The 57,671-nt window shown below is 32.2% G+C and carries 43 protein-coding genes (2 of these 43 cut by a window edge); 25 read left to right on the top strand and 18 right to left on the bottom strand.

Annotation, left to right across the window (positions count from 1 at the left end):
* Window positions 1-752, top strand: partial view of a DEAD/DEAH box helicase gene (locus ACTPNM_RS08820; protein WP_440121411.1) — the final stretch only. The gene continues 1,042 nt to the left of window position 1, outside the view; 752 of the gene's 1,794 nt are visible here — the last part of the coding sequence; its start codon lies off the left edge, out of view; it ends in the stop codon at window positions 750-752.
* A 67-nt stretch (window positions 753-819) separates the two neighbouring features.
* Here ACTPNM_RS08820 and ACTPNM_RS08815 read toward each other — a convergent pair whose 3' ends face one another.
* The 9 genes from ACTPNM_RS08815 to ACTPNM_RS08775 form a co-directional block, all read right to left on the bottom strand.
* Window positions 820-1,353: a GNAT family N-acetyltransferase gene (locus ACTPNM_RS08815; protein WP_274639730.1), complete on the bottom strand. Its 534-nt coding sequence runs from the start codon at window positions 1,351-1,353 to the stop codon at window positions 820-822.
* Window positions 1,354-1,371: 18 nt separating this feature from the next.
* The gene (locus ACTPNM_RS08810; RefSeq protein WP_099214560.1) at window positions 1,372-2,202 is read right to left on the bottom strand and encodes a prohibitin family protein; all 831 of its coding nucleotides are present in this window, start codon (window positions 2,200-2,202) and stop codon (window positions 1,372-1,374) included.
* A 36-nt stretch (window positions 2,203-2,238) separates the two neighbouring features.
* The gene (locus tag ACTPNM_RS08805) at window positions 2,239-3,141 is read right to left on the bottom strand and encodes a cation diffusion facilitator family transporter (RefSeq protein ID WP_440121410.1); all 903 of its coding nucleotides are present in this window, start codon (window positions 3,139-3,141) and stop codon (window positions 2,239-2,241) included.
* Between the two features lie 88 nt (window positions 3,142-3,229).
* Window positions 3,230-4,423, bottom strand: a complete 1,194-nt coding sequence (locus ACTPNM_RS08800) for an efflux RND transporter periplasmic adaptor subunit (protein ID WP_440121409.1) — start codon at window positions 4,421-4,423, stop codon at window positions 3,230-3,232.
* 10 nt (window positions 4,424-4,433) lie between these two features.
* Window positions 4,434-8,744 carry a CusA/CzcA family heavy metal efflux RND transporter gene (locus tag ACTPNM_RS08795; RefSeq protein ID WP_440121408.1) on the bottom strand — a complete coding sequence of 1,437 codons (4,311 nt, stop codon included), beginning with the start codon at window positions 8,742-8,744 and terminating at the stop codon, window positions 4,434-4,436.
* 121 nt (window positions 8,745-8,865) lie between these two features.
* Entirely contained in the window at window positions 8,866-9,204 is a 339-nt protein-coding gene (locus ACTPNM_RS08790) for a hypothetical protein (protein ID WP_440121407.1), read from the bottom strand.
* A 33-nt stretch (window positions 9,205-9,237) separates the two neighbouring features.
* Window positions 9,238-9,636, bottom strand: a complete 399-nt coding sequence (locus ACTPNM_RS08785) for an acyl-CoA thioesterase (protein WP_099214563.1) — start codon at window positions 9,634-9,636, stop codon at window positions 9,238-9,240.
* Between the two features lie 5 nt (window positions 9,637-9,641).
* On the bottom strand, window positions 9,642-9,821 hold the full coding sequence (locus ACTPNM_RS08780; protein WP_047790511.1) for a CPXCG motif-containing cysteine-rich protein: 180 nt from the start codon (window positions 9,819-9,821) through the stop codon (window positions 9,642-9,644).
* A complete protein-coding gene (locus ACTPNM_RS08775; RefSeq protein ID WP_440121406.1) occupies window positions 9,821-11,839 on the bottom strand; it encodes a VWA domain-containing protein in 2,019 nt (672 codons plus the stop codon). The genes ACTPNM_RS08780 and ACTPNM_RS08775 overlap by 1 nt, the downstream gene beginning before the upstream one ends.
* Window positions 11,840-11,968: 129 nt before the next feature.
* Here ACTPNM_RS08775 and ACTPNM_RS08770 point away from each other — a divergent pair, with 129 nt between their 5' ends.
* Window positions 11,969-12,292, top strand: coding sequence for a hypothetical protein (locus ACTPNM_RS08770; RefSeq protein WP_440121405.1), 324 nt, complete (start codon window positions 11,969-11,971; stop codon window positions 12,290-12,292).
* Here the strand turns inward: ACTPNM_RS08770 and ACTPNM_RS08765 are convergent.
* Window positions 12,282-12,695, bottom strand: coding sequence for a group III truncated hemoglobin (locus tag ACTPNM_RS08765; protein ID WP_440121404.1), 414 nt, complete (start codon window positions 12,693-12,695; stop codon window positions 12,282-12,284). The two genes, ACTPNM_RS08770 and ACTPNM_RS08765, sit on opposite strands and share 11 nt — an antisense overlap.
* A 71-nt stretch (window positions 12,696-12,766) precedes the next feature.
* On the opposite strand from ACTPNM_RS08765, the gene ACTPNM_RS08760 reads away from it, so the two are divergent.
* The 18 genes from ACTPNM_RS08760 (at window position 12,767) to ACTPNM_RS08675 (ending at window position 29,652) form a co-directional block, all read left to right on the top strand.
* Window positions 12,767-13,363, top strand: coding sequence for a Crp/Fnr family transcriptional regulator (locus ACTPNM_RS08760; protein ID WP_440121403.1), 597 nt, complete (start codon window positions 12,767-12,769; stop codon window positions 13,361-13,363).
* Between the two features lie 323 nt (window positions 13,364-13,686).
* Window positions 13,687-14,604 (top strand): hypothetical protein, encoded by a 918-nt coding sequence (locus ACTPNM_RS08755; protein ID WP_440121402.1) that lies wholly within the window; start codon window positions 13,687-13,689, stop codon window positions 14,602-14,604.
* Window positions 14,605-14,767: 163 nt separating this feature from the next.
* Window positions 14,768-15,373, top strand: coding sequence for an SMI1/KNR4 family protein (locus ACTPNM_RS08750; protein WP_440121401.1), 606 nt, complete (start codon window positions 14,768-14,770; stop codon window positions 15,371-15,373).
* 162 nt (window positions 15,374-15,535) lie between these two features.
* Window positions 15,536-15,808: a hypothetical protein gene (locus ACTPNM_RS08745; RefSeq protein WP_440121400.1), complete on the top strand. Its 273-nt coding sequence runs from the start codon at window positions 15,536-15,538 to the stop codon at window positions 15,806-15,808.
* A gap of 24 nt (window positions 15,809-15,832) precedes the next feature.
* Window positions 15,833-16,387, top strand: coding sequence for a hypothetical protein (locus tag ACTPNM_RS08740; protein WP_237270764.1), 555 nt, complete (start codon window positions 15,833-15,835; stop codon window positions 16,385-16,387).
* Window positions 16,388-16,833: 446 nt separating this feature from the next.
* Entirely contained in the window at window positions 16,834-18,495 is a 1,662-nt protein-coding gene (locus ACTPNM_RS08735) for a T9SS type A sorting domain-containing protein (RefSeq protein WP_440121399.1), read from the top strand.
* Between the two features lie 6 nt (window positions 18,496-18,501).
* Window positions 18,502-20,979: an AHH domain-containing protein gene (locus tag ACTPNM_RS08730; RefSeq protein WP_440121398.1), complete on the top strand. Its 2,478-nt coding sequence runs from the start codon at window positions 18,502-18,504 to the stop codon at window positions 20,977-20,979.
* Complete coding sequence (locus tag ACTPNM_RS08725; protein ID WP_124588369.1) at window positions 20,980-21,645, top strand: imm11 family protein; 666 nt, start codon at window positions 20,980-20,982, stop codon at window positions 21,643-21,645. It begins immediately after the preceding gene.
* Window positions 21,646-21,706: 61 nt separating this feature from the next.
* Window positions 21,707-22,081 carry a hypothetical protein gene (locus ACTPNM_RS08720; RefSeq protein ID WP_440121397.1) on the top strand — a complete coding sequence of 125 codons (375 nt, stop codon included), beginning with the start codon at window positions 21,707-21,709 and terminating at the stop codon, window positions 22,079-22,081.
* Window positions 22,071-22,334 carry a hypothetical protein gene (locus ACTPNM_RS08715; RefSeq protein ID WP_440121396.1) on the top strand — a complete coding sequence of 88 codons (264 nt, stop codon included), beginning with the start codon at window positions 22,071-22,073 and terminating at the stop codon, window positions 22,332-22,334. The genes ACTPNM_RS08720 and ACTPNM_RS08715 overlap by 11 nt, the downstream gene beginning before the upstream one ends.
* Window positions 22,335-22,717: 383 nt before the next feature.
* Window positions 22,718-23,380, top strand: coding sequence for a hypothetical protein (locus ACTPNM_RS08710; protein ID WP_440121395.1), 663 nt, complete (start codon window positions 22,718-22,720; stop codon window positions 23,378-23,380).
* Between the two features lie 183 nt (window positions 23,381-23,563).
* On the top strand, window positions 23,564-23,755 hold the full coding sequence (locus ACTPNM_RS08705) for a hypothetical protein (RefSeq protein WP_440121394.1): 192 nt from the start codon (window positions 23,564-23,566) through the stop codon (window positions 23,753-23,755).
* Window positions 23,752-24,108: a hypothetical protein gene (locus ACTPNM_RS08700; RefSeq protein ID WP_440121393.1), complete on the top strand. Its 357-nt coding sequence runs from the start codon at window positions 23,752-23,754 to the stop codon at window positions 24,106-24,108. The genes ACTPNM_RS08705 and ACTPNM_RS08700 overlap by 4 nt, the downstream gene beginning before the upstream one ends.
* Window positions 24,109-24,396: 288 nt before the next feature.
* Window positions 24,397-25,740, top strand: coding sequence for an adenylosuccinate lyase (purB, locus tag ACTPNM_RS08695; protein WP_440121392.1), 1,344 nt, complete (start codon window positions 24,397-24,399; stop codon window positions 25,738-25,740).
* Entirely contained in the window at window positions 25,740-26,156 is a 417-nt protein-coding gene (locus ACTPNM_RS08690; protein WP_440121391.1) for a hypothetical protein, read from the top strand. The genes purB and ACTPNM_RS08690 overlap by 1 nt, the downstream gene beginning before the upstream one ends.
* 3 nt (window positions 26,157-26,159) lie before the next feature.
* A complete protein-coding gene (locus ACTPNM_RS08685; RefSeq protein WP_440121390.1) occupies window positions 26,160-26,939 on the top strand; it encodes a TerC family protein in 780 nt (259 codons plus the stop codon).
* Between the two features lie 76 nt (window positions 26,940-27,015).
* Window positions 27,016-27,339 carry a hypothetical protein gene (locus tag ACTPNM_RS08680; protein ID WP_440121389.1) on the top strand — a complete coding sequence of 108 codons (324 nt, stop codon included), beginning with the start codon at window positions 27,016-27,018 and terminating at the stop codon, window positions 27,337-27,339.
* A 51-nt stretch (window positions 27,340-27,390) separates the two neighbouring features.
* Window positions 27,391-29,652 carry a TonB-dependent receptor gene (locus tag ACTPNM_RS08675; protein WP_440121388.1) on the top strand — a complete coding sequence of 754 codons (2,262 nt, stop codon included), beginning with the start codon at window positions 27,391-27,393 and terminating at the stop codon, window positions 29,650-29,652.
* Window positions 29,653-29,720: 68 nt separating this feature from the next.
* Here the strand turns inward: ACTPNM_RS08675 and msrA are convergent, their stop codons facing one another.
* Entirely contained in the window at window positions 29,721-30,380 is a 660-nt protein-coding gene (gene msrA / locus ACTPNM_RS08670; RefSeq protein WP_440121387.1) for a peptide-methionine (S)-S-oxide reductase MsrA, read from the bottom strand.
* Window positions 30,381-30,524: 144 nt separating this feature from the next.
* Here msrA and dnaX point away from each other — a divergent pair, with 144 nt between their 5' ends.
* Window positions 30,525-32,228: a DNA polymerase III subunit gamma/tau gene (gene dnaX / locus ACTPNM_RS08665; RefSeq protein WP_440121386.1), complete on the top strand. Its 1,704-nt coding sequence runs from the start codon at window positions 30,525-30,527 to the stop codon at window positions 32,226-32,228.
* On the opposite strand, the gene ACTPNM_RS08660 is transcribed toward dnaX, so the two are convergent.
* The 4 genes from ACTPNM_RS08660 to ACTPNM_RS08645 all read right to left on the bottom strand — a co-directional run bounded on the left by ACTPNM_RS08660 (window position 32,217) and on the right by ACTPNM_RS08645 (window position 42,226).
* The gene (locus tag ACTPNM_RS08660) at window positions 32,217-34,040 is read right to left on the bottom strand and encodes a cation:proton antiporter (RefSeq protein WP_440121385.1); all 1,824 of its coding nucleotides are present in this window, start codon (window positions 34,038-34,040) and stop codon (window positions 32,217-32,219) included. The genes dnaX and ACTPNM_RS08660 overlap by 12 nt on opposite strands.
* Window positions 34,041-34,098: 58 nt before the next feature.
* Window positions 34,099-36,441 (bottom strand): penicillin-binding protein 1C, encoded by a 2,343-nt coding sequence (gene pbpC / locus ACTPNM_RS08655; protein ID WP_440121384.1) that lies wholly within the window; start codon window positions 36,439-36,441, stop codon window positions 34,099-34,101.
* A gap of 6 nt (window positions 36,442-36,447) precedes the next feature.
* Entirely contained in the window at window positions 36,448-36,630 is a 183-nt protein-coding gene (locus ACTPNM_RS08650; protein ID WP_274641389.1) for a hypothetical protein, read from the bottom strand.
* A gap of 100 nt (window positions 36,631-36,730) precedes the next feature.
* A complete protein-coding gene (locus tag ACTPNM_RS08645) occupies window positions 36,731-42,226 on the bottom strand; it encodes an alpha-2-macroglobulin family protein (RefSeq protein ID WP_440121383.1) in 5,496 nt (1,831 codons plus the stop codon).
* 253 nt (window positions 42,227-42,479) lie between these two features.
* Between ACTPNM_RS08645 and ACTPNM_RS08640 the strand changes: the two genes are divergently transcribed.
* The 3 genes from ACTPNM_RS08640 (at window position 42,480) to ACTPNM_RS08630 (ending at window position 44,101) form a co-directional block, all read left to right on the top strand.
* Window positions 42,480-43,061 carry a tRNA-(ms[2]io[6]A)-hydroxylase gene (locus ACTPNM_RS08640; RefSeq protein WP_440121382.1) on the top strand — a complete coding sequence of 194 codons (582 nt, stop codon included), beginning with the start codon at window positions 42,480-42,482 and terminating at the stop codon, window positions 43,059-43,061.
* Window positions 43,061-43,498: a DUF4268 domain-containing protein gene (locus ACTPNM_RS08635; protein WP_440121381.1), complete on the top strand. Its 438-nt coding sequence runs from the start codon at window positions 43,061-43,063 to the stop codon at window positions 43,496-43,498. The genes ACTPNM_RS08640 and ACTPNM_RS08635 overlap by 1 nt, the downstream gene beginning before the upstream one ends.
* Window positions 43,499-43,708: 210 nt before the next feature.
* The gene (locus ACTPNM_RS08630) at window positions 43,709-44,101 is read left to right on the top strand and encodes a CAP domain-containing protein (protein ID WP_440121380.1); all 393 of its coding nucleotides are present in this window, start codon (window positions 43,709-43,711) and stop codon (window positions 44,099-44,101) included.
* Window positions 44,102-44,187: 86 nt separating this feature from the next.
* On the opposite strand, the gene ACTPNM_RS08625 is transcribed toward ACTPNM_RS08630, so the two are convergent.
* The 3 genes from ACTPNM_RS08625 to ACTPNM_RS08615 are packed head-to-tail and all read right to left on the bottom strand — an operon-like array spanning window position 44,188 to window position 56,082.
* Complete coding sequence (locus tag ACTPNM_RS08625; protein WP_274641384.1) at window positions 44,188-46,071, bottom strand: OmpA family protein; 1,884 nt, start codon at window positions 46,069-46,071, stop codon at window positions 44,188-44,190.
* 11 nt (window positions 46,072-46,082) lie between these two features.
* Entirely contained in the window at window positions 46,083-47,024 is a 942-nt protein-coding gene (locus ACTPNM_RS08620) for a PorP/SprF family type IX secretion system membrane protein (RefSeq protein ID WP_440121379.1), read from the bottom strand.
* A 10-nt stretch (window positions 47,025-47,034) separates the two neighbouring features.
* Window positions 47,035-56,082 (bottom strand): HYR-like domain-containing protein, encoded by a 9,048-nt coding sequence (locus ACTPNM_RS08615; RefSeq protein ID WP_440121378.1) that lies wholly within the window; start codon window positions 56,080-56,082, stop codon window positions 47,035-47,037.
* Between the two features lie 505 nt (window positions 56,083-56,587).
* Here ACTPNM_RS08615 and mnmE point away from each other — a divergent pair.
* On the top strand, window positions 56,588-57,671 hold the 5' portion of the coding sequence (gene mnmE, locus ACTPNM_RS08610) for a tRNA uridine-5-carboxymethylaminomethyl(34) synthesis GTPase MnmE (protein ID WP_274640702.1). It continues 311 nt past the right edge of the window; the window shows 1,084 of its 1,395 coding nt (coding positions 1-1,084); the start codon lies at window positions 56,588-56,590; its stop codon lies beyond the right edge, outside the window.

The following is a 57,671-nucleotide window of genomic DNA, read 5'->3' as shown; positions in this document are numbered from 1 at the left end:
AAAAAGAACAAGGTAGATTACGTCCTATTGAGCGAATTATAAAAAAGAAATTCGAACAAACACCTATTCCTTCAGGCAAAGAAATATGTCAAAATCAATTATTTCATTTAATTGATAAGGTTCATAATACTGAAGTAAATACAGATCAAATTGAAGGTTTTTTACCTAGTATTTATGAAAAACTAGAAGATTTAAGTAGAGAAGAGTTAATTCAAAAGTTTGTTTCTTTAGAATTCAATACATTTTTATCATACTATGAAAATGCTCCTGATTTAAATAATTTATCTTCAAGAGAAAACTCTAGAGGACGTTCTTCTAGTGAAAACATGACTCGTTTCTTTATTAACTTAGGTAGAAAAGATCGTTTAAATCCAGCAAAACTAATTGGTTTAATCAATGACCAAAATATTGGTGATAAAATCGAGATTGGCGCTATAGACATCTTAGATACTTTTTCTTTCTTTGAAATAGATAAAAACTTCGAAAAAGAAACTTTAGATGCTTTTGCTGCTAACGACCCTGATTTTAATGGAAGATCAGTAAATATAGAAATTACTAAAAACGACCGTAGCGGTGGTGGAAGAAAACCACGCAGAAATGGTGGTGGTGGATTCAATGGTAAAAGACGTAGAAACGATAAGCCTTCTGACAACAAAAAAGGTTTTGGTAGAAGACGTAGTGAAAATAGTTCTTCTAGAAGAGGAGACAACAAACCTGCTGCTGGTTTTGGTAGAAAACGTAGAAGAGGTTAAACCAGCCTTAGTCATAATAAAAAAAGCAGCTCAATTGAGCTGCTTTTTTATATAATACAAATTATAATTAGTCATTCTTTAATTTACTGTATACTTCTAAGTCTGTAAAAAGATTCCCTGTTAGTAGCTCCCCTTCTCTTTCAACTCCTTCTAACTTAAAACCTAATCTTTTAGGTATATTTTTACTTGGTATATTTCCTACTGCACATTTAATTTGAATTCTATTCATTTGTAATTCGGTAAAAGCTAAGTTACATATCTCTTTTACTGATTTCGTCATTATACCTTTACCTTGTTCCTCCTCAGAAAGCCAATACCCTACTTCTGTTTTCTTATTTAAAACATCAGTATCTTTTAAACCTATCAATCCTATAAACTTATCTTGCCTTCTTATCGTAAACGTATATTCTAACTTATCCTCAGAAACACCTACAACTGAATTTACAAAACCTTCAGTATCTTTTAACTCTTTTGTATATTCTACAAAAGGCAACCATTTACCTAAATATTCTCTTTCTTTATTAATTGTTTTGAAAATATCAGTAGCATCCTTTAGCTCTAGTTTTCTTAACTCTATATCAGAGCCCACTTTTAAAACCATTACTTTCTTCTAGACTATTTATTGATTTCCTAAAATAATTGGCATTCCGCTTTTTCCAGAACCTATAATAACCACTTTACTATTGTTAGAGTTTGCTAATCTATTGGTAGCTTCGATACCTTTATCTTGCAAAATTTTATCTGTTAATGAAGCACTTAATATTCTATTTGCATCAGCTTTACCTTTTGCTTCAATAATTTGTTTTTCTGCTTCTTTTTGAGCCGTAACTAATCTAAACTCATATTCTAACGACTCTTGCTCTTGCTTTAACTTACGTTCAATTGCTTCTTTAATAGTTGATGGTAGCGTTACATCTCTAACTAAAATTTCATTTAACTGAACATATTGCTTTTCTAATATCTTCTTTGTCTCTATAAATATTTCATCTTGAATAGCATCCCTTTTACTTGAATACAATTGTTCAGGTGTATAACGACCTACTACACTACGCGCTGCTGAACGAATTGCTGGCTGAATTACACGTTGTAAATAGTTTTCACCTAGTGTTTGATGTAAGTTTCCTAAATCTTTATAAACTGGTTGATACCAAGCAGATGCATCTATTTGAATTTCTAATCCGTTAGATGACAATACTTTCATTTTTTCAAAAAGCTCTTGCTGTCTTACCTCATATACATGTACTTTATTCCAAGGAGCAACCACATGAAAACCTTCTCCTAATGGTGGTTCGTCTGTAACAACTCCTCCTCCAAACGTTTTATACAACACACCTGCTTCTCCTGAATTAATTGTTACAGTTGATTTTGCTATAAAAATTATTAAAACTACAACTACTGGAATTAACAATCCGAACTTTGGAAACTTTAACTCTACTTGATTTCTTGTCATTTTTTTTATGTTTTATACTCAAATGTACAATTAAATTTATGAACCGCAGTTTTCATAATCGCATTCTTGTGATGCAAACTCAAGCTCAAGAGTAATATGTTCTAAGTGAAATTCATCATGCAAAACTCGCTTAACTTCTTGTTTTATTTGATGATTTTTTCCCCAAGATAATTCGCTGTTTTTTATTACTAAATGGGCTGTAAACACGTTATACTGCCCGTCCATAGTCCATAAGTGACAATCGTGAATATTCTCTATCTCTTCCATAGAAACTATTCTTTGTTGAACCTCTTCTACAGAAACATTTTCAGGAGTTCCTTGTAATATAACTCTAAGACTCTCTTTAATGTTTTTATATACATTATACAGCACAAAACCAGCAATAGCAATAGATAAAACTGGATCTAAAACTGGAACATCCCAAAACTGCATTACAATACTTGCTAGTAATACTACTACCCAACCTAATACATCTTCTAATAAATGTAATGAAACTACTCGCTCGTTAATTGAGGTTCCTTTTTTTAATTTTAATACGGCAGCACCATTTACTATAATTCCTAAAACAGCCAACCACATCATTCCTTTAGCATCTGCATTTTCTGGATTAACAATTCTAGGAATCGCCTCTTTTATTATAAATACCGAACCAATAACTAATACTATTGAATTAATTACAGCTCCTAAAAGAGAGAACCTTTTATACCCGTATGAATATTTCTTATTTGCTTTTTTTGTCGATTTTTTTTGAAAATACCAAGACAAACCTAAGCTTAAACTATCGCCTAAATCATGCAAGGCATCAGACATAATAGCCAAACTATTCGTATAAAAACCTCCTATAAATTCAATAATTGTAAATGCGAGATTAAGAAAAAAAGCTACAGCTATATTTCCTGTAGAACTTCCATGTGAATGATGATGATGGTTGTGTCCCATGTTTTTATTAATTGACTTTAAATGTATAAAAAAGATGCATTAAAACTAAACAAGCGATTATCTAATCTATAATCGCTTGTTTTTTTTATTAATGAGCATGACCTTCCATTCCGCCTGCCATTTGTAATAACTTTCCTTTTAAAAAGTGTGCTCCTTTAGTTACAATAGTTACATTGTAATTATTCTCTTGAATTGTTTTGATTTCGACAAATCCATTATCAGAACCTCCAACAGTTACCTCAACAGGTATAAATTCATCTGCTGACTTTTTAATAAAAATAAAATGCTCTCCTTCATTTTCTATTACTGCTTCTTCAGGTACTGCATACACTTCCTCTCCTCCTAACAAAATCTGAGCATTGATAAACATTCCTGCTTTTAATCGGTTTTGCTCATCCTCAAAGTGTCCATGTACATTTACTGTTTTCGTTTGATCGTCTACTTTCTGACTAATCAATTTTATATATCCTCTGTAGGCTACATCTATTCCAGATGGTTGAAACTCGAACTCATCTCCCTTTTTTATTTTTGTTATATCCGTTCCAAAAACATTTAACTCCGCATGCATATGATCATTATCTATTATTTCCATCATCTCCGAGTTAGCTGCTAAAAACATTCCTTTATTCAAGTTATTCTCTACAACATAACCAGAAATCGGAGCCTTTACATATACATATTGCTGAATTCCTTTAGTTGCAACTGTAGTAGGTGATAATCCTGCCATCTTTAATTGTGCTGCATAGCTATTCGCTAAACTTTTTGCAGATCGATAACTTCCTTCAGCTATTTGAAACGATTTTTTTGAGGTAATATCATTTTCTAACAACATTTTCTTTCTTTCATAATCTGCCTTAGTTACTTTTAGCTTATTCACTGCTTCAAGATAAGCATATTGTAACTCTATAAAGTTAGGATGCTGTAATACCGCTACTATTTGTCCTTTTTTCACCTTATCACCAGGTAACAAATCTGTTTTATAAACAAACGCTTCTAAAGGTGCATATATAGTGGCTTTACTTTGTGGTGGTACCTCTATTGTTCCTGTTACTGCTACTTTTTCTCTAATCTTTCTCTTTTCGATTACAGATGTCTCTATTTTAGCTGTTACAACCTGTTGTTGAGTTAAATGAATTCCATTTTCATCATGCTCTTCTCCTTCCTTTAAATTCTGAGTTATTTTTTCTTCTGTTGCATGATCATGATCTGAATGATCTTCTTTTTTTTCCTTACAACTAACAACAAAGATGATAGTTACTACTATTATTACTAATTTTTTCATGTGTATATTTTTATTCTTTTATATAAAATTCGTAGGCAATTACAGTTTGATTAAAATTATTAACCAAGGATAAATAGTTTTGCATTACCTGAAAATAAGCGGTAAAACTCTGATTATATTGATATGCATCAATCTCTCCTACCTTATAAGCTAGTGCTAGCTTTTTTATAAACTTTTGCGCTTGTGTAACTGTTGAATGAATACTTACCAACTCTTCATTTAAATAAATAAGCTGTTCTTGCAAGCTTTTATAATTATTCTGAATTACCATAGCCCTGTTATTATTTTCATAAGCTATTTCTTCTTGTATAATTTTTTGCTCTTTTATTTTTGCATTATTAGACCAAAAAGAAAGCGGAATATTTACCCCTACATTAAAACCTGTATAGCTGTTCTCATTTCCTGTTTTTCTATTAATTACACCAGCTGTTAATGCAGGAAAATATGTTGATTTTGCTACAGACACACCTTTAGCAGCTACCTTATTTTGTTGCTCTAAACTTTTGATAAAGTCTTTTGACAACGAATCTTTTTGAATTAAAAAGCCCTTTTTTTGAGGTAGTTTTTCAAGCGGTTGTATCAAATAATCAATTTGTAATAATTGCTTTAGTTCATTTTCTACCTGAATAAAATCCTTATATGTTTTGTTCTTTTGTGACTGTACTCCTAAGGATTGTAAAGAGGTTAAATCGTTTTCTAATCCTCCTATTTCTCCAGAGGCATGTAACTTATTAGCTATATCTTTTATTTGATTTGTACTAAGCTGTTGTTCTTCCATTAACGATAACAATCCATACAAATAATTCCATTGCTGGTACAAGCTTCTTGCCTTTCTTATTGTTTCTTTCTTAGATATGTTATTGTTAATAGTTGCTAAGTTATTTTTCTCTTTAGCTAACTTCTTTTTTTGAATATGTGTTAAAATAGAACCGAAGTTCTGATTAACAGACCATTCTTTTTCTGAAATACCATTAGCAACACTAACATCTTGATATTGAACCGTTGTCGGATTCAATTCAATCGCTTTATCTATTCCTGCTTTCGATTTTTCAATAGCTAAGGTTGATTTTTTCATCAACACCGATTTATTCAAAGCCAATTCAATAACTTGTTGTTCCGTTAACTTTTGAGGCACTTCTTGTGCTTGAACTCCAAAAACACCAACAGTAAATACCACCATAGTTACTATGCCTTTTTTCACTTTTAAGTTCACTTTCTTTTCAAAAAGCATATATAGCACGGGTAAAATAAGTAAGGTTAATAGAGTGGCAGACATCAGTCCTCCAATTACTACGGTAGCTAAAGGTTTTTGTACTTCTGCTCCTGCTGATGATGATAATGCCATTGGTAAAAAGCCTAACGAAGCCACTGCTGCTGTCATAATTACAGGACGTAAACGTACAGATGTTCCTTTTTTTACAATCTCTGTAAGGTCTGATATTCCATTAGCCTTTAAACGATTAAACTCAGCAATTAAAACGATTCCGTTTAACACCGCTACACCAAATAAGGCTATAAAACCTACTCCTGCTGAAATTGAAAAAGGCATCCCTCTTAACCATAAGGCAAAAATTCCACCAATAGCAGACATAGGTATGGCAGTAAATATCAATACACTTTGTTTAATCGATTTAAAAGTAAAATACAGTAACAAAAAGATGAGTAATAAAGCTACTGGTACAGCAATACCCAACCTTACACGAGCCTCTTCTAAGTTTTTAAAAGTTCCTCCATAAGTAATATAGTATCCTGGGTCGAATGCTATTTTATCTGAGACTTTACCTTTTAGTTCTTTAACAATACTAGCTACATCACGTTCTCTTACATTAAAACCAACTGTTATTCTACGTTTAGCATCATCTCTTTGAATTTGATTTGGTCCCGTTTTAAAATCTACAGATGCTACTGCTGTTAACGGAATTTGTGCCCCCGTTGCAGTTGTAATGTATAGTTTACGAATATCTTCAATGCTAGCTCTTCTATTTTTTGCTAAACGTACTACCAAATCGTAACGTTTCTCACCTTCATATACTGATCCTGCACTTTGACCTGCAAAAGCTGCATTAACAGTAGTATTTACATCAGCAATATTGAGTCCATAATACGCTAACTGACTTCTGTTATAATCAATTACAATTTGTTGCAATCCAGTCATTTTTTCAACATACACATCCTCTGCCCCTTCTACACTTGGAATTATTCTACTTAATTGATTGGCATATTTTACCAATTTATTCAGGTCTTCTCCATAAATTTTAAGTACTACATCTTGCCTAGCACCTGTCATCAACTCATTAAATCGCATTTGAATAGGCTGTTGAAATCCAAAAGAAACACCTAGCATGTTTTCATCTAACAATTGTTGCATTTTTTCTGTTAGTTCATTCTTTGTGCTAGCTTTTGTCCATTCATCTTTTTCTTTTAAAATAATAATGATGTCTGAAGCCTCTATTGGCATTGGATCTGTTGGAATTTCCGAAGAACCTATTCTACTTACAATTTGCTCTATTTCGTCTGGAAACTCTTTCATTAACAGTGCTGATGCTTGATTTGAAACATCTATGGTGTACGACAGTGAACTTCCTGTTGATACAATAGCTTGCACTGCTAAATCTCCTTCGTCTAAAGAAGGAATAAACTCTGATCCCATTTTAGAAAAAGTTACTAAACTGAGTATAAAAATAGCTACTGAACCTATTACTACTTTTACTTTATGAGTTAGCACAAAGTTGAGTATTGGAGTATATATATTTTGTAATGCTGTGATGATTTTATCTGAAATATTCTTCTTATTATTGATTGTTTTCTTTAAAAACAACGAGCTCATCATAGGCACATAGGTAAGTGATAATAAAAAGGCTCCTAAAATTGCAAAACTTACGGTTAATGCCATTGGTTTAAACATTTTTCCTTCAATACCAACCAAAGCAAGAATTGGTAAGTACACAATGAGAATGATAATTTCTCCAAAAGCAGCACTTGTTCTTATTTTTGAAGCCGATTCATACACTTCATCATCCATTTGGTCTTGGGTTAACTGCGTTCCTGATTTTTTTAACCCCAGATGATGTAGCGTTGCCTCTACTATAATTACCGAACCATCTACGATAATACCAAAATCGATAGCTCCTAAACTCATTAAGTTTCCAGAAACACCAAACACCTTCATTAAACTAATAGCAAACAGCATTGCTAACGGGATAACCGACGCTACAATTAAACCTGCTCGTAAATTTCCTAACAGCAACACCAAAATAAAGATGACAATTAAAGCCCCTTCAACAAGGTTGGTTGATACCGTTTTTATGGCTTTATCTACTAATTTAGTTCTATCTAAAAAAGGTTTTATGGCAACTCCTTCAGGCAAACTTTTTTCTATTTGTGCTATTCTTTCTTTTACATTCTCAATCACTTTTGAAGAATTGGCTCCTTTTAACATCATAACAATAGCTCCTACCACTTCTCCATCGGTATTTCTTGTCATTGCACCATATCGTACCGCATGCCCTAGTTGAACTTCCCCTATATCTTTCATTAAGATAGGTGTTCCATTTACATTGTTTTTTATGACAATATTCTGGATGTCTTCTGGAGTTTTTATCAATCCTTCACTTCTAATAAAGTACGCTTTAGGGTTTTTATCTATATATGCCCCTCCTGTATTCTGATTGTTTTTAGATAGTGCCTCAAAAACCTCATTTATACTAACATTTAACGATTGCAAGCGTTCTGGTTCAATAGCTACTTCATATTGCTTTAAAAAGCCTCCAAAACTACTTACATCTGCCACCCCTTCAATTCCTAATAGTTGACGACGTACAATCCAGTCTTGAATAGAGCGTAACTCCATTGCATCGTACTGCTTTTCATATCCTTTTTTAGCGTATAGTGTGTATTGATAAATTTCACCCAATCCTGTGGTTACAGGTGCCATTTCAGGTGTTCCTACTCCTTCAGGAATTTGGTTTTTGGCTTCTATCAATCGTTCACTAATTTGTTGACGTGCCCAATAAATATCGGTACTCTCTTTAAAAACGATTGTAACGACGCTCAATCCAAATCGAGAGAAAGAACGAATCTCTTCGATATCTGGAATGTTTGACATGGTAATTTCTATAGGAAACGTAACTAAACGTTCAATATCTTGAGCTGATTGTGAGGGTGCAGATGTTATTATTTGCACCTGATTATTGGTAATATCTGGTACTGCATCAATAGGTAACTGTTTTAGAGAATAGATTCCCCAGCCTATTAATGCGACAACCAATGCTCCAATAATCAATTTATTTTTAATTGAAAATTTTATAATGTTATCTAACATTTTGTATTGATTTAATTCTATTGTAACATAATTTCTACCGGTTATTATTAAATAATCGGTACAACAGTTTGTAGTTCTTGTTTATACAAAAGCTACTGCTGTTTTTAATAATAAAATAGAATTAAAACTTGGGTGGCTGGAAAATAGCCGATAAGTATGAGTTATAGTAGGTGTTTTGATAGAAATTAATCCTGTTTCTTATTTCAAAAAAGACAGGAATATCAAAACTATAATCAGTTGGAATAAAATCTGCTGTAACTGTAATTATGTTACAATGATGATGATGTTCTTTGTTTTTTTCTTCTTCAGTATCATGTTGATGATGCTCATCTTGATGCTCTTCATTTAACTCATCGTGATGTACTTCTGATTCAGCAACAAAAACCACAGCATCAGTATGTGCCTGTAAAGGAGGCACTATTAACAGTAAGGTTAATAATATGATGATGCTTTTTTTCACTAATCTAATTTAGAGTTACAAAATTATAAAATTTTATGAATCTTCATTATCTAATCTATCTTTAACATACTCAATTTTTGTTTTACCATGTGCAAAAGGTTTTCCTTCTTCGTCTAAACTCACCATGATAATTTTATCAATTGCAATAATTGTTTTTCGGGTTATTTTGTTACGAACCTCACAACTTAAGGTGATAGACGTTGTTCCAAACTTTACTACATCAATTCCTATTTCTACAATATCTCCTTGTTTTGCTGAACTAACAAAATTTATTTCAGACATAAACTTGGTTACTGTTTTAGGGATTTCTAACTGAATAATAGCGTATAACGCTACTTCTTCATCAATCCATTGTAATAATCGTCCTCCGAAAAGTGTTCCATTAGGATTTAAATCTTCTGGTTTTACCCATTTACGTGTGTGAAATCTCATCGTACTTATTGTTCTATATTTTTAGCTTCAAAAGCTACTAAATCGTTATTTACAAAGGTAAAAGTTATTTGTATAGGATTACAACATACCTCACAATCTTCTACATAGGTTTCAGATGTACTAGCATCCAACAACATGGAAATTTCTTCCCAACAATGCGGACATTGAAAAAAGTGTTCATACATCATATTTTACCATAATATTTTCTAACAAACCACTCTATTGATAACAAAACTATAATCAATAATAACAACCATTTCCAATCAACTAAGCTTTGTTTTTTGGTAATAGACTTTTGTGTGGTATAAAAAGATGCATCTTCTTGTATCTTTTTTAGTAAATCGTCAACTTTATCTGCATAAACTATAGCTCCGTCTGTTTTTAACGCTAGCTGTTCTAATTTCTTAAAATTGGCATTGGTAAACTGCTCTTCTATCTGATAATCTTCAATTTTAAACCTACCTGAGCTACTTATATTTTGATTTTTTACAGTTACGGTATATGAATATTCTCCTGAGTCTAACCCTTCAACAGCAACCTGATACGAGTTATTAAATAAAGAAAACGGAATACTTTTTTTAGCCTTTGTTTCTAAATTAGTTATTGTTAACTCTAAAGATGCTCTGCTATCAAATTGGTAGTTTTTATCAACATAAAAAGCGCTTATGGTTATAGGTTCATTGGCTGCATACAAACGTTGCGCCTTTACATCTAAACGTTTTCTCTTTTTAGTGGATGCTAAATACTGAACTAAGTTTCCTACAAACGTGTCAAAACTTTCAAAGTTTTTCTCTTTTAAATAACTGGCAGCTCTCCATTTCCAAATACCTTCACCAAATAGTACTGCATACTTTTTATCATTCTCTTCAAAAGTTGATAATAATGGTTGCGTGGTTTCTACCCCTGCATACTTCTGATACAACAAGCTTTGAGATTCTTTTTTAAGCTGTACTTCTCCAAACTTGTCTTTTAGTGGTGGAAATTGACCAAAACCTATATCCTCTTGATAAAAAGTTAAAAAGTCTGGATTGTAAATAGCAGTGTATTCCTCTTTTTGATTGATAACTCTTTTTTGAACTCCTAAACCTTGACTATTCAAAAAGTTCCAATCTGTTTTTGTACCTGAAACCAGTAAAAAGTTAGATTGTATTTTTTCTAAAGTTGATTTAAAGTAGCTATTAGGTTGATACAAAACAAAAAACTGATACGCATCTAAATTTATATTCTTATCCTGTATCAAAGCAATATCTACTTTACGTTGTTTATTGCTCTCTATCGCTTTTTTTAGTGCTCCTAAATCTGGATGTAAAAAAGAACTGAGTAATAAAACTTTGGTTTGCTCATCTAAAACTTCAACTGAAAAGCTTTTATAATTGTTCTTCGTGTTTTTTTCATTCGCTATACTACTTATCGACGCTGTATAATAGTGTACTCCTTTCGTATTAGACACTAAGTTAGCTGTAACAGTTTGCACAGGATTTTCTGGCGAGAAACGCACTCTTTTTGAGAAAACTCTGCTCCCGTTTTTTACGATTGAAAAAGTAGTATTCACCGTTTCTTTTCCCTCATAATACAACAATGCTTCAACTGGAAACTTGTTCTTTACATAGCTGTACTTATTCACATTTAACTGCGAAATTTGAATGTCTTGATACTTAATAGTATCCCCTATAACTACAGGGAATATTTTATGCTTTGTTGATGAAAACTCGTAATCATTTCCTTGGGTTTGATTTCCATCGGTTATTAAAATAGTAGCTGTATTTTTATCTTTATTCAACTCATTAATAGCTTCAATTGCTTTTGAAATATCTGTTTGTGCTTCTGCAAACGATAAGCTATCCAACACCTTAATATCATCCCCAAATGAAAAATACTGTACGTCAAATTTATCTTGAAGTTCTTCGTTGTTTTCTACTTTTGATATTACTTCTTGAACTTTTTTTTCTTCTTTAAAAAATTGAGTGGATAACGAATTGTCTGCCAATACAGATAATACAGGTTTTATGTTTTCTGTTTCAAGAGTTGTTATCTTAGGATTAATCAATAGCAACCCAATTAAAAAGAGACTTAGTGCCTTTAAGCTAAAAAGTAAGATATGTACTTTTGGAGTTTTATTTACCTTATATAAATATTGAAAAAAAGCAATGGCTACGCTTATTAATACGGCTAATACAATGTAAATTATAGTTATTGACTCCACTCAGCTTATTTTAGTATGTGAAGATAAAAATATCTAACAAATAAAAAGACCTTTTCTTCTTTTTCATTTATGACTTCAATCATAAAAAACTAGTTATCAGTTACATAATTTTACTAAAAACTAGTATGTATGGTAACTACTGAAAAAACAATTCAAAAAACAAATAGTATGGGAATTACGGCTTACATCAATAAAAAAATTGCTGAAGGTGAACGAAATAGCATTGGTGTATCTATTATATTAATTACCGTAGGCTCAATGATAGCCTCTATAACAGCTGCTTTAGCCGTAAATGGTGAGGTTAATTTATTTGCGCTAATTTTTGCTTGTGTAACCGCTATGGGAGCTAATGCTGCAGCCATAAGTCAACGTCCTTTTAAAATAATTGCATGGGCATTTATTATTAATATACTCGGTAATATTTCGCTGATTTTTTACCTACTTATGTCGTAGTTGTAGGCTTCGGCTTTGCTTCAAACATTCTAAAAAAGAGCATAGAGGCTATGTTTCGTGCTCTTTCTTTAGCTTCATGCGCTTTTGTTCCGTCAAAAAGTTCATCAACCGTTTCAAACCACAATTGTAGCCAGCGTCCAAAGTGCTCTTGGTAAATAGAATACTCAAAATCTCTATCTACATCTTTGTGTGCTTTCATTGGGTTTCCTTTAAACTTTCTAATAAAAAACAAATTGGTTTCCCAAAAATCGGTGAGTTTTTGTAAATGAGGTTCCCAAGTTTCTTCTGGTATTGTTTTTAAAAATATAGGGCCTATAAAATCATCCTTTCTAATTTTATCATTATAAAAGGTTGATACTAACTTATACACATCTTCCCTATTTTCTATGTCTCTTTTATCCATTTACAAATCGTTGTTGAAATACGCTACAAAAGTATATCTTTATGCTATTGCAATTTATGACTTAAATCATAATGATTCCAGAAGAACTCTTATTAAAATACCACGCTGAAACCAAAAGTTTTCAAAAAGACGAAATTATTTTCTCTGAAAAACAAACCGCACACTACTACTACCAAATAATAAGTGGTGCTGTAAAAATGAATAATTTTAATGATGATGGTAAAGAGTTTATTCAAGGTATTTTTTATAAAAACCAAAGTTTTGGTGAACCGCCTTTGTTTATAGATGTAAAATATCCTGCTAATGCGGTGGCTATTTCTGATAGTACAATTCTAGCTTTAGCTAAAAGTGATTTGTTTAAATTACTACAAGACAATCCTGAAATTCACCTAAAAATCACCCAAAGTTTAGCAAAACGTTTGTACTATAAAGCTATTATTGCTTCCGAAATATCGAGCCAAGAGCCTGCTCACAGAGTACTCCGCTTTATTGATTATTTAAAAGACGATGTATATAAAGTTGAAGGAAAGTACTCGTTTAAAGTAGCCTATACTCGACAACAAATAGCCGATATTTTAGGTTTGCGAGTAGAAACGGTTATTCGAGTAATAAAGTCCTTAGAAAAAAAGGGAGACGTAAAAATTAGCAAACGAAAGGTATATCGTTAAAGCTTTCCTAAAGAGACCACTCAATAAAGCCTGTTACAAAACATAAAAATTAATTGATTTATGGAATTCCGTAAGAATTTGTATATCTCTTGTAGTAAGTTCGCTATAATAGTATAACTAATTAACAAATACCAATAACTCGTTAATAACTTTACCTTTAGATAAAGTATCAGTTTTATTATATTTGAAAACGTATAAAAATTGCTAAACTTTACGATATCCCATATTATTCTCCGGATAAAACAACTAAAGTTTAACATATAATGAGTTGTGCGTAATGTCCGAAACCAAGCTAAAAAGAAAAATTACTCTTAATCATTTAAATGAAAAAAATATTCAAATTAAATCCTGAAAATACTTTAACACAGCAATGGCTGTTTTGGCTTATTAATGGAGCATTATTTCTATTTGCAACAGTCTTAATTGGAATTATTTTATACAAGAAAAATTATTCTCTCAATTGGAGCCCCGAAGGATTCAAATTTTTCCTGTCTGAATTTGCATTTCCAATCTCGTTTTTAGCCCTAGTTATTCCAGCAACTGCATTAATAGCTACAATGCACCGTTCTACTCAATTAAGTACTCAAATAAATCTGTTAATGAAACAGAATAATTTTGCTAATTATTACAAACATTATGAAATGTTCAAATCTTATTATGAAGAGCTTTGCAATGATAATGACATTCTTAATGAAAAAAAATGCGATAAGATTTACAGAAGATTATTCCCTAATTCAAAAAAAGGAGACTATTACGTTGATAAAACACTTCTTAAGACTATTAATAAACTTTCAAAGGAATATTTAGAAGTTTTAGAGAAATTAAATAATAATGAAAAAATAACTTATTTTGAATTCATACTTTTTTCATCAGATATAATTTTTAAAATAAGTGAAGTTTGGGGAGGCTATTGGTTATCACCAATGGATTTTGGAAATACTATTCTTAAAACAATACCCAATATTGACGAAAGCAAAGTGGAATCCATTACGATTAGAAATATGTCTGCAAAGTTTATAGAAGCTGACGAGGAGGAAATAATATTTAAAAAAACATTAAACTATTTTCAATTAATTGCAAAACTATTAGAGTTTGAAATTTCACTTGAAGATGATAATCTATCCAAAGAATTATATGCATTGATAAATAAAGAGCTAGTTATGGTTGAAAGAGATGGTGAAAAAAGAATTGCAAGTAGAAATATACGGTTTGTGACAGCAACGAAATTAGAAAAACTTTAAAAAAACACTACCCACAACAATGGCTATAAGTAATTGCTTGTTCTCGGATTTTCAATTTGCTGTGTATTTGCAAAGTTAACCGCTAACCTACGCAACTAATCTTATACAAACCCATTGTAATACATTAAAAAAACAGAAGTCAATAAAAAAATATTAACAAGAAATGAAAAAATACGGATGTTTAATATTAATCATGTTTCTATTTGGTTCTTGCGGATTGAAAAACAAAAAATCAAATCTTGAACAAATATCTACGACAGAAAGTCAAATGAAAAAATTGATAAAAATATTAAACACGGACTCTAAGCAACATCAAGAAATTGGAGCAAAGTTAACCGACCCTGAAATTCAAAAGGTAGAAAATGAACTTAGTTTAAAGCTTCCTCCTTCGTATAAATTATTTTTAAAGGATTTTGGCAATGGAGCTTATTCGCTTTATATGAATTCCATAGATGATATTAAACAAAAAAACTTTTTGAACACATATCGCAAAGATTTAGGCGCAACTATCGAATTATTGAATGAAAAAGAATACAAAGTTCATTCTCTTCTTTGTTTAATGACAGAGAATTCAAATGGTGGAGCTTGGGTCTGGTTGACATCCGAAAGTGATGAAAACGGTGAATGGCCTTTAGCTTATTACAGTTTGAACGATAAAAAACTTCATTACAAGGTTGAAAATTTTATAGAATGGTTAAGGTTACTCACCAAGGGAAAATATGAAGTGATTAGGGAGTTAGATGTGGAAAACAAATTAGGATTAGGCTAAAAAACAATGATAAAAACGTATTACAAAAATGACTATAAGTAACTGCTTGTCCTTACCTACTTCCTCTCGGGCTTTCTATTTGCGTTTTATTTGCTAAATTTAGTGCTTAAACACGCAACAAACCATATACAAATCCGTTAGGATTAATTAGAAACGAAAAAATTGACAAGAATATTTATATATATATCACTGCCTTTATTTTTAATTTCTTGCTCAACAAATGATAAAAAATTAGAAAAAGGTTGGTGGAAATATGGAGAAGGTTACTACATTGGTGATGTCTTAGATTTTAAAAGGCATAAACTGAGTAACGATACTATTTTCATAAATGATAAACCTATAGCTTTATTAACTAAATATGAAAATTTTATCAGTAAAAGAATAGTTATTAAATCTTTAGAATCTGATGAAACTGGAACTTATCATAATAAATAAAATCTAAGCATGTGTAGATATGGAATGACAACATATAAACCTCATTATGCTTGTTTTAAGTGTAGAAAAACATTTAAAAGGAAATTAGAAAAAGATATTTATGGTGGATTTAATAACTCTAAAGAACAGAATCCTGCTAAATGTCCTGAATGTGGTGAACTAATGGCTAATATGGGACTAGATTTTGAGTCGCCTAAGAAAAAAGACATAAAATCTTGGGAACACATTGCAACTCTATATGAAGTAGGAATTACATTCCATTCATGTGGTTGTAGTGGACCTGGGTATATACCATCAAATTCTGATGAATTGATTAGTCACTTTTCTAAAATAAAAGCTGATTATATTGAACACCAAAACTTTTGGTCTAGACGAAAGTCTGACCCAGAAAATCAAAACGAAATAGCTAGGGATATAGATCATAATTGGGAGTATCTAAGTCAAATACCTCCAGAAATGAAAACTGGTTCTAAAAAGAAACCCCAATTTAATGCTAAAGAAGCGCAAAAATATTGGAATCAAAAAGTATTAGAAATTCAATCAAAAATTGATAAAATAACTAATGCTAACAATATATAAGAAAATATAGAGCTTCATGGGTAATTAAAAGGTCTGTATTTATTTGCAAATCCGCCAAATATAAAATTTGGGGTTTATGAGAAAAAAGATAAAAGCAAAATATTTATATTTAGCTTATCACCTGCCCTACGTTTCTTATACTGAACGTTAGCTACAATTCTTTTATACAATTCTCTACACACTTTATTGAATACTCACGGCATGGGTCGCTGATACTACGGCACACTCCGTTAACATCACGGCATGGGTTGCTGATACCACGGCATGCTCCGTTGACACCACAGCACGGGTCACTGATATCACGGCATGGGGCTTCTATAATTAGATCTTAAAATAAATCTGTAATACTATTTTATTTTTTGGGTAGGGTAAATTATTATCTACTTGTTTCATTAGCGAAAAAATTGTTCTCTTTAAAAAAATTGTAACCCAAAAATTAAACAAATATGAAAACAAAATTCAACTATTTATTAGTTGTTCTTTGCTTTGCATGTATTCATGTACAAGCACAAGAACAAAAAAATGAAGACCACAGAAAAAAGCTAAAAGAAGCTCTCAAAGATGTAGGTTCTGATGGAAAAGTGAAAGACTTTGCTAAAGTCTTAAAATACTATGAATTATATAAAGAACAAAGACTTAGAAAAACTCAAGAAACACCCCTCCCTTCTAATAGCGTAGTTTTTACTGATTCAAGTAAAGAAGAAGCTATAAATACTAAACCTAATGTTACTAATGCCATTGATAATAGTCTCTTAAATTGTGACCATAACATTCAAAAAACTTTAAATCTCTTAAAAACTAATAATTATAAAGACGTTATAAAAGAAGCTACAGAATATATTATGCCATGTGTAAGAGAAGGTAATGCAGAAGCTCAATTATACATGGGGAGATTATATGCTTTACAAGAAACTGAAGAAAGTTATAAAAAAGCTTTTAAGTTACTTAAAAAGTCAGCCGAACAAAATAATGTACTAGCCATGACTGATTTAGGAGTTTTGTTTAAATATGGTAGAGGCTGTAAACTAAACTATAACAAGGCTAGAAAATGGTTTAAAAAAGCAGCTGAGCTAGGAGATGACAAAGCTTCATATAGCTTAGGATATTTATATTTAAAAGGTTATGGTAATATTGACCAAGACTATTCAAAAGCTATAAAATGGTTTAAAAAAAGTAATCACCCAATGGCTAAGTATTGGTTAGGTGTATGTTATAAGAATGGATATGGAATAGAAAAAAATATTCATAAAGCCAGTGAATTGCTAGGTGTAGAGTTTTCTGATATAAAAGCTACTACAACTTCTGAAGTAACAAAAACAAATAAAGAAAATCATTTTGATGAAATATTCAATAAAGAACAAATAGGTTCTTACATACAAGAAGAAAAACTTACTGAGAGTAAATTGATAGGAAAATGGACAGGACAATTGTTACAATTAGACTGGTCAGAAACAGATATAATTAATAAGATTAAGTTCTCTTTAGAAATACAAAAGGAAGAAGATTCAGGTAACTTATATTCCACTATCACAATAGGAGAAAAAACAATAAAAGATGAAATTATTAGACTAGATAATACTATTTATTTTAATAATACGGAATGTACTTTACCACATATTACTTTTAAAGAAGAAATTCCATCATCATTAACTTATCAATTATTATCAAGTAATTTAACTATTAAAAGTTTTGATAATAACTTTCACTTAATTGGTAATGTAGAAAATTACATAAACAAATGGAAAGAGTCAGGTACACCGCTACGTTTTGTCTTAAAAAAAGAAGAAAACTTTGAAAATAGTGAAGAAGAATTGTCAGAAGATATATTAAAAGCCTTGTCTGAACAAGAAAACAACTTTATTCAATTATATCCTAATCCAGTTCAAAACGATTTAATCATAGCGTATGAACTAGCTCAACCAGCTACAGTTAAAGTTCAAATTAATGATACATACGGTAATTTAATATCTGTTATAAAGACTAGTAAAACTCAGGAAAAAGGGAAATATAGATACTTTTTTGATGCTTCAAACCTACAAATAGGAGTATATGTTGTTTCTGTATTTGTTAATAATGAAAGAAAAACAAGAATTACCATAAAAAAATAGCCTAAAATGAAAAAGATTATACTACAATTAGCATTCATATTTTTTGCTTTTTATACAACCGCGATTTTTGCTCAAGTTAGAGAAATTGAAAGAGCAAGAGTACCTATTAAAATAGAAGAGGGTGATGAATATTTAGGAAGAAAACCAATAATAGGGTACCCAACAGCAGGAAAAGGTGGTGTTACTAATTGCCATTGCGAATTTGAAGATATTAGCTTTAACTTCGGACATAACTTTGGAACAGCTATCGATAATTATTTTCTAGTAGAAAGAGTAAGGAAAAAGAAAATTGAAAGATGGTACAGAAGACAAAATGATTTAATAAAAAAACATTTAGAATCTAGGTTTAATAAATCCTTTTCTAGCTTCAACGATGCTAGAAACCACCTTTTTAAAACTGTAGAAAACAAAAGCTACTCTCCTGCTTATAAAAAATTAACTGATAAATATGGTGGAAGGGTAAAAGCTAGCAAAGCAAAAACAAAAAAAAACATAAGTAATTTTAAACTTCTTAAACTTAGAGAGAATGAAATTAAAAATGGAAAAATAAATACTTCAGCTTATCCAAATCTTATCGTTAATGGAAAAAAACTTACAAGCTATAAATCTTTAAACTCTATAAAAAGTTCATGGAACACTGAATATAATACTTTTTCAAAAAATCACATTGGATTACAATCAAACGTTGGTATTACTCAAAGTCCTTACTATAAAAAAACTACTGCTGAGAACTATATATTAAACCAGTATGTAAAATATTATAATAAATATAACCCTTGGGATAGATTAAATTTAATGATTTTTCTAGTTAATGTAGAGAATGACAATATTCGTTTAAATCCTCCTCATGGTTTTCCTTCACAATTTTCAAAATATCAAGATATAAGTATAGGAAATTTAGCTCCATTAGAAGCTCAAGTTTTAAGAACAAAAAAAAAGGTACATTCTGTTTTTGATAGAAATTATTGGAAAGTAATATTAAAAAAGAAATACGGCTTTAATTATAGCAGTGCTACCGAACGATATGAAAAAGCTGCTTGTAATGATTCTAGAAGAATTCATGCTCAAGAAAAAGAAAAGGTATTATCTACTTTAATGAATAGTACCCCTATTAATGCAACTTTTTATGTAGATAAACTAGTTTCAAAATTAAATATAACAAATGTAAATGAACTAGAATGGCTAAATAACAATACACTTAAGGCTAATAAAATTGAAAGGTTTTTGGAAGCTGAACGAATTCGATTCTTACAAAACTTACCAAACATTTATCAAAGTTCTTTAGAAATTGAAAAATCTAGAATTAAGAATGGAGGTATGGTTCAAGAAATGATTAAAAAAGTAAAACCAGACTATTATACAAAAAAATGGTTATATGACAATGAAAGTTTTGCTACATCGCTTGTAAAAGAATGGCAATCATTAAATAAGCCTTTAGATTTAAAGGCTTATAACTATGTTAAAGGACAGGCTGAACTTGAAAAAGGAATAACAGGGATACCTTGGAAAGCTAGTACAGGAATGATTGAAAACAATTCTAATTTAAAATTCACACATGTATATCATGACTTTGGTAAAAAAATTTCTTACTATAAATTAACTGATGGCTCTATAATAGCTTCCTCTAGTTATGAAAAAGTATTAACCAGTGCAGGTGACTTAATAGATAAAGACAGAAGTAATATAGGAGGCTGTCAAAATTGCAGATTTTATTACATAAAACTTTCAGAAAATGATGTATGGGCTGAAATGCTTTTTAACCCTAATAATTTAGGTGATGAGCTTAAAACGTTATTTGCTCTTGCAGGAAAAGATCTAGGAAAAAATTTAGGGCGTTATGTATTACCTGTAGAGGATATTAAAATACTAATTGATGGAAAAGATTTCGATGGACAACAAGTAGCTCGTTGGAAAGCAGCAGGAGGAATTCTTCTTACTGTAGTACCTGGTGGTAAAATTGTAGGTACTGGGGCAAAAGTGTTAAGACCCGTTTTAAAAATAGCTGATGATGTTGCTGAGTGGGTAATTGTAGTAGCAAAAGCCAATGGAAAAACTACAAAATTAACTTTTAAAGTTGTTCGAGGAGTAGTTACCTTTGGTAGTAGAAGCAATCTGGCAAAGATTATTGGTACTAAAGCAGGAGAAGAGGCTCATCATATTATACCTTGGGCAGATAAAATTATAAACAACCCTATAATTCAAAAAGCAGCCAGAGCTGGATTTCATATGAATGCCAAAATTAATGGTATTGCATTAAAAAAGTATAGTAAACTAATTGGTGAAGGATTACACGGAAATCATCCTGCTTATAATACATTTGTAGATAAAAAATTAAAAGCCTTCATTGATAGTACTAGTGATTTGACCCCTGAAATAGCTAATGATTTTTTAGAAAATAAATTGATACCAGAACTATTAAATAAAATTGGAAAAGCTAAAAAATCTGGGTTAAATTTAAACGATTATTTTAAAACATTACTCTAGATGAAATATTATAAAATAGATTGGGATTATGATAACTTAGACGTTATAGGAAATTACCCGCAAGTAACTTTAAAAAAGGGATACAACCCTAGTTTACCAAGTGGTTATTGGCAAGTAAAACCTCATGAGTTTCCAAACTTTGTTCCGAGTCTAGAATTGGAATTACATAAGAAAGCTAAACCGACTGATTATCTAGAACAATATGTAAACTTTGGTATGATAGTTAGTACTAGACTCAAAAGTTCTTTAGAAAAATTCGATTTACCTTCACATGCCTTTTACCCTATAAAAGTATACCATAAAGAAGAGTTATTAGAGTATTATTGGTTTCATTATATAGTTGATGATTTTTGGAGTTGGATAAATAAGAGTGAGTCTAAAGCAATTATTTATGATGACAAAGACGAATATAGTGTTGTTTCAGAAGTAGATTTGAGCCTTACATCTGATGAAATTCAAAAAATCAAAAAGTCATTATCTTGGCATCAACACATGCAATGGGAAAAAATAGTTTTAAATTCTAATTATCCTAAGTATGATGTCTTAAAAATATCAAATATTGAATATTTTGGAGCATTGATAAGCGAACGTTTATTAAATGCTTTGCAAGAAGCAGGTATGACAGGTTTTAGAGTTAGACTATTTGATAAAATTATTTGTGAATAACAGTTTTATAGAAATGTTAAAAAGAGTTGCCTTCTGGCAGCTCTTTTTAACCTTAACTTAGATGAAGTATTATACTATAAACTGGGATTATGATAATATAGATGTTATAGGGGATTATCCCCAAGTAACTTTAAGAAAAGGGTTTAATCCAGGACCTCCTCATGGTTTTTGGGAAGTACAACATTATGAATTCCCAAAGTTTATCCCAGAATTAGAGCTAGATTTGAATCAAAAAGCAAAACCAACAAATTATCTGGAAGACTATACCTCTTTTGGAATGATTATAAACGAAAATTTTAAAGAAATTTTAAAACAGTTTAACTTACCAAAATATGCTTTTTACCCCATAAAAGTATATCATAAAGGAGAGTTATTAGATTATTATTGGTTTCATTATATAGCTGATATTTGGGAGTATATTAATATTGAAGTTTGAAATTGATAAGGTAATTCCTATGCCCTCTAAATTAAGTGAGTTTAAAGTTATTAAAAAATCGTTACCAAGGCAAAAGGAATTGATGATTCATAGGATAGTTTTTAAAGATAACTTCCCTAAATATGATGTTTTTAATTTATCCCAATTAGTATACCCTCCTAATTTAATCAGCGAACGTTTATTAAATACTTTGCAGGAAGCAGGTATGACAGGTTTCGTAACAATTCCTTTTGATAAAATAGTTTGTGAATAATTCTAAAAAGGGGTTGTTGATTTTGGGACATATCAAAGTAAAAAGTTTAGAAAAGTTTTAGGTATTGCTGATGATCTTACCAAACAAGCTCTATGTGTTCTTTCAAGAAATTTAAGAACACATAGAGCAATACAAAAAGCGGCTAAAAGTAAAACAAGTCCGTTTCATATTGATGAGTTTTTAAATGGCATACCAGTTGATAAATGGCGAAATCAACCAAATCATCATCTATATGATAGAAGAATAAGAGAGTTATTGGATGCAATACCTAGTGGGTTAAGCCCTGAAGATACATTTAGTAGATTAGAATTGATTATTAAAAACGTTAAAGAAGTAATTAAGAATAATCCCAATACTCATTTGAATGATTTAATTTTTTAAAGATGAAATATTATAGAATATCTGACTCCGTAGATTTGAACGTTATAGGAAAGTATCCTCAAATAGAAGATGTAAAATGTGATTGCGATCCTATAGAAGCCCCCTTATTTATTGATAATATAGGATATAAAAAAATAAATTTCACTCCTAAAACACCTATAGGTATTTTAAATAAAGGAGCTAAATTAACAGACGTTTTAACATCACCTTCAATAGGGTATACAAAAAAAATAATAGTAAGTGATGAGTTTAAAAATGTTTTATGTCAATTTGGAGATGAAAATTTTCAATTTTTTAAATCTGAAATAGAAATAACAAAAAATAAAAAAGTATATTATTGGATATTAAACCCAACAAATTTTAATTATAATGATATAGATTTTAAAAATTCTGAATTTTTTCTTATAAGAGACTTATTCATAAAAGAAGAAAAACTAAATATTAATTCACTAGAGGATTTTTTGACTGAAAAAAATAGAATTGAAAAATTAGGGTTTTTGTACCAATTTCATATTGAAAAATTATTTATAGAACCAAAGTCTAAAAGAGATTTTATAATAGTAGATAATGTTAAAGGAGGTATAGGTTATTATGTGTCTGAAAACATAAAAAAAGAAATAACTAAAAGAAATTTAACTGGACTGGAATTCATCGAATTAAATTGATACCAATTTTGACAGGGAAAGGTATAATATTTCAGATTATGCCTATTTAGAGGAATTAGAAGGTATTTTAAAATAAATATTTTCATTTATGAAGACTTTAAAGAATTTATAAAAACTGTATAAATAGAAGAAATAAATAGCCTATGTAAAAGTAGGCTATTCAAATTAGGAAGAGAAAAACAAATGGATTTATTTAATAATCAGATTGGAAGAGATAGAAAAAATTGGCTTTTTGATGGCTATTCATCATTAACAAAGAGTATTTTAGATGCTCTAAAAACAGGTCAATTAAGGTATTTATCAAATTTAAAAGGAGGGGCAGCCAGTGGGAGAGCTACAAACTTATCAAAATTAACACCAATAAATAAATTATGAAAAGAACAACAATAATTATTTTTGCTTTCATTCTTCAATCTTGTTTTAATTACTCTGGAAACAGTTTAAGTTTTATTGTTAAAAATAAATCAAACTCTAAATTAGATAGTATAACTGTAGGTATTTCTAAAGAAAATCAAACCTATATAAGAAATTTAGCCATAGGTCAAAAAGTAAACAAAGAAATTATTTTTAATAATGTTAAAGGAGATGGGGACTACTTTTTAGAAATTTATCATAAAGATAAAATAATACAATCTAAAAGGTTTGGTTATTTCACTAATGGAAAACCCTTAAATAGTTCATTTGAAATAAGTATTTTTAAAGATACCACATTAATAACTCCTCATTAAAGCATTGAGTTTTTTTGATTATAAAAAGACAAACATAAAGTACGTTTCTGATTAAATAAGAAACTAAGATAAAAATCATTTATTAATTACTAACCTTTTCGTTTTCTTCTGCGAAAGCGGAAAGGTTTTTCTAAAAATATTTTGAGTTCGATTATCACAAACAAAATTCTATACACTTATTTGTCCCTAAATAAGATTGCTTTTATTTAGTACTAAAATTCCTGTAGTTTATCTCTAAAAAAAGGGAAGTATTTTCTATTTTTGTGCCTTTCAACACAACAACAAAACATGAACTTAACAGAATTAAACGCCATCTCTCCTATTGATGGTAGATACCGTAACAAAGTAGCAAGCTTAGCGAACTATTTTTCAGAAGAAGCTTTAATAAAATATCGTGTAAAGGTAGAAATTGAATATTTCATTTCTTTATGTGAAATTCCATTACCTCAATTAGCCGATTTCAACAAAGAGTTATACGCTGATTTACGTAAGATCTATGAAGATTTTTCTGCTGAAGATGCGCAAAAAATCAAAGAAATTGAAAGCGTTACCAATCACGATGTAAAAGCTGTTGAGTACTTTATTAAAGAGAAGTTTGACGCTTTAAGCTTACAGAAATATAAAGAATTTATCCACTTCGGATTAACGTCTCAAGATATTAACAACACTGCTATTCCATTATCTATTAAAGATGCTATCGAAGAAGTATATTATCCTACTTTAGATACCTTAGTTTGCAAATTAGCTGATTTATCTGAAGAATGGGAAAACGTACCAATGTTAGCAAGAACTCACGGGCAACCAGCCTCTCCTACCCGTTTAGGAAAAGAGTTTTTTGTATTTGTAGAACGTATTAACAATCAAGTTATTCACATACAACATACACCACACGCTGCGAAATTTGGTGGAGCTACAGGTAATTACAATGCACACAAAGTAGCGTATCCAGATATCGACTGGAAAAACTTCGGTACTCATTTCGTTGAAGAAGTGTTAGGTTTACACCACTCCTTCCCTACTACGCAGATTGAGCACTACGACCACATGGCAGCTTTATACGACGGATTAAAACGTGTAAATACGATTTTAATTGATTTAGATCGCGATGTTTGGACGTATGTTTCTAACGACTACTTTAAACAAAAAATTAAAAAAGGTGAAGTTGGTTCATCTGCAATGCCACATAAAGTAAATCCTATTGATTTTGAAAACTCTGAAGGAAACTTAGGTATAGCAAATGCTATTTTTGAGCATTTATCTGCTAAGTTACCAGTTTCAAGATTACAACGTGATTTAACTGATAGTACGGTATTACGTAACGTTGGAGTTCCTTTTGGACATACGTTAATTGGTTTTGCTTCTACCTTAAAAGGATTGAACAAGTTATTATTAAACGAAGCTAAATTTGCTGAAGATTTAGAAAATAACTGGGCAGTAGTTGCTGAGGCTATTCAAACAATTTTACGTCGTGAAGCGTATCCTAATCCATACGAAGCATTAAAAGGATTAACGCGTACCAACGAAAAAATAAACAAAGATTCTATCGCTAATTTTATTGATACTTTAGAGGTTTCTGAGGCGATTAAGAATGAATTAAAACAAATTACACCATCTAATTACACAGGTATATAATGAGATATTTACTTACTTTTTTAGTTTTATTTTTAGCTATTTCGTGCACTCCAGAAAGAAATGGAGATCCTACACGTTTTGTTCACGGAACGTTTGAAATTCCTGCTGGTGATAACTACGGAAAAACAACAATTGTAAGAAAAGATAGCTTACAAATAGAAGAATATACTAAAAAAGTAAGTATTTCAACTGACAGTTTAGTTACTGAAAAAGAAATAAAACATATAGATACACTCTACATCAAATGGAAAAATAACTTCGCATATACCTTGCGAATGAAAAATCCGAAAACTGATTTAGATAAAGATCCTATATTTGTTCAAATAACTAAAGTAACTGACAGTTCTTATAGTTTTACCGCAAAAATTGGCTATTCTAACTTTAAGCAAAAAGGAACTGTATATAAAGTAAAATAAACTATGGAAATTTTCTTACAACCTGATACGTGGGGTGCACTTGTAACCTTAACGTTTTTAGAAATTGTATTAGGTATTGACAACATTATTTTTATTTCAATAGCTGCAAATAAGCTACCTGAAAATCAACAAAAAAAAGCGACTAATATTGGGCTATTCTTAGCCATGATACTTCGTATTGCTTTACTTTTTGGTATTTCATTGCTTATTGCTATGAATTCTCCTTTTTTTAATATCGATTTATCTTGGTTTAATGCAGGAGTTACCGGTCAAGCATTAATTTTATTTGCTGGTGGTATATTCCTTTTATATAAGAGTACTAAAGAAATTCACCATAAAGTAGAAGGACATCTTGAAGACGAAACTGACGGTAAACCTAAAAAAGGCTATACATTAACACAAGCTATTATACAAATTACGTTAATTAACATCGTTTTCTCTTTTGATTCTATTTTAACGGCCGTAGGAATGACCAATGGTATTGAAGGAGCTATGATAATTATGATTACCTCTGTAGTATTATCTATGGTTATTATGATGTTATTTGCAAACCCTGTAGGGAAGTTTGTTAGTAAGCACCCAACTATTCAAATGTTAGGCTTGTCTTTCTTAATCTTAATTGGATTTATGTTGATTGCTGAAGGTGCTCACTTATCGCACGCTACTCTTTTTGGAGAAGAAATAGGTAGTATACCTAAAGCCTATTTATACTTTGCTATTACTTTTTCTTTAGTAGTAGAAATGTTAAACATGAAAATGCGAGGGAACTCAAAAAAGCATTAAGAAATATTAAAACTATAAAAAAATAAAACCTAATAGTAAATTTCTATTAGGTTTTATTTTTTTACTTTTGTCTACCGTGATTAAGCTCAAAAAACATATTGCGCTATTAAGTATCTTAATTCTACTATTACCTACAGTAGTTTTAACTATACACTTATTTGAAAACCATGAGCATACTGTTTGTACATCTACTAGCGAGCATCACTTTCATGCGGAAGAACTAGATTGTTCTTTAGCACATTATCATTTAAACACATTTACGTATCAAACAGCTGAGAACTTTTCAGTTGTACCACAACACTTTTACAAATTAGATTACGAGACGCAACCTCAGTTAATCTCTTATGTATATACTGATAAAAAATCTTCAAGAGCACCACCATATTTTACTGTATCATAACATTGTTATAAAAACTAACAAAACACATCGTTAACAGTAAAATTCATTTTAATGAAGAAATTAATAAACTTCCTATTATTTATAGGAGTATCTGCTATATATGCACAAAACAGTTTATCAGGAAAAATTACAGACACTGATAATCAACCACTTTTAGGAGTAGAAGTATACTCTGAACAATTACATAAAGGAACCGTAACCAATGAAAATGGTACCTATAACATACAAAACATTCCTAACGGAAAAGTAACCTTTAACTTTACATTCTTAGGCTTTAAAACTGTTTCAAAAGAGTTTGATTTTAATAATGAGAACATCTCTTTTGACCTTAACTTAGAAGAGTCTATTTTTAAAATAGATGAAGTAATCATCTCAACTCCTTTTAATAAATTACAATCAGAAAATGTAATGAAAGTTGAACGTCTTTCTGCTAGAGCTCTTCAAAAAACAGGAGCTACAACATTGGCTGAAGGAATTACAAACATTGCAGGGGTATCTCAAGTTTCTACAGGAACATCTATCGGTAAACCTGTTATTAGAGGTTTAAGCGGAAACAGAGTTTTAGTATACACACAAGGTATACGACTAGAAAACCAACAATTTGGTGGAGAACACGGTTTGGGTATTAACGATGCTGGTGTTGCTGGTGTAGAAGTTATTAAAGGTCCTGCTTCTCTTTTATACGGTTCTGATGCTTTAGGTGGTGTTTTATATATTCAACCAGAAAAATTTGCCCCAGAGAATACTACTAAACTTAATGTGAATCAGCGTTACTTTAGTAATACTTTAGGTACTAATACTTCGGTTGGCTTAACATCTTCTTTAAAAAACTGGCAATTCTTAGCTAGAGGAACCTATGCGCAACACGCAGATTACAAAACACCTGATTATAGAGTAACCAATACACGTTTTAAGGAAAAAGATTTAAAATTAGGTGTAGGATTTCATGAGAAAAACTTTTCTTCTGAGTTACGCTATAACTTCAACAATTCTAAGTTAGGACTAACAGAAGGGATTGGAGAACAAACGAAAGAAACACATTTTGAAACTCCTTATCAGGATATTGACAATCATATTATAAGTTTACACAATCATATTTTCTTTAAAAACTCAAAATTAGACATCGATTTAGGGTATACTATTAATAACCGTAAAGAGTTTGAAGAACATGAGGAGCATGAAGAAGAAGAAACTGAAGAAGAACACGAAGAGCATGAAGAAGGTGAAGCTGCTTTAGATATGAAGTTAAAAACGTTTAGTTATAACACTAAATATCACCTTCCTAAGTTTGGTAAATTTGAAGTTTTAATAGGTGCTCAAGGTTTACACCAAACCAATACTAACTTTGGTGAAGAATTATTAATTCCTAATGCTACTGTAAACGATTTTGGTGTATTTACTACAGCCAACTTTGAAGTAAATGATAATACTTCTTTTCAAGCGGGTATTCGTTATGATAACAGAGCTATAACTACAGAAAGACACGAAGTAGCTCATGAAGATGAAATACATATTTTTGAAGCTATAGATAAATCTTTTAACAGTTTTACAGCCTCTTTTGGTGCAAAAACCAAACTTTTTAATGCTCTTACAACTCGTTTAAATATTGCTAGCGGATTTAGAGCTCCAAACCTTGCTGAATTAACTTCTAACGGAGTACATCACGGTACAAATCGTTTTGAAGTTGGTAACAACAACCTAGTTAACGAGAAGAATTTACAATTTGATCTTTCTTTAGATTATAACACTGAACACTTTGAGTTATTTGCCAATGGTTTTTATAATAAATTAAACGATTACATCTACTTATCTCCTACTGGTGAAATTGAAGATGATGCTCCTGTGTATTCTTACTCTCAAGAAGATGCAAAATTGTATGGAGGTGAGTTTGGTTTCCACCTACACCCTCACCCTCTTGATTGGCTACATTTAGAAAGTAGTTTTGAAACGGTAATTGGTAAACAAGATAATGGAAACTATTTACCACTAATTCCAGCAAATACCTTAAAAAACACACTAAGAACTGAGTTTTCTAATGAAAAATGGTTACCAAACGGATATGCTTCTGTAAGCTTACATTCATTTTTTAAGCAAGATAATGTTAGTGAGTTTGAAACAGCAACACCTGCTTATAACTTAGTAAACTTGGGTATTGGAGGTGATATTATCATTAGTAAATACACTTTTACTACATCTTTAACCATAAATAATCTTCTTGATAAGAAGTACATAAATCACTTATCTAGATTAAAGCCTGATAATATTTTTAACCCTGGTAGAAATATTGTTTTAGGAATAAACTTTACCTTATAAATAAATAACTCCCCAGTAACGCTGTTGCTGGGGAGCTTTTTATATAAACAAACTTTAACTTAATAAAGTTACCCGTCTTTTCTTTTTTTAAGCAATTCCGGAAACTTGCGTTTAAACCGATTTAATCGAGGAATTGATACTTTTTGCACATATGGATTCTCTGGGTGCAAACGTTCATAGTTTTGATGATACTCTTCCGCAGGATAAAACTTCTCCATCTTTTTAACCTCCGTAACTATTTTCCCTTGATAAACATCTTCATTTAATCTTTTAATAGTACTTTCTATGAGCTGCTTTTCTTCTTGTGTTTTATAAAACGCTATTGACCTATATTGTGAACCATAATCTGGATGTTGTCCGTTTTTAGTAGTTGGATTATGCGAACCAAAAAATACAGTAACTAATGTTTGAAAACTAACTTTTTTCGGGTTGTAATATACTGCTACTGATTCTGCATGTCCTGTACGACCTGTTCCAATTGTTTTATAGGTTGGATTTTTAGTGTGCCCTCCTGCATATCCTGATACTGCTTCCTCTACTCCATTCACACTTTCAAAAATTGCTTCTACACACCAAAAACAACCACTTGCAAAGTAAGCTACTTTTGTTTCTGAGGTTGTTTGTACTGATACCTCTTTTAGTTTTTCTTCCTTTTTTTGTGAGAAACTTAATAACGTTACCGCTAAAACAACAGCCGTAAATACTGTTACTCCCTTGAATATCTTCATATAATTAGTATTATTTATATGTTAGTTGGTCGTACAAAGAATACATTTTTTACAATTGTTTACAACTTTAATATTTCCTTAAGAATTTTGTTTGCGTGTTGCCACTGTGTTTTCTATTTTTGTTCAAGTAAACAGTAGATTTTAATGGAACATTTTATAGTATCGGCACGTAAATATCGTCCTCAAAATTTTGAGGATGTTGTAGGGCAACAAGCCATTACTAATACGTTAGAAAATGCTATACAAAACAACCATTTAGCTCAGGCTTTATTGTTTACAGGACCTCGTGGTGTTGGTAAAACATCTTGTGCTCGTATCTTGGCTAAACGTATTAACCAAGAAGATGCAACTACAGATGATGAAGATTTTGCTTTTAATATTTTTGAATTAGATGCGGCTTCTAACAACTCGGTTGATGATATTCGTAATTTAACTGATCAAGTTCGTATTCCGCCTCAAACAGGAAAGTACAAAGTGTATATTATTGATGAGGTTCACATGCTTTCACAAGCGGCTTTTAACGCTTTTTTAAAGACGTTAGAAGAACCACCTGCACACGCTATTTTTATTTTAGCAACTACTGAAAAACATAAAATTATACCAACGATATTATCTCGTTGTCAAATTTTTGATTTTAAACGTATTGGCGTTTTAGATGCTAAAGAGTATTTAAAAACAATTTGTGCTAAAGAAAATATTACTGCGGAAGATGATGCACTGCATGTAATTGCCCAAAAAGCTGATGGTGCAATGCGTGATGCTCTTTCTATTTTTGATAGGGTTGTAAGTTTTTCTGGAAACAATTTAACACGTGAGGCTGTTACTCAGAACTTAAATGTGTTAGACTACGATGTGTATTTTAACATTACTGATTTATTGCTTCAGAATAAAATTCCAGAAGTGTTAATGGCCTTTAACGATGTGTTAGGAAAAGGTTTTGAGGGACATCATTTTATAAACGGTTTGGCTTCTCACTTTAGAGATTTGTTAGTTGCAAAAGATCAAGCTACTATTACTTTGTTAGAGGTTGGTGATAACACTAAGAAAAAATACTTAGAGCAGGCTTCTAAAGCTAGTATGCAGTTTTTACTCCCAGCTATAGATAAGGCGAATGATTGTGATTTAAAATATCGAGGAAGTAAAAACCAACGCTTATTGGTAGAACTTACTTTAATGCAAATTGCCTCTATCACTTTTGATGGAGCAAAAAAAAAATCTAGCAACTACATAATTCCTGCTACTTTTTTTACCTCTTTATCTCCTTCTGTTAAAAAGACTGAGGTAAAACCTGTTGTTACAAAAACTCCCAAAAAAGTTGAACCTGTCCCAGTAACTACTACAGCTATAAAAGAAGAGGTTCCTGCTAAACCAGTTTTAAAGAACATTAAACGACGTACTTCTGCCCTGTCTTTAAAGAGTTTACAACAAAAGAAAGAAGTAAAAAGTACTATTGATACAGAGGAAAACTACGATAATCATCCAAGAACTCCTTTTACTCAAGATGAGTTAAAAGATGCTTGGAAAAAATATTATTTCCAATTACAAGGTTTTGGAGAGCGAAGTATCGCTGCCATTTTAGCTTCTGATGAACCTAAGTTACAAGAGGATTTTACTATTATTTTTTCGTTGCCTAATGACTTAATGAAGTCGCAACTCGAAAAGGGAAAACCTAAATTATTACGCTTTTTACGTGAAAAATTAAATAACTATGGTATTCAGATTAATGTTATTGTAAATGAAACTGTAGAAAAAAAGTTTGCCTATACTCCTCAAGAGAAGTACGACAAACTGAAAGAAAAAAATCCGTTAATTGAAAAGTTAAAGAATACTTTTGGGTTAGATGTTTAAATTCTTCCCTACATAAACTAACTTCCAATCTTCTATTTTCTTGACGTTTTTCTCAAATTCTGAAATTAATAAAATTTCATTCTTTTGACTCTTAACAAAAATTGGAATCGATTTTTGATCTCTATTAATTTCTTCAATCTTTTTCTTATAATCATCAATGGAATTGACTACTGTTTCGTGAATTTCAGGGAACTCTCTTACAGCTTCCATCAAGTTAATATAATCGTCTTCTATTGTAAACAAGTGATCTTCATCTTCATAATCTTTTGTAATAACTTCTTGTGACGTTGCTAAACGATAAGCTCCTTGCTCTCCAAAAATAGAGGAGAAATTTGATATTACAAACTTGTTTATTGAATCACTTCCTGTCATTGCAATTAAGTACCCAACATCATTTAATTCAATATTATCTGTTAGCTCATCATCGTAAATATTAACTTCAATAGATTCCAACCCTTCTTCTTTGGCTTTTTCTACATTTTCAATATTAGAATCAATTAATACTACTCTTCTTTGATTTTCTTTTAGGTATTTTGCAATCATTCTTGCCAAATCTGAAGCTCCTACAATCATAATTGCGTTAGAACGCTTTAAAAACACTCCTACTAATTTCGCAAACAATCTTGCTGTAGTGGCGTTTAATAAAACAGTTCCTAGTACTACCATAAATACCAAAGGGGTAATATATTCTGCTCCCTCAATTCCTTGCTTTAACAGCTTACTTCCAAATAACGAAGCAATACCTGCTGCAACAATACCTCTTGGTCCTACCCAACTAATAAACAGTTTTTCATTTGTTTTTAAGTTTGATTTTGATGTACTTAAGAATACTGCTAATGGACGTATCACAAACACAATTAAAGCAAATAAAAGCAGTGTTTTCCATTCATATAACAGCGTTAATTCTTTATAATCAATATTTGCTGATAATAAAATAAATAGAATAGAGATTAATAAAACACTTAATGACTCTTTAAAATATAGAATTTCTTTTAAGTTCTTCAGTTTACTATTTCCCAGTACCATTCCCATAACCACAACAGCTAACAGACCAGATTCATGAGCAAACAACTCAGACTCCACAAACACTAATAAAACAGTAGATAAAGAAACTACATTTAATAAGTAGTGTGGTACCCATTTTTTATTGATTACAAATATTAAAGCATGCGCGAAAGTGAATCCGAAAGTGGTTCCAAAAAGGATTATTTTTAAGAATTCTAACAAAGCGGTTCCTGTAAACCCAGCACCTCCACCTACACTTATAAATTCAAAAACAAGTACAGCTACTAAAGCTCCTATAGGATCTATTAATATTCCCTCCCATTTTAAAACTGCTGAGACATCTTTTTTAAGCGGTATGTTTCTAAGAATTGGTGTTATTACTGTAGGTCCTGTAACGATTATTAATCCAGAAAACAAGAATGATAACTCCCATCCTAATCCAAACACATAATGAGCAATTATAGCTCCTCCAAAAAAGGTAACTGCTGATCCTAAAGTTATTAATTTGGTAATAACAGGACCTATATTCTTTATTTCTCCGCGTCGTAAGGTTAATCCTCCTTCAAAAAGAATAATACTAATAGATAATGACACAAAATAGTACAGCCCATCTCCAGGAAATAGTCCTTTTTCCCCATCCCAAATAGGTTCTATCCATTTACTTCCATCATCATTAAAAAATTCTGCTGCAATAGGCCCTACAAGTAATCCTATTAAGATTAAAGGTAAAATTGCTGGAATTTTAAACCTCCAAGCTACCCATTGTGCTAATATTCCTAGTATAATTATCCCTGCTAGTTCTAACATAGTATATTTTTAAAAAAACTAAAAATACAGCTTTTAATTAAACCGTATTTATATTTATTTAATTTTTTACCTCAATAACTCTCTTCAGTTCATTACCATAATTATCTATTGCTGTTATTGTATAAATTCCACTTTTTGGTTTAATAGCTTGCTCATGATATTGCTCTGTTATCCCTATAAATTCTTTGTTTAAATACCAGTATACTTTTGCTTCTGCATTAGCATGTGTAAGCTTTAAAATTATAGGGTTTAACTTATTATTTTCTCCTCTTGTTAAAGATATTTTTGATGTGTATTTAGCAGGAAAAACAAAATCCATTGTATTACTTTCCAACTGGTTACAATCTGACCTGTACTTAGGAAGCGACCTGTAATCTGCATTATTCTGTTGATAATAGTATGCCATTAGTGGAGGTAACACAAACCATGATTTTGTTACCATATTTGAAATAGATTCACAGTTTGAATTCACTCTGAATTTTTCAGATATATCTACAGTTATTTCTTGATGGTATGAACATGATTTTGCTTTCATCGCACTTCTTTGAACTCTTTTTGTTACAGACGGACAAATTGACTTCGCTAAAAAACCACTTTTTTCACAAATAGCTACTTCTATTAAATCTTCATAAGGTTCTAAAAACCAATTAGATTTTGGTAACACGTCAAAAACATTAAACATTAACGGAGCTGCACTACCAACTCCTGTAAGATCTGGACGCCCTTCTCCATCTGAGTTTCCTATCCATACTCCTACTACATATTTTGGGGTTACGCCAACTGCCCAAGCATCTTTATTTCCAAAACTTGTTCCTGTTTTCCACGCTATTTTTTGAGACGAATCGTAATACTTCCAAGCTTGATCTGTATAAGGTCTGTTTACCTCTATTAAAGTATTTAATGTTAAAAATGTAGATCCAGCATCTAAAGTTGTATAGTCTTTTTGAACTTTACCAAAATCTGGAGTTCCTTCAAACAAAAAACTTGGTTCTAAAAATTCATTTTGATAATAATTATGTTTTAATTCTTCATAGTGATTTACAATACCTGCATATCCTGCAAAGGTTTTACATAAATCCCATAAGCTAGCTTCCGCTCCTCCTAAAATTAATGAAAGCCCATAATAATCTGCTGATTTATTAATATCGTTGATATGGTATGCTTTTATATCTTCTCTAAATTTTTCCAATCCGTATCGCTGTAACATACGTACTGAAGGTATGTTTAACGAACGTGTTAATGCTTCATTTGCTGGAACTGCTCCATCAAAAGTTAAGTTAAAATTTTTAGGAGAATACCCTGCTATTTCGGTTGGTACATCTGCTACTAATTGACTGGGTAATAAGTCTCCTGACTGAAGCATTTGTGCATATAAAAATGGTTTTAAAGTACTTCCAGTACTTCTTGGAGCAATAATATTGTTTACATCTTTTTGATGTGCCTTATCTGTTGGAGAATTCCCTACATAAGATACTACCTTTCTTGTTTTAACATCTAACACCAACACAGCCATATTATATACTTCATTTTGTTTTTGACGGAAATAATGCTGCTTAACTAAATTATTTACTTGTTTTTGTAGATGAATATCTATAGAGCTTTTTACTCGTTGTCCTCTATACTGTTGAGTTACTTCTTGTACAAAATGAGGTGCTACTGTGGGTAACGGATATGGTTTTTGCGGTAATTCTTCTTCAATAGCTAAATCATACGTAATTTGATCAATAATTCCCTCCTCATGTAATTTTTGCAATAACCTATTTCTTTTGATTTTTAATTTTTGTTGATTTTTTCCTGGATAAATCAATGATGGAGCATTTGGCAACACTGCTAAAGTGGCTGTTTCTGCCCATGATAATTGATATGGTTTTAATCCAAAATAACGCCACGATGCCATTTCCAATCCAACAACATTACCTCCATATGGTGCGTGCGAAGCATACAATTTTAAAATTTCTTTTTTGGAATGACGAAATTCTAATCGAGTAGCTAATACTAACTCTTGCAACTTTTCAAAATACGAACGCTCTTTATTTTTTCTTGATAATCGAATTACTTGCTGTGTTAGCGTACTTCCTCCTCTTACAACTCTTTTTGCTTTGATATTTTCTACCATTGCTTTTCCTATGGAAACAGGATTAAAACCAAAGTGCTTATAAAAATAAGCATCTTCAAATTGTAATATACAATGTTCAAACTTTTTAGGAACGGAATCTAACTCAGGAAATCGCCACTGACCATCACTGGCAATAACAGCTCCTAACAATTCATTATTTTTTGCTGTTACGACTGTTGATGTTGGGTTATCGAATAGGTTTTTAGGTAGACAGAAATAATAAACAACCATCACAAAAACTGTGATGATTGTTTTAATTTTATTCTTCTTTATAAATTGTAACATTCTCTTTTAAGAAACACAATCAGCATGAACATCACTACAAGCCTGATATTCGGGTGGTAAAGCCCAAAATTCTTCACACTGTGTTTCATCAAAAACTAATCCACATTCATAATTTCCTCCTCCACCTAAAATAGATTTTTGTTCTTTGTTTGTTAAAGCTTTTCCTGTTTTTAAAAACTCTTTTTTCATGATAATAATAAGATTTAAAAATATAATTAAACCCTTGAACTTTTAAAGACACTCAAGACTTGTGTCTATTCTTCGCGAAAGAATATTGTTATTAAGTTATTTATTTCACCACTTTAATCCATTCACCTTTCGTACGAGCTATGTAGTCATTATCATACATTGCTTCTACTTGTACACCTGGCAAATAATATTCACCTAAATACGACGCATTTAACAATACTCGGAATGTTTTTGTCTCATATTTTTTCAACGTAAAGTAGTTACTAATACTTGCATCTCGTATATCTGTATAATCTACTTTTGAAGATGTTGTATTGTTACCAAAATCTGTGAAACGAGTATTTATAATTTCCCATCCTGAAGGAATATATTGTGTTAATGCTACATTTTTAATGGTTTCACTCGTTGGATTCTTTACTGTAACTTCAGCTACAAAATTGGTTCCTTGTGACAAGTTATCTGGAGTAACACGAACTCCATCTTTTGTTTTGTATGTAATAGAGGTTTCTAAATTCTTTTGGAATACTTTTTCTTCACCAACTGGCAAAATTCCTTTGTTTAGTATACGCACATATAAAACACCATTGTTTTTGTTTGTTATTTTTAATGAGTTCTCTTTTTGAATAACTATTAAATCTTTTGCTAACAACGATTTTGAAGTACTTGCTTCTCCTGAAGCCTTATTTAAAATATAGTTAGCACTAATTCCATTACTACCTCCATTTTTCAGAGCATATTGGCTCATTGCTAATAAACTGTAAGCTGTTGTTTGCGTACTCATCCAGCGTTCACTCGATAGGTTTTCGGCAATTTCTTTTGCTAATTTTATTGACTTCGTTTCATCATCCAGTAACATATAGGTTTCTAACGACATTGCTTTGTTTCTGGTTTCTGAACCATAGTTTGAATAATATCGTTTTGTATAGGTATAACCGGTTATTCCTTTTAAAATGGATTTTGCTATAGCCTTTTTACCTATTAAAGCATATGCACTAGCTAATCTCATTTTTGCTTCATCTGAAACTCCCATTGATTCACGTAAACGGTTCATTGAAGCTAAATCAGGACTATTCGCTAAACTTAACGTGTATAATCTATATGCTTGTGAAAGTGAATTATTGTAATAACGTGAGCTATTTCTCCAATTACGTGCTTGTTGTTTTTGATACCCTATCCATTTTGATTTGAAACCTATAGGTAACACATATCCTTTCTTTTCTGCTTCTATCATAAAATGACCTGCATACGATGTTCCCCAGCTATCTGCTGTACTATTTCCTTGCCAGTATGAAAGTCCTCCATTAGACAATTGAAAGTCTGATAATCGTTGAATTGTTGCTTTAATATTTCTTTCTGTAGAAGCTATTTTTTCTTTCGGTAATTCAAATATTTCTGGTAGAAATAATTGTGGAAAGGCACTTGATGTGGTTTGCTCTACACAACCATGTGGATAACGAATTAAATACCCCAAACGTTTAGTAAAGTTCATTGGAGGCAATGTCGATAATTCTATTGTAGCCGCGTTAGTTCCTTTCGTACCAAAACTTGTAAAGTTGATTTCCCCTTCTTCATTCGATTTTAATACTATGTCTTTTACCTCAGTAGTTACTGGATTTGGATTTAACACATCTATTTCCACTTCATAAGACGCTTTTTCTCTTCCTGAACTTGCATCTATTTTTACTTTACCTATTCCTTTGAAATCGTTTACTTTTAACGTGAAATACGCCATTTTTTCATCTGGCTGACTAAATGAAACGGTTTGTGTTTTATCTCCTACAATTGTGTATGCCTCATTTGGTTGTACAGTTACTTTTACATTTTTGATATTTGGTTTCATTGCAAAAACAGTAACTGGTAAAGTAACAGTTTCTTGCGGTGTTATTTTACGAGGCAATGATGCTAAAATCATTACTGGCTTACGTACAAAAGCTGTTTTCTCGTCACTACCATATGCATCTTTTTTAGTATCAGTAGCTACTACCATTGCACGAACAGATCCTACATACTTTGGAATTTTAACCTTGTGTTCCTTAATATCTCCCATTTCTAAATCGAAAGGACCTAAATAGGTAACCATTGGTTTAAATCGGTTGGCTTTTCTATTTTTACTTCCTGCTTCTGCTTCATCACCTCCAATGCTTAATATTTGATTTACTTTTCCGCCATAAGCCCCTATAACATCGTCAAATATATCCCAAGTTTTTACACCTAAAGACTGGCGTGCATAGAATACTCCCCAAGGGTTTGGCGTTTTAAAACGTGTTAGGTCTAATAAACCTTCATCTACTAATGCAATCGTGTAGGTCATTGGTCTACCTTTCTCTTCTTTTACTCGAATGGTAGCTGTAGATTCTGGTCGTAACTCATCTGCTAACTGAATTTTTGGTTCTAATTTAGTTGCAGGATTATTTACCAACATTGGTATTGAACCATACATACGAATTGGTAAATCATTTACTGTTTGACTATGCTTTTGTAGTAACGAAATATTTACAAATACATTTGGTGTATAACTCGCTTTTACTGGAAAACTAAACGTTGTTTGTTGTGCTTGTGTTGGCACCCAAAAATGATCTAATACTTCTGTTCCGTTTTCTATCGTAATAAACGCTTTTCCTCCTTCTGAAGATGGAAATTTAACTGTTGCTTTTTCATCTACTTCATACGATTCTTTATCGGTTGTAAATATCAACATCGTAGCATTGCTCTTATCTTGGTTTCCTTTTTTCTTAGCATACCAAGAAGGCCAATCAAAATACACTACATTTGAGGTAACATGCTTACTTTTTGAATCTTTTACTTTTATTAAATAACGTCCCCAATCGTTTTCATCAACCTTTAATTTAAAGGTTCCTTTACCGTTTGCGTTTGTTGTTACTTTTAGTTTTTTATAAGGTTCATGATAACGTGTACCGTCATAACTAGACAAACCGTTATCAGAAGTACTCCACCACCAACGCCATGATAATTTATATACGTTTACTTCTAAACTATTTGTTACTCCTGCCCCATCTTCATATACTGAAGCTACATTAAATGTATATTCTTCATCTGTAAATAAATAGTTTTTAGATTGTGGCTCTTCAGCATCTTCCAATCCTGCATATGAAGTATACGGTGACACTTTGTTAGAAAACACATCAGTACTAAAGTCTCCTCCATTTTCATACACTTTGGTTATAAAGCTCGCTCTTAACATTCCTGGAGCTTTGCTATCCAATTTAGGTTTTACTGAAAACTTTGTAGTTCCATCGCTACTTAAATTTCCTTTTAATACTTTAAACTCTTCTGTTCCAAATCGACGAGTTACATCATCAAAATTATAGTTTTTAAATTTTGGGAATTCTGTGTTAGTTTGTGAGAATTTTCCGTTGATATCTAACTTTAAACCTCTTGCTATTGCTCCATGTAACCATTTTACCTCTACATTTCCTGTAATAGTTGAGTTTGCTTTAATAAATTCAGAATCTGTAGCTAGTTTAATTTTTAATCGATTGGGTTTTATGGTTTCAACTTTTAATGTTTTGTTGAAAACAGCTCCTCCAACACTTACGCGTAGTTTCCAATTACCAGTAATAGCTTCTGGATTTGTTACTGGAGCGTATGCATATACATTATTTGATTTTTTTTGAAGTACTTTTCTATCGATTATCTTTCCTCTTGGGTTAATTAATTCGAATTTTATTGGGTGTTCCTCTGGAATTGGATTCGCATTATCATTTAAAACAAAAGTTAAGAATATTTGATCTCCTGGTCGCCAAACTCCTCGTTCTCCATAGATATATCCTTTAATTCCTTCTTGCAATTTTACCCCAGAAACATCAAACTTACTCATTGAAAGTGCTTCACCATCTTTCAATTTTACATAAGTTGTATTGTTGTTTTTGGTAACTACTGCAAAAAAGGCATTTGTAACATCAGAAAAAGAAACAACTCCTTCTTTATTAGTTGTAGCTGAAGCTACTTCTTGTTTTTGTAAGTTGTGTAAACTTACTTTAGCTCCTTCAATAACATTTGTAGTAAGTATATCTGTAACTGCTACTACTATTTTATTATTATTCCCCTTTTTTACTATAACTCCAATATTGGTAGCTAAAATGTTTGTGCTAATATTTTTGTTATAATAATATGAAGTTGTACAAGGGTTTTCTCTATCTCTCCAACTATAATCATAATAGTAATCATCATAATAATTAGGACTATCATAACTTTTAGTGTCTATTTCTTTTTTTCCGAAAACTATAGTTTTGGTTGAAGCACCTTCAGCACATTTATAATTTGAATAGTCTTTGTTAAAAGAAAACTCAACTCTATACATTGCTCCATTCTCCACTTTTACTATTTCAGCTAAATCAATAGCAAAAGCATTTTCTTTACTTAAATCTAACCCTTGATTACCTAGGTTTACCGTGTATTTTGCTACTGGACGTCCTACATAACGTAAATTTCCTTGATTACTTAAATCATTATATTGTAAAAATTGTAGTACATTTTCTTTATAAACTTTATAAACAGTTGCATCAACTGCTTTTAGGTTTACTGCACTAAAGTTAATTTTTAAGTTATTAGAATTTGGAAGTATAGATCCGCTTTTTATAAACTTTACAGCAGGCTTTAATTCTTCAAAATACACTGTTTTAATCGTATTTTCTTTCAAAGTATAACCATCAGCACTCTTAATTCCTTTGAATATTTCTATATCAACTTTTTGCGTAAATGATGATTTAGGATATACAGTTACTTTATTACTATTTACTTTATAAGTGAAAGCTCTTTTTTGGGTATTTAAAAACTGAATTAATCCTTTTAAGTTTTGTGATTTTTGTAATGGGTCTGAAAAGTTTATTTCAATATGTTGCTTATCTGTATCAACAACTTCTACACTTAATACTTTAAAGTTATTTTTTCCTGTTATAGTTACTTCTCTGCTTCCTTTAGATTCTGATTGAACCAGAGCTCCTGTCCATTCTACCTTTAACTGCTTATCATCGTCAAAACGTTGTATACTATCTATTTTAAAATAAACCTTTGAACTTACTTTTCCTACGGTACTGAACTTTATAGGCTTAGCTTTTCCATTATAAGTAGCTTTTACTAAAGATGATACTTTATCAGTTTCAATAATATCACTAGCTGTCAATTCTCCCTCAACTGCATATAAATTTTTGTTGTATACACTTGGAGACTGTAGGGAAACATTAAATAATAATTCTTTCGTTTTTACATTAACGGTAAAACTCTCTAAATTCTCATCAATATCTTCATATAACTTTGATAAATGAAGTGTTATTGAGTATTCTTGATTACTTTTTAATTTTTCAGCAGGTACAAAAACCAACTCATTATCGTTTAAAACTACTTCTCCTTTTATAGCTGGTTTGGTAGTAATAACTTCTGTAGGCTCGAAATTTGTGGTTACCTTCTTTTTTAATACAAATTTTAAGTTTGGTGTTACCGATATTAGTTTATCTGGGAAAACACTAATATACTCTCCAAACTCATTAACATTACTTTCTGCAGTAACTGTTTTTTTACACGAATTGACACTAATCATTAAAAATATTAGTGCAAAAACGCCAATAATTTTTTTCATTTTTTTTAGTAGCTGTAATTTCATTTTCTTAGAAGTTTTATCTTTCTCTATTTTATCTAAAACTACTGAAAAATATTTTTAAAAGATTGTCCTATTTAGAATTTGTAGTAATTCATTTAGTATTCGTAATTCGAATTAATATTTTTAAGCAATTTTCTTAAGAGATTTTTTGGTGGCAAATTTACCATTTTTAAGCTATTTATTATGCAATTAGCGCTTATATTTTTTACTTTTACAACCTCAATTACATATTATGCTTGGATTACAATTTGACACAGAAACTTCATGGGTTGAAGTCGCTAAGAATGGATTAGAACAGTTATTAACCGATCATGCTTTTGCTGAACAAAAAGCTGCTTCGAATGCTGTGTCAATTATTATTAATTACTCTGAAGAAACTGAACTTGTTAAGGACATGAGTGATATTGCCATTGAAGAAATGGAGCATTTTAGAATGGTACATAACATAATGATAGATCGAGGTATGGTTTTAGGACAAGCTACTAAAAATGACTATGCTTTAAAATTGCAAAAATTCTTCCCACATACCAAAAATAGAAACGAAGCTTTAATTCATCGACTTTTGGTTGCTGCCTTAATAGAAGCACGTAGCTGTGAGCGTTTTAAAGTTTTTGCTGATAATATGGAAGATGAACAATTATCTAAATTTTATTTAGATTTAATGGTTTCTGAAGCAAATCACTACACTTTATTTTTAGGGTATGCTCGTAAGTATATGGATCGTGAAATAGTTGATAAAAAATGGGAAGATTTATTAGCTTTCGAAGCCGAAATGATGAGAGAAAGAGGTAAAACTGCAAAAGTTCACGGATAGTGTTTAGTAAAGAAGAATCTGCTCGGTTACGCAAAGAGTTTTGGACCAGTTTTGGGAAGTCTTTTCCAAGAAAATGGTTGTTATACAACACCAAAATAAAAGGATTTGCCTTTAAATTTCAGGCGGACAGAAAAAAAGCTTCTGTTTGTTTAGATTTTGAACATCCTGAAGAAATAGCCAATGAATTACTTTATGATCAACTCCTTTCTTTAAAAAAAATATTGGAAAGTGAATATTTACCTGAAGTTATATTTGATGATAATTTTGAGCTAGATAATCGTAAGATTATTCGTAGAATTTATGTTCCTTTTGATAAGAAATTTAGTATTCACAATAAGAATACATGGCGAGATTGTTATGAGTTTTATGTTGAAACTATGACACAGTTTGAACTGTTTTTTTATGAGTATGAAGACTTTATAAAACAGGCTATCTAGTCACAGGAAAAAACCCCTTTTTACCTCAAAAACATACAATTAACTTGTTTTGCATTAAGTTTTCGTTATATCTTTACAACGTTTTTGATTAACCCCTTAACCCCTATAATCATGAATAACTACCCCCTCAGGTTATTGGTGCTATTTTTTGCACTAATAATAACATCTTGTTCTTCTAATGAAGCCGAGATAATTGACAGTACCCCAGAAATGTCAGCTAACGTCAGTGAAAAACCGATTGAAGCAGACATCTTGGACCTAATTAACACTTATAGAGTTAATAATGGCTTTTCTTCACTAAGCAAGTTACAAACTATTAAGTCTCAAACAAGCAATCATACTAATTACATGATTGAGAAAGACGAGGTTTCACACGACTTTTTTTACCAACGTAAAGAGTATTTAGCTGAAAATGCTGATGCTATTAAGGTAGGTGAAAATGTAGCTTATGGTTACTCTACTGCAGAAGCTGTAGTTAATGCTTGGATTAAAAGCGACGGGCATAAAGAAAATATTGAAGGTGATTATACTCACTTTGATGTTACTGCTGAAAAAAGCGCTAACGGCAAGTGGTATTACACCAATATTTTTGTTAAAAAATAATGATGTAAAATAAAACCCCAATCCAATATGCGCATTGAATCGGGGCTAAAGAAAACTACTCTACGGGAGACTAATTACTTATTTTACTATTTATAATCGTTGGTGATTATAAATTTTGATCGTCGGTTTTCTTGATGTTCCTCTTCTGTACAAGGAACTCCATTAGAACATTTATTTACTAATTGCTTTTCTCCATAACCAATAGCACTTTCTATTCTATTGGTAGCTATATCTCTTGAGAAAATATAATCTCTAGTAGATTTGGCTCTCTTATCTGATAAAATTTCATTATACCTATCACTTCCCCTACTATCAGTATGGGCTTCAATTTTAATAATCATTTTTGGATGATTTTTTAATACACGTACAATATGTTCTAACTCATAGGCTGCATCTGGTCGAATATTCCACTTATCAAAATCAAAAAATATTGGGTCTATTACTATTTCATTACCTATAATTAACGGTGTTAAATACAAATCGTGCTCTATTTCTCTTCCTCTTACATCTGTAGTTTCAATATTATTTACAAAATCATCTTTATGATCTAACTTGGTTCCTCTTAATGAAAATTTCTTCTCACATTCAACTTCAAAAACATAAGTTGCATCTTCTTGTGTTACAAATCTTTTTATAACTTTTCCTTCTGAATCTATAAGTTCTACTAAAGTATTAGGTAAAATTTCTTTTGTTCTTTTATCAAAAGTTCTTCCCTTAATGAATTGTTTACATTTTAGTGTTTTAAACTTATAAATATCATCTTCTCCTTTTCCTCCTGGTCTGTTTGAAGATAAATATCCTGATTTTCCATCTTCATTATAAAAGAAAGCAAAATCATCATACCCACTATTAAATGGAGCCCCTATATTTATTACTTCAGATGAATTATTTTTTAATAAATCTGTTTTATAAATATCTAACAACCCCAAATTTGCATAACCATCTGAAGAGAAATAAAGAGTATAATCTTTAGCTACAAAAGGAAACATCTCTCTTCCACTTGTATTTACTTTATCTCCCAAATTTATTGGCTTTCCATACTTTCCGTTGGGTAGAATAGCTACTTTATAAATATCAGTTAAGCCATAACTATCTGGTCTATCAGATGTAAAATACAACGTCTTTTCATCTGGGCTTAATGCTGGGTGTCCGCTAGAATATATTTTATCATTAAATGGTAAATCTTCAATATTATCCCATTGACCATTAACTAAAGTCGCTTTAAATATTTTTAAATGTGAAGTACCTTTTTTATCATACTCTAATTCATCTTTATCGTTTAAATTATTTCTTGTAAAATATAGTGTTTTTCCATCTTTGGTTAAAGCAACACTAGACTCATGAAAACCTGTATTTATTTTAGAAGAAACTATAGGTATAATGCTTTCTATAACATCTTCTCCCTCTTTTTTAGTGATTTTGGCTTGATATAAATCTAAATACGGTTGATTATTCCATTCATAAATTTCACCTTTTTCATGTCTCGCTGAAGCAAAGTATAATTTTTGATCTCGAGCGTACATACCAAATTCTGAATTTTTAGTATTAATATCTAAGTTTGCCACTACAACAGAATCTTTATTTAGTGTTTTTAACTTATCATAATCTACATTTCCTATTTTTGATACTGCATCTGGAATTTTTTTCAACCATTCATCTGCTTTATCATATTTACCAATACTTCTAAGCGATTGTACATATTTGTATATAGCCTCATCGCTTAAACCTTCTTTTCTATTAGAAGCCACACCATACCAATAAGCTGCTTGTTCTGAATTCGAATTGTTATAATAACAATCTGCTAACCTTGTTACCATATCTACTCCATCATCACCATTATCTATTGCTTTTTTATAAAACTCGGCAGCTTTCATATATGAATATTCTTTATAGAATTTATCTGCTACTTTTCTTTGAGAAAATGCAAAACATGATAAAAAAAGTAATATAAGTGTTAGTTTTGTTTTCATAATTCTGCTTTTTAAAAATATCTAGGAGATTTCGTTCTATGTAATCTAGGAAATAATTCAAACATTAATAATATTTCATGGGTTCCATTTGAATACTGATTAATATCTGATAACGGATGTTCATACGCGTAACCTACTCGGAACTGACGAGATACTTGAAAATCTACTAAAGCCCCTAAAGCTCCAGTATCTTCATTTATTCTATAAGATCCTCCTAACCAAAACTTTTCATTGAATAAAAAGTTTGCTGTGATATCATATGATACTGGAGCTCCATTCGTTGCTTTTATTAATGTAGCAGGCTTAAACTTTACATTTTCGTTTAAATCAAAAACATATCCTCCTGTCAAATAATAACTTACCCTGTCTACAACTCCGTAATTAATTCCATTAACTTCTAAATCATTATGGTCAATATTTAATAGCCTTGGGGCAGAAAGCCCTACATACCATTTATTGGTATGTAGTAGCAATCCACTACCTATGTTTGGTTCCCATCTATTTTGAATTCCTGAAATTCCTGGATCAGACCCTTCTGTGGCTATTAAAGCATCATCAATATTATATTGAGTAAAACCTGCTTTTAGTCCGAAGGCTAATTTAACATCGTCATTAAGTTGAATAGTATATGAAAAATCTCCATATAAATAGGTGAAGTTTTCATATCCTAATTGATCATTTATAAATGATAATCCTAATCCTATTTTATCATTTCTAAGAGGCGTGTGAACAGATAGCGTTTGTGTTTCTGGTGCTCTATCTAGTCCCGCCCACTGGCTCCTGTGCAGTCCAACAATACTCAATACTTGTCTACTTCCTGCATAAGCAGGGTTAATAGAAATTGTATTGTACATATACTGAGTAAATTGTGGTAGCTGTTGTGATTGAACTGTTAAAACTGTTGTAAAAAACAGTACAATAACTGCCTGTAATAGTTTGTAATTATGGTTCATAGCTATAATATTATTTGGTTCCTAAGTAAATTGCTCCTGTAAATGGTTTTAAACCACTATTTTCTAATATTACAATGTAGTAATATGTACCTGCTGGTAGTCTTTCAGCTCCTCCAAACGTAGCTCCATCTGAAGTTCCGTTCCAATTATTTGCATAATTGTTAGATTCAAATACTTTTGCTCCCCAACGGTTAAATATTTTTACATTGGCTATGAATCCACAGGATTCTACTCCTGTAATTTCAAAAAATTCATTCCATGAATCTCCATTAGGGGTTACTGCTTTAGATATTACCACATCTTCTTGTCCACATGGTAATACTATACAATCGTCGTTTATATTAATTGTAACTTTTGTTGATGTTAAACATCCATTATTTGGTGATGTATATGTAAATATGTAATCTCCTAAGTTTAATCCTGATGGATCAAAACTTCCATCATCAGATAATGTTACACTTCCTTGAGTTACTTCCCAAGTTCCATCTTCACTTTGATTTGCTAAATAGTCATTCAAATCAATCGTTCCATCATCAATACATCTTGAATCTGCTATTTCTGTTACTGATGTTTTTACAGTTACTGTTATATATTGTGTAAAGTCTGCTACATTTCCACAGTCATCTGCAACTGTCCATGTTCTAGTTATTGTATAGTCACTATCGCTTCCATCAAATGTGCTTGTTTCTTCAAAATTTGTTTGTGTTACATTTGAAGAACAATTATCTGTGAACTCTAAAGTTGGAATCTCAGGAACATTATCACATTCTACTGTTATATCTTCTAATGTTGATACCAAAGTTGGTGCTTCATTATCTTCTATTGTTATAACTTGAGTATGTGATGTGCTATTACCTGCACAATCTTGTACTAACCATGTTCTTGTAATTGTATACTCTGAAGCACATCCTTCTTCTTGTCCAGAAAGCTCTTCTGAATATACGACTATTACTTCAGAATCACAATTATCTGTTGCTGTTAATGTTACAGCTTCAGGAATAGCATCACAACTTACCGTTACATCTGTTGGTAATGCTTCTACAAATTCTGGCGCTGTAATATCTTCTACGGTCACTACTTGAGTATGTAATGTAGTATTACCCGCACAATCTTGTACTGTCCATGTTCTTGTGATTGCATATACTGATGCACATTCGTCATCTTGTCCTGCAAATTCTTCTGAGTAATTTACTGCAACTGAAGCATCACAGTTATCAGTTGCTGTTAAAACTACTGCTGCTGGAACTGCATCACAACTTACTGTTACATCTACTGGTAATTCCTCTACAAATACTGGCGCTGTAGTATCTTCTACGGTCACTACCTGAGTATGTGATGTAGTATTACCCGCGCAATCTTGTACTGTCCATGTTCTTGTGATTGCATATACTGATGCACATTCGTCATCTTGTCCTGCAAATTCTTCTGAGTAATTTACTGCAACTGAAGCATCACAGTTATCTGTTGCTGTTAAAACTACTGCTGCTGGAACTGCATCACAACTTACCGTCGCATCTATTGGTAATGCTTCTACAAATTCTGGCGCTGTAATATCTTCTACGGTCACTACTTGAGTATGTGATGTAGTATTACCCGCACAATCTTGTACTGTCCATGTTCTTGTGATTGCATATACTGATGCACATTCGTCATCTTGTCCTGCAAATTCTTCTGAATAATTTACTGCTACTGAAGCATCACAGTTATCAGTTGCTGTTAAAACTGCTGCTGCTGGAACTGCATCACAACTTACCGTCGCATCTGCTGGTAATTCCTCTACAAACTCTGGTGCTGTAGTATCTTCTACGGTTACTACCTGAGTATGTGAAGTGCTATTACCCGCACAATCTTGTACTGTCCATGTTCTTGTAATCGTATACTCTGATGTACATTCGTCATCTTGTCCTGCAAACTCTTCTGAGTAATTTACTGCTACTGAAGCATCACAGTTATCAGTTGCTGTTAAAACTGCGGCTGCTGGAACTGCATCACAACTTACCGTCGCATCTGCTGGTAATTCTTCTACAAACTCTGGTGCTGTAGTATCTTCTACTGTTATTACCTGAATATGTGTTGTAGTGTTTCCTGAACAATCTGATACGGTCCATTTTCTAGTGATTAAGTATTCTGAGCCACATGCGTCATCATCACCACTAGTTACTTCACTCGGGATTACTGTTACAGATGCATCACAATTATCGGTTGCTGTTAAGGTTTCCATTACTGGAATGTTATCACAACTTACTGTAATTTCTGCTGCTGGTAAAGTCTCTACAAATTCTGGTGCTACTGTGTCTTCTACTGTAATTACCTGAATATGTGTTGTAGTGTTTCCTGAACAATCTGATACGGTCCATTTTCTAGTGATTAAGTATTCTGAGCCACAAGCATCATCATCACCACTGGTTACTTCACTTGGAATTACCGTTACAGATGCATCACAATTATCAGTTGCTGTTAAGGTTTCCATTACTGGAATGTTATCACAACTTACTGTAATTTCTGCTTCTGGTAAAGTCTCCACAAATTCTGGTGCTACTGTGTCTTCTACTGTAATTACCTGAATATGTGTTGTCGTGTTTCCTGAACAATCTGATACCGTCCATTTTCTAGTAATTAAGTATTCTGAGCCACAAGCATCATCATCGCCACTGGTTACTTCACTTGGAATTACCGTTACAGATGCATCACAATTATCAGTTGCTGTTAAGGTTTCCATTACTGGAATGTTATCACAACTTACTGTAATTTCTGCTGCTGGTAAAGTCTCTACAAATTCTGGTGCTACTGTATCTTCTACTGTAATTACCTGAATATGAGTAGTCGTGTTTCCTGAACAATCTGATACGGTCCATTTTCTAGTAATTAAGTATTCTGAGCCACATGCGTCGTCATCACCACTAGTTACTTCACTTGGAATTACCGTTACAGATGCATCACAATTATCAGTTGCTGTTAAGGTTTCCATTACTGGAATGTTATCACAACTTACTGTAATTTCTGCTGCTGGTAAAGTCTCCACAAATTCTGGTGCTACTGTGTCTTCTACTGTAATTACCTGAATATGTGTTGTCGTGTTTCCTGAACAATCTGATACCGTCCATTTTCTAGTAATTAAGTATTCTGAGCCACAAGCATCATCATCGCCACTGGTTACTTCACTTGGAATTACCGTTACAGATGCATCACAATTATCAGTTGCTGTTAAGGTTTCCATTACTGGAATGTTATCACAACTTACTGTAATTTCTGCTGCTGGTAAAGTCTCCACAAATTCTGGTGCTACTGTGTCTTCTACTGTAATTACCTGAATATGTGTTGTCGTGTTTCCTGAACAATCTGATACCGTCCATTTTCTAGTAATTAAGTATTCTGAGCCACAAGCATCATCATCGCCACTAGTTACTTCACTCGGAATTACTGTTACAGATGCATCACAATTATCGGTTGCTGTTAAGGTTTCCATTACTGGAATGTTATCACAACTTACTGTGATTTCTGCTGCTGGTAAAGTCTCTACAAATTCTGGTGCTACTGTGTCTTCTACTGTAAATTTAGCAGCAGTAGTATTAATAGTATTTCCACAAGCATCTTTAGCTGTAAAAATTACCTCTACCTCTCCTGTAAAACTACATGTATATGTTAAATCTGTATAATTATTACTCCATGTTACAATACTACAATCATCTGTCGCTGTTGCTCCTCCATTACTAGCTAACCAATTATTTAATTCTGTTGTATTTCCTGAACCATCACATTCAACAATTTTATCAGATGGTTGCTGAGTTATTGTTGGAGGTGTTTCATCTTTAATTAAATATCCAGCTGTTGTAGTACTAAAGTTTCCACAATCATCTGTAGCTGTAAATGTTACTGTGATATAACTTCCGTCACATTTCACAGAAGTATCATCTCCATAATTATTAGTCCATGTTACACTACTACAGTTGTCTGTTGCTGTTGCTCCTGCATTACTATCTAACCAATCTTGTAAAACAGTTTCTGTATCTCCTACTCCACATTCTATGTCTATATTATTTTTATTTGTTTCGTCTATAATTGGAGCAGTATTATCTTTAACTGTTATAGTTTGAACTTTTTCAGTTGTATTTCCACAGTTATCTGTTAAAGACCATGTTCTTGTTACAATAACCTCTCCTATACATGAACCTGGTGATTCAACATCACTATAACTAGCATTTAAACTTGTATCACAATTATCTGACTCATCTGTTACATCTCCTGTGATTCCAATATTAGCATCATAGGCACATGTATCATCTTTATATATAGTAATATCAGCTGGTACAGTAAATTCTGGTTTAGTTATATCAGTTACTTTAATGGTTTGGGTATGACTTACCGTATTTCCACAGTTATCTGTTGATTCCCACTTGCGTACAATCTCTCCACAGCCGTCTACTACGGTATTGCTTACTTCGGTAAAAATTACATCAACTACAGTATCGCAGTTATCGGTTGCAGTGATGGTTGGTACCGCTGGTATTGCTTCACAGTCTACGCTTACATCAGCTGGTTCTGATGATAATACTGGTGCAGTCGTATCGGTTACTGTAATGGTTTGCGTGTGACTTACTGTGTTTCCACAATTATCGGTTGATTCCCATTTACGTACAATCTCTCCACAGCCGTCTACTACGGTATTGCTTACTTCTGTAAAAATTACATCAACTACAGTATCGCAGTTATCGGTTGCTGTGATGGTTGGTACTGTTGGTATTGCTTCACAGTCTACACTTACATCGGCTGGTGTTGCTGATAATACGGGTGCTGTAGTATCGGTTACTGTGATGGTTTGGGTATGACTTACGGTATTGCCACAGTTGTCGGTTGATTCCCACTTACGTACAATCTCTCCACAGCCGTCTACTACCGTATTGCTTACTTCGGTAAATACTACATCTACTACAGTATCGCAATTATCGGTTGCAGTGATGGTTGGTACTGATGGGATTGCTTCACAGTCTACGCTTACATCGACTGGTGTTGCTGATAATACGGGTGCTGTAGTATCGGTTACCGTAATGGTTTGGGTATGACTTACCGTGTTGCCACAGTTGTCGGTTGATTCCCATTTACGTACGATCTCTCCACAGCCGTCTACTACGGTATTGCTTACTTCGGTGAATACTACGTCTACTACAGTATCACAATTATCGGTTGCAGTGATGGTTGGTACTGTTGGGATGGCTTCACAGTCGACACTTACATCAGCTGGTGTTGCTGATAATACGGGTGCTGTAATATCGGTTACTGTGATGGTTTGGGTATGACTTACCGTGTTACCACAGTTGTCGGTTGATTCCCACTTACGTACAATCTCTCCACAGCCATCTACTACCGTATTGCTTACTTCGGTAAATACTACATCTACTACAGTATCACAATTATCGGTTGCGGTGATGGTTGGTACTGATGGTATTGCTTCACAGTCGACACTTACATCGACTGGTGTTGCTGATAATACGGGTGCTGTAGTATCGGTTACCGTAATGGTTTGGGTATGACTTACCGTGTTGCCACAGTTGTCGGTTGATTCCCACTTACGTACAATCTCTCCACAGCCGTCTACTACCGTATTGCTTACTTCGGTGAATACTACATCTACTACAGTATCGCAATTATCGGTTGCGGTGATGGTTGGTACTGATGGTATTGCTTCACAGTCGACACTTACATCGACTGGTGTTGCTGATAAGACGGGTGCTGTAGTATCGGTTACCGTAATGGTTTGGGTATGACTTACCGTGTTGCCACAGTTGTCGGTTGATTCCCACTGACGTACAATCTCTCCACAGCCGTCTACTACGGTATTGCTTACTTCGGTAAACACTACGTCTACTACTGTATCACAATTATCGGTTGCGGTGATGGTTGGTACTGCTGGGATTGCTTCACAGTCTACGCTTACATCAGCTGGTTCTGATGATAGCACTGGTGCTGTAGTATCAGTTACAGTGATAGTTTGGGTATGACTTACTGTGTTTCCACAATTGTCTGTTGATTCCCATTGGCGTACAATCTCTCCACAGCCGTCTACTACGGTATTGCTTACTTCAGTGAAAATTACATCAACTACGCTATCACAGTTATCGGTTGCAGTGATGGTTGGTACTGTTGGTATTGCTTCACAGTCTACACTTACATCCGCTGGTTCTGATGATAATACTGGTGCAGTAGTATCGGTTACTGTAATATTTTGGGTATGACTTACCGTGTTTCCACAATTATCGGTTGATTCCCATTTACGTACAATCTCTCCACAGCCGTCTACTACGGTATTGCTTACTTCAGTGAAAATTACATCAACTACAGTATCGCAATTATCGGTTGCAGTGATGGTTGGTACTGTTGGTATTGCTTCACAGTCTACACTTACATCCGCTGGTTCTGATGATAATACTGGTGCAGTAGTATCGGTTACTGTAATAGTTTGGGTATGACTTACCGTGTTTCCACAATTATCTGTTGATTCCCATTGACGTACGATCTCTCCACAACCATCTACTACTGTATTGCTTACTTCAGTGAAAATTACATCAACTACTGTATCACAGTTATCTGTTGCGGTGATGGTTGGTACTGCTGGTATTGCTTCACAATCTACACTTACATCAGCTGGTTCCTCTGATAATACTGGTGCTGTAGTATCGGTTACTGTAATGGTTTGCGTGTGACTTACTGTGTTTCCACAGTTGTCGGTTGATTCCCACTTGCGTACGATCTCTCCACATCCATCTACTACTGTATTGCTTACTTCGGTAAACACTACGTCTACCACAGTATCACAATTATCGGTTGCGGTAATTGTTGGTACGGCTGGAATTGCTTCACAATCTACACTTACATCTGCTGGTTCTCCTGATAATACTGGTGCTGTAGTATCGGTTACAGTAATGGTTTGGGTATGACTTACTGTGTTTCCACAATTATCTGTTGATTCCCATTGGCGTACAATCTCTCCACAGCCGTCTACTACCGTGTTACTTACTTCGGTAAACACTACGTCTACTACTGTATCACAATTATCGGTTGCGGTAATTGTTGGTACTGCTGGTATTGCTTCACAGTCTACACTTACATCGGCTGGTTCCTCTGATAAGACTGGTGCAGTAGTATCGGTTACAGTGATGGTTTGGGTATGACTTACTGTGTTTCCACAATTATCTGTTGATTCCCATTGGCGTACAATCTCTCCACAGCCGTCTACTACCGTGTTACTTACTTCGGTAAACACTACGTCTACTACTGTATCACAATTATCGGTTGCGGTAATTGTTGGTACTGCTGGTATTGCTTCACAGTCTACACTTACATCGGCTGGTTCCTCTGATAAGACTGGTGCAGTAGTATCGGTTACAGTGATGGTTTGGGTATGACTTACTGTGTTTCCACACTGATCTGTAGCATCCCATTTACGTACAATCTCTCCACAGCCATCTACTACCGTATTACTTACTTCAGTGAACACCACTATAGCATTATTACAATTATCTGTTGCAGTGATGGTTGGTACTACTGGAATTGCTTCACAGTCTACACTTACATCTGCTGGTTCTGATGATAATACAGGATTTTCTGTGTCTTGAATAGTAATTATAATTGAGTCTGTTCCTGTTTTACCACAAGTATCTGTTACAGTAAACGTTCTTGTAACTGTAGTAATACATCCATCATCAGAACTAATTGCATCTATATAAGTTATATTTGCTATTGTTCCATCATCTGAAGCCGTATAACCAGTGGTAAAAAAGCTATCTTTTATATCTGAAGATTCTACTAAACTGAAAGAGTATCTAGCATTAGTATTTGTAATATCGTTTTCATCACAACCTTCTAAGTCTAAAGTTTCAGGAACACTTATTACAGGATCTTCATCATCATTTGATACTAAGGTAATAGAATCTACTTCTTGACAACCATTGGCATCAGTAACGGTAACTGTATAAGTCCCCTCTGTTAACCCACTAAGGTCTTCTGTAGTTGCTCCTGTATTCCATAAGTAAGTATAATCTGCTGTTCCTCCTGATACTGTCAAGTCAATAGCCCCATCACTTCCTCCACAACTTAAATCACTTCCTAAAAGAGAAAGAGATAATATTGGTGGTTCTGTTATAGTAACATCCGCTAGTGCTATACAACCATTGGCATCCGTAACGGTAACATTATACGTTCCCTGTGTTAAACCACTTATATCTTCGGTTGTAGCTCCCGTATTCCATAAATACGTATAAGGAGCTTTACCTCCTGTTACTGTTAAATCTGCTTCACCGTCACTTCCTCCATTACACAATACATTTGTTCCTACAATTCCTGCTGATGGAGTACTATCAATAGTAACATTTTTCATTATTGAATTAGTGTCTCCGTCTTCATCAGTTACTATTAAAGTTACTGTTTTAGTTCCAGTACTGGTATAACTGACAAGATGAGGCCCTTCAGTTGTTGCTATGCTTGGAGAAGAATCTGTTCCAAAACTCCATTCATAAGTCAATATTCCGTCTCCTCCTGTAGAAGTATTCGTAAATGTTGTTCTTTGAAATCCATTAACACCACAATCATACTCGAATGTAAAATCTGGTGCTATTGGTGTTTGTACATCAATTGGTGGTAAGTTCTCACCGGAACACTTAGAAGTTTGTGTAGCACATCCTGGTCCTACAACACTTCCAGGTGTTTGCCAAGATAGATAAACGTCTGTTAAAGTTAATTCTTCACCACAAGTGTAATTTATTAATTCAAACATTTGATAAGTACCTGGACTAATTGAACCTGAGATTCCAATACTAATCTTATCAGTACCTACATAAACATTTCCGTCTTTATCAATTTTATCTGTACCATTCATCAAGTAAAACTGCATGTATAGGTCAATTTTACTTGCTGCTTTTGAAATATCTACATATAAATAAACGTTAGAGAGCTGTTGCCCTACTGTACACGTGCTTATTGGATTTCCATTTATGTCTCCTATATAAACACTCCCTATTTCAACATCCTGAGCTCCACACCCAGAAAGGCTACAGGGACTCTGCATAGATACTGTTGTTTGTGAAAAAATATAGTTAGCACTAAACAACAAAAGTATCAGCATTAATTTTCTTAAATGAGTAGTTTTCATTCCCATACCTTAACTTTTAAAATTTAACTTTTAAATACTCTAAACTTCTTTAGGTATTACTCTTATCAAGTCTTAGTGTTAGCTAAAACCATTTTACGGGGATAGGGTAAAATGGGGGTGGTTGGGGTAATTAAGGGTTACGCATTTCTGAGTATTACAAGAATGTAATACATCAATAATACACAATGGGTATACAATAAAATTTTTTGAGGAAACTAAAATAATACTGAGTGGGAATAGTATTATTTTGAGGGATTAACGTTTTTTAAGTTCTAAAAACTGTTATACCAAAAGTAACACTTATTTTTAGGTTTAAAAAATGAAATGTTAAAAAAGGGGGTTTTCCCCTATGGCCATACAGGTAAAAAATATGTTCTATATATTTTATAATACTTCTTTTTTAATTAGGTAATTTTGCAGTATGATACAAAACGATACAATTATTGCTTTAGCAACACCAGCAGGGGTTGGTGCTATTGCTGTTATTAGACTTTCTGGGGAAAAATCGATAAAAATTGTAGATTCATTTTTCTCTTCTATAAAGAAAAATAAATCATTATTAAATCAAAAATCTCATACCCTACACTTAGGTCATATTGTAAATAATGGAGTTGTTATTGATCAAGTTTTAGTATCTATTTTTAAAAACCCGCACTCTTATACTGGTGAAGATGTAGTAGAAATTTCGTGTCATGGTTCTAGTTTTATTCAACAAGAAATCATTCAACTTTTCTTACAAAATGGTTGTAGAATGGCTGATAATGGCGAGTTTACTATGCGTGCTTTTTTAAATGGTAAAATGGATTTATCGCAAGCTGAGGCTGTGGCCGATGTTATTGCTTCTAATTCTGCTGCTTCTCATCAAATGGCAATTCAGCAGATGCGTGGAGGTATCACCAATGAATTAAAAGAGTTAAGAGCTCAACTATTAGATTTCGCTGCATTAATTGAGCTTGAACTAGATTTTTCTGGTGAGGATGTTGAGTTTGCTGATAGAACCAAATTTAAAGAATTGGTTGCTAAGATATCAGCTGTTTTAAAGCGTTTAATTGATTCTTTTGCTTTTGGAAATGCTATGAAAAATGGAATTCCTGTTGCTATTATTGGAGAACCTAACGTTGGTAAATCTACGTTGTTAAATGCCTTACTAAACGAAGAAAAAGCTATTGTATCTGATATTGCTGGTACTACTCGTGATGCTATTGAAGATGAACTAATTATTGATGGTGTTGTTTTCCGTTTTATAGATACTGCTGGTATTAGAGAAACTGAAGATGTTGTTGAGAGTATCGGAATTAAAAAAGCTTATGAAAAAGCAGAAAATGCACAACTAATTATCTTTTTAATTGATTCTAATAAATACATACACTCAAAAGAATTATTTTTAGAAGAAATAGCAACTATTAAACAGCGTTTTCCTAATAAACGTCTGTTAGTTATTGCTAATAAAATAGATACATTATCTTGCCATGACTCTTCTATTTTACAATCAGAAATTGAAAACT

It is taken from the genome of Tenacibaculum sp. Ill (assembly GCF_051938915.1).
GTDB classification, from domain to species: Bacteria; Bacteroidota; Bacteroidia; order Flavobacteriales; family Flavobacteriaceae; genus Polaribacter; species Polaribacter larymnensis.
Note: the sequence above shows the minus strand (reverse complement) of the source record. Positions and strands in the feature narration are given on the sequence as shown.

Coding starts and splice junctions, on each gene's coding strand:
- ACTPNM_RS08730 (WP_440121398.1), top strand. CDS start 18,502: ATGAAAAAGATTATACTACAATTAGCATTCATATTTTTTGCTTTTTAT.
- pbpC (WP_440121384.1), bottom strand. CDS start 36,441: ATGTTACAATTTATAAAGAAGAATAAAATTAAAACAATCATCACAGTT.
- purB (WP_440121392.1), top strand. CDS start 24,397: ATGAACTTAACAGAATTAAACGCCATCTCTCCTATTGATGGTAGATAC.
- ACTPNM_RS08800 (WP_440121409.1), bottom strand. CDS start 4,423: ATGAAAAAATTAGTAATAATAGTAGTAACTATCATCTTTGTTGTTAGT.
- ACTPNM_RS08735 (WP_440121399.1), top strand. CDS start 16,834: ATGAAAACAAAATTCAACTATTTATTAGTTGTTCTTTGCTTTGCATGT.
- ACTPNM_RS08720 (WP_440121397.1), top strand. CDS start 21,707: ATGAAGTATTATACTATAAACTGGGATTATGATAATATAGATGTTATA.
- ACTPNM_RS08650 (WP_274641389.1), bottom strand. CDS start 36,630: ATGAAAAAAGAGTTTTTAAAAACAGGAAAAGCTTTAACAAACAAAGAA.
- ACTPNM_RS08625 (WP_274641384.1), bottom strand. CDS start 46,071: ATGAAAACAAAACTAACACTTATATTACTTTTTTTATCATGTTTTGCA.
- dnaX (WP_440121386.1), top strand. CDS start 30,525: ATGGAACATTTTATAGTATCGGCACGTAAATATCGTCCTCAAAATTTT.
- ACTPNM_RS08815 (WP_274639730.1), bottom strand. CDS start 1,353: ATGGTTTTAAAAGTGGGCTCTGATATAGAGTTAAGAAAACTAGAGCTA.
- ACTPNM_RS08755 (WP_440121402.1), top strand. CDS start 13,687: ATGAAAAAAATATTCAAATTAAATCCTGAAAATACTTTAACACAGCAA.
- ACTPNM_RS08785 (WP_099214563.1), bottom strand. CDS start 9,636: ATGAGATTTCACACACGTAAATGGGTAAAACCAGAAGATTTAAATCCT.
- ACTPNM_RS08805 (WP_440121410.1), bottom strand. CDS start 3,141: ATGGGACACAACCATCATCATCATTCACATGGAAGTTCTACAGGAAAT.
- ACTPNM_RS08710 (WP_440121395.1), top strand. CDS start 22,718: ATGAAATATTATAGAATATCTGACTCCGTAGATTTGAACGTTATAGGA.
- ACTPNM_RS08690 (WP_440121391.1), top strand. CDS start 25,740: ATGAGATATTTACTTACTTTTTTAGTTTTATTTTTAGCTATTTCGTGC.
- ACTPNM_RS08700 (WP_440121393.1), top strand. CDS start 23,752: ATGAAAAGAACAACAATAATTATTTTTGCTTTCATTCTTCAATCTTGT.
- ACTPNM_RS08760 (WP_440121403.1), top strand. CDS start 12,767: ATGATTCCAGAAGAACTCTTATTAAAATACCACGCTGAAACCAAAAGT.
- ACTPNM_RS08810 (WP_099214560.1), bottom strand. CDS start 2,202: ATGACAAGAAATCAAGTAGAGTTAAAGTTTCCAAAGTTCGGATTGTTA.
- ACTPNM_RS08770 (WP_440121405.1), top strand. CDS start 11,969: ATGGTAACTACTGAAAAAACAATTCAAAAAACAAATAGTATGGGAATT.
- ACTPNM_RS08675 (WP_440121388.1), top strand. CDS start 27,391: ATGAAGAAATTAATAAACTTCCTATTATTTATAGGAGTATCTGCTATA.
- ACTPNM_RS08685 (WP_440121390.1), top strand. CDS start 26,160: ATGGAAATTTTCTTACAACCTGATACGTGGGGTGCACTTGTAACCTTA.
- ACTPNM_RS08765 (WP_440121404.1), bottom strand. CDS start 12,695: ATGGATAAAAGAGACATAGAAAATAGGGAAGATGTGTATAAGTTAGTA.
- ACTPNM_RS08740 (WP_237270764.1), top strand. CDS start 15,833: ATGACAACATATAAACCTCATTATGCTTGTTTTAAGTGTAGAAAAACA.
- ACTPNM_RS08705 (WP_440121394.1), top strand. CDS start 23,564: ATGGATTTATTTAATAATCAGATTGGAAGAGATAGAAAAAATTGGCTT.
- ACTPNM_RS08750 (WP_440121401.1), top strand. CDS start 14,768: ATGAAAAAATACGGATGTTTAATATTAATCATGTTTCTATTTGGTTCT.
- ACTPNM_RS08630 (WP_440121380.1), top strand. CDS start 43,709: ATGTCAGCTAACGTCAGTGAAAAACCGATTGAAGCAGACATCTTGGAC.
- ACTPNM_RS08645 (WP_440121383.1), bottom strand. CDS start 42,226: ATGAAAAAAATTATTGGCGTTTTTGCACTAATATTTTTAATGATTAGT.
- ACTPNM_RS08660 (WP_440121385.1), bottom strand. CDS start 34,040: ATGTTAGAACTAGCAGGGATAATTATACTAGGAATATTAGCACAATGG.
- ACTPNM_RS08780 (WP_047790511.1), bottom strand. CDS start 9,821: ATGTATGAACACTTTTTTCAATGTCCGCATTGTTGGGAAGAAATTTCC.
- ACTPNM_RS08795 (WP_440121408.1), bottom strand. CDS start 8,744: ATGTTAGATAACATTATAAAATTTTCAATTAAAAATAAATTGATTATT.
- ACTPNM_RS08620 (WP_440121379.1), bottom strand. CDS start 47,024: ATGAACCATAATTACAAACTATTACAGGCAGTTATTGTACTGTTTTTT.
- ACTPNM_RS08725 (WP_124588369.1), top strand. CDS start 20,980: ATGAAATATTATAAAATAGATTGGGATTATGATAACTTAGACGTTATA.
- msrA (WP_440121387.1), bottom strand. CDS start 30,380: ATGAAGATATTCAAGGGAGTAACAGTATTTACGGCTGTTGTTTTAGCG.
- ACTPNM_RS08640 (WP_440121382.1), top strand. CDS start 42,480: ATGCTTGGATTACAATTTGACACAGAAACTTCATGGGTTGAAGTCGCT.
- ACTPNM_RS08615 (WP_440121378.1), bottom strand. CDS start 56,082: ATGCAGAGTCCCTGTAGCCTTTCTGGGTGTGGAGCTCAGGATGTTGAA.